This is a genomic window from Thalassospira mesophila (genome assembly GCF_002115755.1).
GTDB classification, from domain to species: domain Bacteria; phylum Pseudomonadota; class Alphaproteobacteria; order Rhodospirillales; family Thalassospiraceae; genus Thalassospira; species Thalassospira mesophila.
In genome coordinates, this window is the sequence record NZ_JFKA01000001.1 from 285711 (window position 1) to 343381 (window position 57671).

General features: G+C 48.1%; 52 protein-coding genes (1 of these 52 only partly in view). 9 read left to right on the plus strand and 43 right to left on the minus strand.

Features of this window, described 5'->3' with window-relative positions; translation table 11 throughout:
• The 19 genes from TMES_RS01335 to TMES_RS01425 form a co-directional block, all read right to left on the minus strand.
• Positions 1-446: the start of a glycosyltransferase family 4 protein gene (locus tag TMES_RS01335; protein WP_085578693.1), read on the minus strand. The gene continues 664 nt to the left of window position 1, outside the view; 446 of the gene's 1110 nt are visible here — the first part of the coding sequence; it begins with the start codon at positions 444-446; its stop codon lies beyond the left edge, outside the window.
• The gene (locus TMES_RS01340; protein WP_085578695.1) at positions 437-1558 is read right to left on the minus strand and encodes a glycosyltransferase family 4 protein; all 1122 of its coding nucleotides are present in this window, start codon (positions 1556-1558) and stop codon (positions 437-439) included. The genes TMES_RS01335 and TMES_RS01340 overlap by 10 nt, the downstream gene beginning before the upstream one ends.
• Positions 1555-2544, minus strand: a complete 990-nt coding sequence (locus TMES_RS01345) for a glycosyltransferase family 2 protein (protein ID WP_085578697.1) — start codon at positions 2542-2544, stop codon at positions 1555-1557. Before TMES_RS01345 ends, TMES_RS01340 begins: the two co-directional genes overlap by 4 nt.
• A 73-nt stretch (positions 2545-2617) precedes the next feature.
• Entirely contained in the window at positions 2618-3574 is a 957-nt protein-coding gene (locus TMES_RS01350; RefSeq protein WP_085578699.1) for a glycosyltransferase family 2 protein, read from the minus strand.
• Positions 3571-4686, minus strand: coding sequence for a glycosyltransferase (locus tag TMES_RS01355; RefSeq protein ID WP_085578701.1), 1116 nt, complete (start codon positions 4684-4686; stop codon positions 3571-3573). The genes TMES_RS01350 and TMES_RS01355 overlap by 4 nt, the downstream gene beginning before the upstream one ends.
• 22 nt (positions 4687-4708) lie before the next feature.
• The gene (locus TMES_RS01360; RefSeq protein WP_085578703.1) at positions 4709-5446 is read right to left on the minus strand and encodes a methyltransferase domain-containing protein; all 738 of its coding nucleotides are present in this window, start codon (positions 5444-5446) and stop codon (positions 4709-4711) included.
• Complete coding sequence (locus TMES_RS01365; protein ID WP_085578705.1) at positions 5437-6162, minus strand: FkbM family methyltransferase; 726 nt, start codon at positions 6160-6162, stop codon at positions 5437-5439. Before TMES_RS01365 ends, TMES_RS01360 begins: the two co-directional genes overlap by 10 nt.
• Before the next feature lie 9 nt (positions 6163-6171).
• Positions 6172-7062 (minus strand): glycosyltransferase family 2 protein, encoded by an 891-nt coding sequence (locus tag TMES_RS01370; protein WP_085578707.1) that lies wholly within the window; start codon positions 7060-7062, stop codon positions 6172-6174.
• Positions 7055-8173: a glycosyltransferase family 2 protein gene (locus TMES_RS01375; protein WP_085578709.1), complete on the minus strand. Its 1119-nt coding sequence runs from the start codon at positions 8171-8173 to the stop codon at positions 7055-7057. Before TMES_RS01375 ends, TMES_RS01370 begins: the two co-directional genes overlap by 8 nt.
• 65 nt (positions 8174-8238) lie before the next feature.
• Entirely contained in the window at positions 8239-9006 is a 768-nt protein-coding gene (locus TMES_RS01380; protein WP_085578711.1) for a cephalosporin hydroxylase family protein, read from the minus strand.
• Positions 8999-10066 carry a class I SAM-dependent methyltransferase gene (locus TMES_RS01385; RefSeq protein ID WP_085578713.1) on the minus strand — a complete coding sequence of 356 codons (1068 nt, stop codon included), beginning with the start codon at positions 10064-10066 and terminating at the stop codon, positions 8999-9001. Before TMES_RS01385 ends, TMES_RS01380 begins: the two co-directional genes overlap by 8 nt.
• Positions 10063-10899, minus strand: a complete 837-nt coding sequence (locus TMES_RS01390; protein ID WP_085578715.1) for an NAD-dependent epimerase/dehydratase family protein — start codon at positions 10897-10899, stop codon at positions 10063-10065. The genes TMES_RS01385 and TMES_RS01390 overlap by 4 nt, the downstream gene beginning before the upstream one ends.
• Before the next feature lies 1 nt (position 10900).
• Positions 10901-12124, minus strand: a complete 1224-nt coding sequence (locus TMES_RS01395) for a class I SAM-dependent methyltransferase (RefSeq protein ID WP_085578716.1) — start codon at positions 12122-12124, stop codon at positions 10901-10903.
• Complete coding sequence (gene rfbC / locus TMES_RS01400) at positions 12121-12681, minus strand: dTDP-4-dehydrorhamnose 3,5-epimerase (RefSeq protein ID WP_085578718.1); 561 nt, start codon at positions 12679-12681, stop codon at positions 12121-12123. Before rfbC ends, TMES_RS01395 begins: the two co-directional genes overlap by 4 nt.
• Positions 12678-13769, minus strand: a complete 1092-nt coding sequence (gene rfbG, locus TMES_RS01405) for a CDP-glucose 4,6-dehydratase (RefSeq protein WP_143589502.1) — start codon at positions 13767-13769, stop codon at positions 12678-12680. The genes rfbC and rfbG overlap by 4 nt, the downstream gene beginning before the upstream one ends.
• A complete protein-coding gene (gene rfbF / locus TMES_RS01410) occupies positions 13754-14524 on the minus strand; it encodes a glucose-1-phosphate cytidylyltransferase (RefSeq protein WP_085578722.1) in 771 nt (256 codons plus the stop codon). Before rfbF ends, rfbG begins: the two co-directional genes overlap by 16 nt.
• A 14-nt stretch (positions 14525-14538) precedes the next feature.
• A complete protein-coding gene (locus TMES_RS01415) occupies positions 14539-16275 on the minus strand; it encodes an ABC transporter ATP-binding protein (RefSeq protein WP_211275854.1) in 1737 nt (578 codons plus the stop codon).
• A gap of 219 nt (positions 16276-16494) precedes the next feature.
• Positions 16495-16995, minus strand: coding sequence for a transcription termination/antitermination protein NusG (gene nusG / locus TMES_RS01420; RefSeq protein WP_085578724.1), 501 nt, complete (start codon positions 16993-16995; stop codon positions 16495-16497).
• The gene (locus TMES_RS01425; RefSeq protein ID WP_085578726.1) at positions 16992-17651 is read right to left on the minus strand and encodes a helix-turn-helix domain-containing protein; all 660 of its coding nucleotides are present in this window, start codon (positions 17649-17651) and stop codon (positions 16992-16994) included. Before TMES_RS01425 ends, nusG begins: the two co-directional genes overlap by 4 nt.
• 118 nt (positions 17652-17769) lie before the next feature.
• On the opposite strand from TMES_RS01425, the gene TMES_RS01430 reads away from it, so the two are divergent.
• A complete protein-coding gene (locus TMES_RS01430; protein WP_245835160.1) occupies positions 17770-18456 on the plus strand; it encodes a 5'-methylthioadenosine/S-adenosylhomocysteine nucleosidase in 687 nt (228 codons plus the stop codon).
• Between the two features lie 102 nt (positions 18457-18558).
• On the opposite strand, the gene TMES_RS01435 is transcribed toward TMES_RS01430, so the two are convergent.
• Positions 18559-20226: a thiamine pyrophosphate-binding protein gene (locus TMES_RS01435; protein WP_085578728.1), complete on the minus strand. Its 1668-nt coding sequence runs from the start codon at positions 20224-20226 to the stop codon at positions 18559-18561.
• A gap of 149 nt (positions 20227-20375) precedes the next feature.
• Positions 20376-21137 (minus strand): FadR/GntR family transcriptional regulator, encoded by a 762-nt coding sequence (locus TMES_RS01440; protein ID WP_085578730.1) that lies wholly within the window; start codon positions 21135-21137, stop codon positions 20376-20378.
• Between the two features lie 224 nt (positions 21138-21361).
• On the opposite strand from TMES_RS01440, the gene TMES_RS01445 reads away from it, so the two are divergent.
• Positions 21362-21688 carry an NIPSNAP family protein gene (locus TMES_RS01445; RefSeq protein ID WP_085578732.1) on the plus strand — a complete coding sequence of 109 codons (327 nt, stop codon included), beginning with the start codon at positions 21362-21364 and terminating at the stop codon, positions 21686-21688.
• Between the two features lie 124 nt (positions 21689-21812).
• Here the strand turns inward: TMES_RS01445 and TMES_RS01450 are convergent, their stop codons facing one another.
• The 5 genes from TMES_RS01450 to kdgD form a co-directional block, all read right to left on the minus strand.
• Entirely contained in the window at positions 21813-22757 is a 945-nt protein-coding gene (locus TMES_RS01450; protein WP_085578734.1) for an AEC family transporter, read from the minus strand.
• Positions 22758-22896: 139 nt separating this feature from the next.
• Positions 22897-24414 (minus strand): tripartite tricarboxylate transporter permease, encoded by a 1518-nt coding sequence (locus tag TMES_RS01455; RefSeq protein WP_085578736.1) that lies wholly within the window; start codon positions 24412-24414, stop codon positions 22897-22899.
• Positions 24414-24899, minus strand: a complete 486-nt coding sequence (locus tag TMES_RS01460) for a tripartite tricarboxylate transporter TctB family protein (protein ID WP_085578738.1) — start codon at positions 24897-24899, stop codon at positions 24414-24416. The genes TMES_RS01455 and TMES_RS01460 overlap by 1 nt, the downstream gene beginning before the upstream one ends.
• Positions 24900-24980: 81 nt before the next feature.
• A complete protein-coding gene (locus TMES_RS01465; protein ID WP_085578740.1) occupies positions 24981-25964 on the minus strand; it encodes a Bug family tripartite tricarboxylate transporter substrate binding protein in 984 nt (327 codons plus the stop codon).
• 201 nt (positions 25965-26165) lie between these two features.
• Positions 26166-27074 (minus strand): 5-dehydro-4-deoxyglucarate dehydratase, encoded by a 909-nt coding sequence (kdgD, locus tag TMES_RS01470; RefSeq protein WP_085579772.1) that lies wholly within the window; start codon positions 27072-27074, stop codon positions 26166-26168.
• A 447-nt stretch (positions 27075-27521) separates the two neighbouring features.
• On the opposite strand from kdgD, the gene TMES_RS01475 reads away from it, so the two are divergent.
• Positions 27522-28406, plus strand: a complete 885-nt coding sequence (locus TMES_RS01475) for an SH3 domain-containing protein (RefSeq protein WP_085578742.1) — start codon at positions 27522-27524, stop codon at positions 28404-28406.
• A 181-nt stretch (positions 28407-28587) separates the two neighbouring features.
• Positions 28588-29364, plus strand: a complete 777-nt coding sequence (locus TMES_RS01480; protein ID WP_085578744.1) for a metallophosphoesterase family protein — start codon at positions 28588-28590, stop codon at positions 29362-29364.
• A 102-nt stretch (positions 29365-29466) separates the two neighbouring features.
• Here TMES_RS01480 and TMES_RS01485 read toward each other — a convergent pair whose 3' ends face one another.
• The 5 genes from TMES_RS01485 to TMES_RS01510 all read right to left on the minus strand — a co-directional run bounded on the left by TMES_RS01485 (position 29467) and on the right by TMES_RS01510 (position 35964).
• The gene (locus TMES_RS01485) at positions 29467-29964 is read right to left on the minus strand and encodes a polysaccharide biosynthesis/export family protein (RefSeq protein WP_245835161.1); all 498 of its coding nucleotides are present in this window, start codon (positions 29962-29964) and stop codon (positions 29467-29469) included.
• A gap of 125 nt (positions 29965-30089) precedes the next feature.
• On the minus strand, positions 30090-31346 hold the full coding sequence (locus TMES_RS01490) for an outer membrane beta-barrel protein (RefSeq protein WP_158091164.1): 1257 nt from the start codon (positions 31344-31346) through the stop codon (positions 30090-30092).
• Positions 31347-31397: 51 nt separating this feature from the next.
• Positions 31398-32366 (minus strand): hypothetical protein, encoded by a 969-nt coding sequence (locus TMES_RS01495; RefSeq protein ID WP_143589503.1) that lies wholly within the window; start codon positions 32364-32366, stop codon positions 31398-31400.
• Between the two features lie 605 nt (positions 32367-32971).
• The gene (locus TMES_RS01505; protein WP_085578754.1) at positions 32972-33664 is read right to left on the minus strand and encodes a hypothetical protein; all 693 of its coding nucleotides are present in this window, start codon (positions 33662-33664) and stop codon (positions 32972-32974) included.
• A gap of 2 nt (positions 33665-33666) precedes the next feature.
• On the minus strand, positions 33667-35964 hold the full coding sequence (locus tag TMES_RS01510; protein ID WP_085578756.1) for a GumC family protein: 2298 nt from the start codon (positions 35962-35964) through the stop codon (positions 33667-33669).
• Between the two features lie 232 nt (positions 35965-36196).
• Between TMES_RS01510 and TMES_RS01515 the strand changes: the two genes are divergently transcribed.
• From TMES_RS01515 to TMES_RS01525, 3 genes are all read left to right on the plus strand, one after another.
• Entirely contained in the window at positions 36197-37585 is a 1389-nt protein-coding gene (locus tag TMES_RS01515; protein ID WP_085578758.1) for an O-antigen ligase family protein, read from the plus strand.
• A 266-nt stretch (positions 37586-37851) separates the two neighbouring features.
• Positions 37852-38847: an NAD-dependent epimerase/dehydratase family protein gene (locus tag TMES_RS01520; RefSeq protein ID WP_085578760.1), complete on the plus strand. Its 996-nt coding sequence runs from the start codon at positions 37852-37854 to the stop codon at positions 38845-38847.
• Positions 38848-39224: 377 nt separating this feature from the next.
• A complete protein-coding gene (locus TMES_RS01525) occupies positions 39225-40187 on the plus strand; it encodes an NAD-dependent epimerase/dehydratase family protein (protein ID WP_085578762.1) in 963 nt (320 codons plus the stop codon).
• Positions 40188-40265: 78 nt separating this feature from the next.
• On the opposite strand, the gene TMES_RS01530 is transcribed toward TMES_RS01525, so the two are convergent.
• The 12 genes from TMES_RS01530 to hutC all read right to left on the minus strand — a co-directional run bounded on the left by TMES_RS01530 (position 40266) and on the right by hutC (position 54143).
• Positions 40266-41696 carry a mannose-1-phosphate guanylyltransferase/mannose-6-phosphate isomerase gene (locus TMES_RS01530; RefSeq protein WP_169718822.1) on the minus strand — a complete coding sequence of 477 codons (1431 nt, stop codon included), beginning with the start codon at positions 41694-41696 and terminating at the stop codon, positions 40266-40268.
• 10 nt (positions 41697-41706) lie between these two features.
• Positions 41707-42816, minus strand: a complete 1110-nt coding sequence (gene wecB / locus TMES_RS01535) for a non-hydrolyzing UDP-N-acetylglucosamine 2-epimerase (protein ID WP_085578764.1) — start codon at positions 42814-42816, stop codon at positions 41707-41709.
• On the minus strand, positions 42813-44027 hold the full coding sequence (locus TMES_RS01540; protein ID WP_085578766.1) for a glycosyltransferase family 4 protein: 1215 nt from the start codon (positions 44025-44027) through the stop codon (positions 42813-42815). Before TMES_RS01540 ends, wecB begins: the two co-directional genes overlap by 4 nt.
• Complete coding sequence (locus TMES_RS01545) at positions 44028-45014, minus strand: glycosyltransferase family 4 protein (RefSeq protein WP_158091165.1); 987 nt, start codon at positions 45012-45014, stop codon at positions 44028-44030.
• A 64-nt stretch (positions 45015-45078) separates the two neighbouring features.
• Positions 45079-46302, minus strand: a complete 1224-nt coding sequence (locus tag TMES_RS01550) for a hypothetical protein (protein WP_085578770.1) — start codon at positions 46300-46302, stop codon at positions 45079-45081.
• The gene (locus TMES_RS01555) at positions 46299-47498 is read right to left on the minus strand and encodes a glycosyltransferase family 4 protein (RefSeq protein WP_085578772.1); all 1200 of its coding nucleotides are present in this window, start codon (positions 47496-47498) and stop codon (positions 46299-46301) included. Before TMES_RS01555 ends, TMES_RS01550 begins: the two co-directional genes overlap by 4 nt.
• A 44-nt stretch (positions 47499-47542) precedes the next feature.
• Positions 47543-48469, minus strand: coding sequence for a glycosyltransferase family 2 protein (locus TMES_RS01560; RefSeq protein ID WP_085578774.1), 927 nt, complete (start codon positions 48467-48469; stop codon positions 47543-47545).
• The gene (gene glf / locus TMES_RS01565; RefSeq protein ID WP_085578776.1) at positions 48466-49581 is read right to left on the minus strand and encodes a UDP-galactopyranose mutase; all 1116 of its coding nucleotides are present in this window, start codon (positions 49579-49581) and stop codon (positions 48466-48468) included. The genes TMES_RS01560 and glf overlap by 4 nt, the downstream gene beginning before the upstream one ends.
• Positions 49563-50852: a flippase gene (locus TMES_RS01570; protein WP_085578778.1), complete on the minus strand. Its 1290-nt coding sequence runs from the start codon at positions 50850-50852 to the stop codon at positions 49563-49565. The genes glf and TMES_RS01570 overlap by 19 nt, the downstream gene beginning before the upstream one ends.
• A gap of 82 nt (positions 50853-50934) precedes the next feature.
• The gene (locus tag TMES_RS01575; RefSeq protein ID WP_085578779.1) at positions 50935-52323 is read right to left on the minus strand and encodes an undecaprenyl-phosphate glucose phosphotransferase; all 1389 of its coding nucleotides are present in this window, start codon (positions 52321-52323) and stop codon (positions 50935-50937) included.
• Between the two features lie 421 nt (positions 52324-52744).
• Positions 52745-53344: a VanZ family protein gene (locus TMES_RS01580; protein WP_085578781.1), complete on the minus strand. Its 600-nt coding sequence runs from the start codon at positions 53342-53344 to the stop codon at positions 52745-52747.
• Positions 53345-53366: 22 nt separating this feature from the next.
• Positions 53367-54143, minus strand: a complete 777-nt coding sequence (hutC, locus tag TMES_RS01585) for a histidine utilization transcriptional repressor HutC (protein ID WP_158091167.1) — start codon at positions 54141-54143, stop codon at positions 53367-53369.
• Between the two features lie 247 nt (positions 54144-54390).
• Between hutC and hutU the strand changes: the two genes are divergently transcribed.
• Together hutU and hutH are read left to right on the plus strand one after the other, a co-directional pair.
• Positions 54391-56064 (plus strand): urocanate hydratase, encoded by a 1674-nt coding sequence (gene hutU, locus TMES_RS01590; RefSeq protein ID WP_085578785.1) that lies wholly within the window; start codon positions 54391-54393, stop codon positions 56062-56064.
• The gene (gene hutH / locus TMES_RS01595; RefSeq protein ID WP_425444040.1) at positions 56064-57596 is read left to right on the plus strand and encodes a histidine ammonia-lyase; all 1533 of its coding nucleotides are present in this window, start codon (positions 56064-56066) and stop codon (positions 57594-57596) included. The genes hutU and hutH overlap by 1 nt, the downstream gene beginning before the upstream one ends.
• The last annotated feature ends 75 nt before the right edge of the window (positions 57597-57671 follow it).

Genomic DNA, 57671 nt, shown 5'->3' on the forward strand with positions numbered 1-57671 from the left:
ACCACCGTGATTCGTTGTGTAAACCACGGCATAATTGCCAACAATGCTTTTTCTACAGGTCTGGTCGCGTAATGTGCTGGTAAAATATGTTCACTGGCGACGACGGGTATACCTGTGCCCGCCAAGGAAATTCCTAATGGGATGAACGTGCTATGCATGAAAGCGACAACAGCATTGGGCCGTAATCGGGATATCCTGTGGCGATATTGCCACATGCGGGTAATGATGTCGCGCAAAGTAGCTTGCTGGTCAATTTTCCCGATGCCCAGAGTAATCCAGTTCACTTTCGCGTCCAGAGGATAGAAGGATACCTGACCGGGCTGATCAGAGGTCATGACGTGAATGTCATGACCTCTCGCGGCCAAGCCGTTCACAACCTCGACAAAGACGCGTTCTGCCCCGCCACCAGCGCTCGACAATGCCTTGGTTGCAAAAACTAAACGCATCCGTCAACTGCCTGCCGCAATGTCGTTTCCCATTGATCGATGATGAGGCTTGGTGCGAAGCTCGCAGTTGTCTTCCGCCCTTTATCCCCCATCTCCCGGCGCATTTCCTCGTCATTCATTAGCTTGCTCAACGCAACGGCAAGGTTCGTGGATGCGCCATTGCCTGATGCGAGTAAGCCGGTTTCGCCATGTTGGATCAATTCATTTACACCGGCGCAATCGCTAAAGCCGACTGCGGGCAATCCATGAGCCTGTGCTTCGGCCAGAGCATTAGGGAATCCTTCCCATCGTGATGAAAGGCAAAATAAATGGGATTTTGTATAGTAATTGCTGACATCTGATGTTGATCCAGGCAAGAAAATTCGATCCTCTAATTTCTTTTCTTGGACGATGGATTCAAGCTCCGCACGTTGCTCTCCTTCACCTACAATGGTCAAATCCCAATCGGCAAACCGCGAAGCCAGTTCGCTGAACGCCGCAATAAGGGATTGATAATTTTTCTGCCAGCTCAGTCGACCAACGGACAGAAGTTGAAAGCGTCCGCGTGCGTCAGCAACATCTGGCTGGGCAATGAGTTGGGCGGGTGCAACCGGATTGGGAATCGTCACTATCTTGTTGTGAAGATAGTGTGGATAGAGTTTGCGATACCCTTCACACTGGATGGTGACAGTGTGTGCAAATCTGAAGCTGTTAAACGTCAGAAAACGTCGCCTGGCGCCGGCCCTCGTATGATCGAAACGTGTTGGCGCATTTCGTTCGGCGACGATCACAGGGATTCCCGTTCCCGCACTGAATAACCGGAGTGCCTTATAGGGACCGTCCTGAAAAGCAACGATAACTTGTGGTTCTCTGGTCCGCAGGATTGAACGGACGGCCATCATACGCTTTATCAAAACGCTGGGGCCAGCTCGTTGTGTCGGATCTCCGATGTCCATGCAATGCCAATTTACCCGGGCATCTAGCGGGTAAAATGTCTTCGCGCCCTTTTGGTCCCATGTCAGGAAATCAACATCATGGCCACGTTCGACCATTGCATTCATAATTGTAATGATCATTCGTTCAACGCCGCCTGCGACGTTGTTGACTGCCCGCGCGGAAAACAGTAGCCTCATTCAGATCTTCTTTCTCGGATACGCTTTTCGTGCAGCAGTCTTTGCGGGCCTGTTGCCCAAAAATGACGTGATGTCGCGATAGGGTAGCGTGCGAACAAATTGATCAATTCCCAGGTAAAATTCAGATATTTCCGTTTAAAATGCCAGTATCTCAACTTTGGCCAATGCCAAGCGTAATAGTACGAGCCGATTTTATCGAGATAGTCTCGATGTTTTTCGACGATTCTTTGTTCTGAGGTGAGATTTTTTTCCGGCGATTTATCATCGGAATTTGTCGAATACTGAACAAACAGCGGTTCTCGTGTCCCGATAAAATGCCCACCACGCAACGCCAATCGAATGGCAAAATCGGCGTCTTCCACGCGACGCAGAGCAGAATCAAACCCGCCAATGTCGTCGAAAGTTGACTTGCGGGCCATTAGGGAGCAGGTGGGCGTTCCTGTGCCGTAAAACCGGTCGGCGCGTCTGCGATAGAGTAGCAAATAATCTGCTACCTCGGTGCCATGGGGTGCCGTTTCGCCTTGTGAACCGATTGCAGGCAATTCGAGTTCATATCCACCGTCATAGCGACGTCTTCCCGATGCATAACATGCAATAAGGCGCGCATCTTGGCGTTGTTCGTAATCTTGTAAAAGTGACACTTGATTGCTGACCCGGTTCAGAAGCGATATATCGTCGTCATCGAAGAATGCGATGAATTCGCCTTTGGCTTGCGCCAAAATTGTATTGCGGGCGGCAGCTGGTCCAGCATTTTTAGCGTGACGTATCAGTTCGATGTCCGTGCGACCAGCAATTAGTGGCTCAATATTTGCGACCGAGTCATCCGTCGAACAATCATCGACGACAATAATTTCAATATTGGGCCAGTCTTGATCCAGCGCACTCTTGATGGCACGGGCAATGGTCGAGCGTGCGTTGAAGCATGTGATACCAATGGTAATCAGGGCGCATTGCAAAGGGGCAGTAATCAATTTATCGTTTTTCATGATATCGGATGTGTTTAAAATACAGGATCGCGTAATAGTGAAGCGTTCCATTTAAATGAAAATTATACTGCCTTCATGTATCATGAAATTTTCTAAAAGCACGATTTAACGCCAGATTTGGCAAGGATTCGCTCAACCGCCGGAAAGTCTGGACAGGATTTGTCAATGCCGTCCGGATCAGAAAATAGCCGAACCGCACACGATCTCCCTTTAACCAAGCCTGTTTGCCCTCCAACCAGCGCAGACAAAAATTGTATTGCCCAGTCTCTTCTATGATATCGCGATGCTTTTTCATAATGATCAGCATGTAGCGATGCTCATCCTCGAGGCTTTTGTCCGAGGTTTGCGTCATTGTCTGGGACACAAGCGGCTTTCCAATGCCCGCAAAATGCCCGCCAGCCTGCGCCAGTCGAATGTTAAATTCAGTATCCTCGCCGCGACGCAAGGCCGGGTCAAATCCCCCGAGATCACGATATGTACTGGTCCGCGCCATTTGGCTGCATGTCGGGCAGGCACCGGTACCATCAACCAGGGGGGTTCCCATCAAAATACGGTGGGCAACAGCGAGACCGAAGGGCGCCGGTGCGCCGATGCGTTCGCCCATGGTACGCTCAATGCGTTTCATGCCATTAGGATAAATTACCTGTCGGGCTGCATGGCAGATAACTGGCGCACCGTTGGAAAATTCTTTTTCATAGGTAACGATTCGGTTGACCTGAATTGCGATCCGGTCCGGGGAACTTTCGTCGTCGTCATCAAAAAATGCGATGTATTCACCTCGGGCTTCCTTGATGATCTGATTGCGTGATGTGGCAACGCCCGAATTGATACTATTGCGAAAAAGGCGAATCTCGGGCTGAATCTCTGCTATTTTTGACAATATGGCGGGGGTGGTGTCCGATGAACAATCGTCACAAATTATGATTTCGATTGGGCGCCAGGTTTGCGCTAATGCAGACTTTATTGCCCGTTTTACGCTATCGGTCGCGTTATACGTGGTCAGGCCGATTGTTACGAGAGGCTGATTCATTTCCGCTGGTCCTGCGATAATTTATCAAGCATCGAGACCCACTGATCGATAATTTTCGTGCTGTCGAAATTTAACATCCGTTCAGCAGCAATAGTGCCATTTTTAGCGCGCGCGAGGTGGTCCGACATTGCGTGCGATAATGTGTCTGCTAGTGAGACTACATCATCCGAACCAGGGGCGAGCCATCCGGCACCGTGCGAAATGAGGTCGGACACGCCTTCGGCGTCGGAAAAGCCGACGGCCGGAAGGCCATGCGCCATCGCCTCGGCCAATGCATTGGGGAACCCTTCCCACAGCGACGGTAAAACAAAGAGATGCGATTCCTGATATACGCTAAAAATATCAGAAACTGCGGGCTCTAATGTAACGCTCTCTGTTACCCCGAGTTCGCGAATGAGAAGATCAAGTTTTTTCTGTTCCGGACCGTCACCGACAATGCGAAGCTGCCATTCTGGGTGAAGATCGGCAATGCGCGCGAAGGCGTTTATAAGGATATCAAGACGTTTTTGAGTGCTATCAAGACGACTGACAGTGAGCAGGGTGTATTTGCCGTTGGGTCCTGGTTGATTTGGTTGCGCCAAAGTATCCGCACGTGAAACCGGATTTGGAATAGCCAAGATTTTTTTGTGAAGAGATTTGGGGTATCGCCTGGCATATCCGGGCAATTGCACCATAATACGGTGAGCTAAATGCAATAATGTAAAGCTTATGGCACGTTGAAGGAACGAATAGCGTAGCCAATATATCGAAGGACCATTGCGTTCGGCTGCAATGATAGGCGTGCGCGCCAATTTGGCAGCCGCATAAATTGTTTTATCTCCGCTCATCACAAAGCCGATAAATGCGGAAGCTTTTTCACGCTTTAGGAGAGATGCCAAGCGAAGAGTACGTTGAATTTTATCCTGAAAAGTCGTGCCATTGCCCAAACGGTGCCATCTTATTTGTGGGGACAGCGAATAAAAGCAATCAGTTTCGTTTGAGGCATCCAGAGAAACAAGATGTACCTCCATTCCACGCGCAATTAAAGCATTGGCCAAGGTGCAAATCATACGCTCGGCCCCGCCAGAAGACTGGTGTAAACGGAAGAAGTACAAAAAAACATGCAAGTTCATTCTAATTTTTCAGTTTATTTTATTACACAGATTTGCGTGCTATGATCAAATAACCAAGCGATGCGCTGCAGATGGGAGCATCTTGTTGGGCACTGATGTGACTTTGACCTCTATACTTACATGCAAAATATAAAACGTCGAGTAAGAGGGAAATTTTTATTCTAAGGGCGCGAAATGGCCCTGGGCATCCCGAGATCGACGCTCCTGTTGAAAAGGGTCCCCAGTTTAGAGATTCTATTTTTATATCATTAAATCCGTGCCGAGATAAAAATTCCCGCCAATAATTTGGGGTAAATCTGCTATAATCATTTGGATGCCCGTGAACCTGGTATATAAAAGGAACGGTGAAGATAATTTTTCCGTTTTTTTCCAGTATTCTGTTTATTTCTGTCAGGCAGATCGACACATCATAAATATGCTCGAAGGTGTTTAGAGAAATGACATGGTTGTATGTGTTTTCGGCGCAAGGTATTTTTCCATCGACATCAACTATAAATGTCGGATCCATGTTTTTATCAATATTTGCCGAGTGAAAAACATAATCGGAATTATCTTTCATCCATTTTTCTTTAATGTGATTATATTTTGAATTTTCTCCTCCTCCAAAATCGAGTATTTTCCCGTCAATCTGAATATGGGATAGCTTCTCATATTCCAGAGTCCTGAGAACTGATTTATCCATTTTTCGTGCAAAGAGTTTAAGAAATCTGGTAAATGTAGGCAATTCCAGAGAAACGTCTTGTGGTTGGTTTAATGCCATGACAAAATCACTCTGCTTTCGAGGCCCAGGTCTGAAATTACTTTTTCCAGTTTTTTCTGCCGGGGTTTTAATGACGGAATTTTCTCCGAGTGAACTTCGACGAGAATGGTGTCAAATTTAGTTGAGTATTCAGGTGTCAGAAGCGCATCCAGAACATCATATTCTGTCCCTTCAATATCCATCTTTATCAGCCGGATATGACCCAGGGTATCAATAATATCTGTGATGTTTTTAACAGGGACAGTTTCACTTCCACTACTACCGTCAGCACTCTTCTTATTTTCGACGATACTGTTGCCCTCAGTATTGAAAGAGCCATAGTTCAGACGAGTTTCACCATTATAATTGCTGACTGCTGCATGATGTAGTGTGATTTTCTTGCCATAATATTTGAAGCGTTTCTTAAGGAGGGATATACAGCGAGAATCGGGTTCGTAGGCGTGTATATTGGCACCGCGAGACAAGAATAAAGATGAAATACTGCCAACATTGGCTCCCAAATCTAGGACTATGTCGCCTCTATTTATTTTCATTATTTCATTTCGGGATCCAGGAATGGTTTTTATTCTTAAAAATACGGGTATCAAATGAATAATTGGCTCAATAATAGGTATAGCATAGATGCATTTTCGATAAAAAATCTCGTAAAAAGAGCGGTTAACCCCAAATAAATGCATTAAAAAATGAAAAAAATTTCTGTGTATCTTCTGGAGCATGCGCAATTTTTATTTTCCCCTTAGGTTTGAAAACAGTTTTTTGTTGATTACATAGAGTGTGGCTAAGAGAAATTTGTATCGGTACTTCTTTTTTTTTGCATAAAAAAACTTTGCTGCCTGAAATATAAAAGAAGATATATAAAATTTCTCGGCCTTCAAGTATTTTTGATATTTAATTAAAAGTTGAAAGCTGTCGATAAGGGGTTTGAAATTACTTTTTTCATGAGAAACTGTCACATGTTGTCTTATAAGAGGTTCAGGGCAGCCAATAAAAACGCCTCCCATTAACGATAGCCGAATGGCCCAATCAAGGTCTTCTGTTCGTCTGAGGTTGGGATCAAAGTCACCGACAGCTAGAAAGGTTTCCCTTCTTGCTATTAATGTACCGGATCCAACAGGGCCAAATACGTATCCGGGTTCTTTATAACCGGCAAGAATGTTAAGTGCGACCATTTTTCCGTGCGGTGAAGGGGGAGTTACCCCTATGGCGCCCATATATTGACTGTTTTCTTCGGAAATAACTTCCCGTGAGCAATAACAGGCAACTAAGTTTGTTTTATGAGAAATTTCTGCCTTTTCTATAAGACGAATTTGCTTGTCAAACCTTTCCGGGTGAGCTTCATCATCATCATCTAAAAAAGCTACAAATTTTGATCTTGCTTCATGAATTAATTTGGAACGAGCAGCCGCAACGCCTTTATTTTTCATATGCCTGATTAGTTTTATTTTTTTATTCTTATTTATATTTTCCTTGATTATCGAAACAGAGTTGTCAGTCGAGCCATCATCTAAAACTAAAACTTCGTTAATGATTTTCTCTGATTTGGTGAGAGATTTTAAACATCTCTCAATTGTTTCCTCGGCATTATAGCAGGTTATGGATACAGTTAATTCATCCATTTAGTTGGTCATTAATTATGTCAGACACAAAGTTGGCTGCTTCTAGGATGTTTTTGGCGCTTGGGTTTTTAAAAGTTTTCTTCTCAAATGTGTAGTTTTTTTGTTTTAGAGAATCCATTTTTCGTTTTATTCGAAGTGTAACTTTATAATACATAAATAGAGTTTTTGATGGACTGTTTTCCTTTAATATTTGGTGGCAATAGCTTGTAATGTCCTTTTTTTGAGAGGGAGGGGCCGAAACTATTGCTCTGGCTAGTTGGTATGGCAAGCTTGTTATTTTATTTGATATTGTTTTTTTATCTGATTTTAAATAAGATTCATAAACTAAAATTGGTACCGATGTGGTTTTCCCTGTTCCTAAAGTTTCATGAAATCTTAATTTTCCTTCTGTAAAGAAATCAGTACAAGAATTTCCGTTGGAAATTTTTGCACCGTTACTGTGCTTAGAAGATCCTCCTATCATTAATGGTTTAAGAGAGAATGCGTATTTATCTATATATTGAGAAACACATACACCTGAATACACATCAGGAATTATCGATTTAAAAAATTCTCCTTGATTTTTTTTTATTTCTTTTATAACAAAATGATGTACGAATCCACCATTATATATCCAAGGCAATGATTCGTGTCCCGCCTGTCCAGTAAGAACTTTATTCAGCCAAATTCGGGATTCTCTAACCTCTACTCCTCTCCCCGATCTGATTATTAGCTTTTCGGCGTTGGTTTTGTCTAAGGCATCTGGCCAATAAAATTTGCACATGTTGGAGCTGATAGCTCTGACATTGAGTTTGTTTGTTAGTTCGATGAAGTCTTCTGCGGCATTTGGAAGCATTCCATCATCATCACCAAGGAATGTCACCCATTCGCCAGTAGCATGTTCGAGTGCAAACTCCCAATGCTCAGACATTCCCAATCTTCTTTTAGTTCTGATATATCTAAATCTCTCGTCCTGCAGTTCGTCAAAAACTTTTTTCGTTTCAGGACCACTTAAATTATCACTTACTATAAATTCAATATCTTCACATTTTTGGTTTTTTAATGTTTTTAGACACCAGTATAGCGTATCTGCGCGATCTTTTGTTGGGACGATTATTGATATTTTTTTCATCTTTTGTAGTTTCTTGGTTTTATGTTCATAATTTATTTTTCATTTTTATCCATTGATGGCAAATATCATTTCTTCTTCAAATAACCATTTGGAGCCACAGTAATGAGAAGTTTTTGCTCAATATTTTTGTCAATTTCAAATTCCGGGTGGCTTTTCAAATACTCCCAAACTGCTGTTTTCGGGTTATTTCCGGGACCCCAGGGGCGGTCAGGGAACATATCTTTTGGCATGTCTTCGACAACGGTATCAAAAACAACGCAATAGCTGCCAGAACTGACCAGTGGGGCATAGGCATTTAGCTCTGATAATACGTGATCGTGCGTATGGTTGCTGTCGAGGCAAACCAGAACCCGTGAATATTGCTGGGCGACTTGGTACACTTGTTCTATGACATCTGTTGCGATGCTTGAGCCTTGGATCATCTTGATTCGTGAAGCCATGGGGTGTGCTTCGATTGCTTCGCGGTTATGGGACCGAATATCGATATCTATGCCCAGCACTTTGCGGTACGAGAAGTTTGGGTCTATTGTTTTTCCCTGTTCTATCGCTTCGCACATATCAAGCATTGCCAACATGGATGCGCTAAAAATTAACGAGCCTCCGTGAGCAATGCCGGTTTCAATGATCAGGTCAGGTTTTATCGACCAAATAAGTTCCTGCATTGCCGCCATATCCTGGGGATACTGAATGATTGGTCGCCCTTGCCATGAAAAATTATAAGAATATTTCGGCAGTGTTGATGCATTCATAAACGTCTTCGCCGCATTTTTCAGGTCGTCGTCTTCCGAAAGTGCGATAATACGTTCGTTCATTTGGTTAGAAAAATCACTCATGATCCACCTGGACATAATTATATGCGTTATTAGACATTGTCTTGATTTCATGTAGATAGTTAGAGTTCATGACATAAATATCTGACCCTAAAGGAAGATTGGCCAATCCTTCTTCTGGTGATTGCACCTTTATACCCGTAGCAGGTAAGAACTTTCCTTGTTTTCGGGGGTTTATGTCGATAACTACATCTACCGTTTGGCCGATTCTGGATTTAAGTAAGGAAAATATAACCCCCTTGGAAGCCCCGCCCCAGATTGCACTTTTTGCGGTCGTGCCGATGCTTCTTTCCGAAAGGGAATTTGTAAAATCGGAAGGGAAGGTTACCGGGTCATCGGTGTCTCTGCGAGGAGTTCTAAGCGAGGAAAGTTCGGCAACAACATAAATATACTGTCCGCCAAATATTTTCCCGGATTTAATTACATTTTCAAACATTCGATAAAAGTCGGAAATTCTAAAGTAATTAACATGCTCATAAAAAATATCAAACCATGATTTTTTTTGACAAATCCATTCAAAACATGGGACTTCTATGTAAATCCTTCCCTTGCCAAGGTTTGCATTCTTCAAATCCATTAGAAAATTAAAAGGATCCTGAATGTGCTCCAGAACGTGACGTAAAATTAATCCGGTTCCGGAAATCCCCAAACCTGGTTCAAAGTATCTGCGTTGAACTTTGGAGTTACTTCCTTCATAAGTCGGATCGAAGCCGGTTACGTCTATTCCTTTGTCCAAAAGTTTTTCCAGAAAAAGTCCTTTTCCGCACCCTACTTCAACGAGGGAGTGGCGCCCCATGTATTCTTCTACAATACAGGACACTTCCTCAAGATGATTTTGGAAATGAGCACTTACTCCTTGCTCATTCTGATAGTTTTCGTCGTAAATCATTAATTCTGGACGAAAAGAACTGTTATAGATCAAGCCGGTATTGCGATCTTCAACAAGTTTTATATCGCCTCTGGGACAGTCTTTCGCAAGTCTTTCAGTCGCATACATACGATTCTGAAAAACCGGAAAATCCGACTGCTCATATAAGACTTTATCGACAGTATATGTCGTCATTGTATTCTATCGTCCTTCATGCCAATGACACATTTTGGATCAAAAATGTTTTCTTTTCGAGAGCCAAAGCACAATAAATCTATTCTACCATACTCTGCTGCAATGCTTTCAGCCAGCTGTCTCACGGTAATTGGAATGCCAGAACATATGTTGGCTGCACCCTGATAGGAACTTAAGGCAACGTTTGCGATTTCCCTGCCTGCATCGCGTACATTCATGAAATCCCGAATTTGCATGCCGTTGGTGAGTTCGACTGGTTGTCCAGTTGATAGCCGAGAATGGATGTACGGAACAAGTCGCCTTTCGTCTTCACCATCGCCATATAGGTAAAATAAACGGCACCAGGCAAATTCAATACCTTGCTCAGGCAAGTAGCAAGATAGCATCTGAAATGTCGCAGTTTTTGATGCAGCATAAAGGCTTTTTGGTAACAAAGGTGTCTCGGTGGAGAGGACGCCGCCGGAAAGGTCGTATTCAAAGCATGTGCCAATACCGACAATCCGGCGGACGCCCGCTTTTGCAGCGCCTTTTGCCATTCGCAAGGTTCCGCCTAAGCAGTCTATATTTTTTTCTGACGTCAAATATTTACCGGGTTCTGTATACCATGCGGAGTGAATAATGGTGTCCACATTAATAGATGCTTTCGCCCACCATGTTTCGCTTTCTGAGAAGATATCCTCAGAAAAAATTACATCGATCGGCTGTTTTTGTCCCGCTAGTTTGTGGTCATGCCCTGTTCTCGCAACGATTCGAACTTCTACTCCTATTTTTAACAGATTATCCAATATCTGGCGGCCGACGAAACCTGTGGCGCCTGTTAATAAGACAATCATGTCAAAAAAACTTTATTTCAGGAATAGCAGTAAAAAATGACGTCCCTTGTTCAGCTAAAAACATATTATTATGTTCTATTTCTGAAGCTATATTCCATGGTAATATAAGCAGATAGTCAGGTCTATTTTCACTAAGCATGCTAGGGGCATGTATAGGAATGTGACTGCCTGGCATATATTTTCCTTGTTTGGCTGGTGCGGCATCACAAACGAACGGGATCAGGTCGGGTTTTACCCCGGCGTAGTTGAGCAGGGTATTTCCTTTGGCGGCCGCGCCATAGGCAGCCACTGTTTTGCCGTCGTTTTTGGCCTGAAGCAGGAAGGCGAGCAGATCATTCTTGACCGTGTCGGCCCGGTCCTGAAAATCGCGATAGATTGCAATGTCCTGCAATCCGCGCTTTTCTTCTTCATTAAGAATATCTGTTACGGCGTTAGATGCTGGGCGTGGATCGTCAACGTGGCAGCCATATACGCGCAGGCTTCCGCCGTGGGTGGACAATTCCTCTACATCGGCCACCCGTAAGCCCGCAGCTTTGAATATCCGCTTCACAGTGTAGAGCGATAGATAGGAGAAGTGCTCGTGATAGACTGTGTCGAATTGAGTGAATTCCATCAGTCGCATAACATGCGGGAATTCAAGTGTGATGGTGCCGCCGGGCTTTAACAGGGTTTTCAGTCCGCGTGTGAAATCATTGATGTCGGGCACGTGGGCATAGACATTGTTGCCTGCAATCAGGTCAGCTTGTTGGCCATCTGCGACCAGTTTTTGGGCAAGGGCTTGACCAAAAAATTCGCGAAGTATCGGTATACCTTGTTGCTCGGCAACGATGGCCGTGCTGGCGGTTGGCTCGATCCCCAGGCAGGGAATATTCTTGGCGACAAAGTTCCGCAGCAGGTAGCCATCGTTTGAGGCAATTTCGACAACCAGATTTTCCGAACCGAGATCAAGTTTCTCGATCATAGCCTTGGCATAGCGCTCAGCATGTTCAAGCCAACTTTTAGACGTGCTTGAAAAATAAGCATAATCCTGATTGAACAGTTCATCTGCCTGCGCATAATCTTCGGTTTGCACCAGCCAGCACTCGGTGCAAACCTTGATTTGCAGAGGATAATATCTTTCCGGCTTTGAGAGGTCTGCTACCGTCAGATAGGCGTTTGATGGGGGGGCAAAACCAAGATCCAGAAAGGTTTGCTCCAAAGGCGTATTGCAATGGCGGCAATTCATAGAACTACCCCCTGAAATTGAGCGTTCAGCATTGGATGATTGCCATCTTTATTCGAAATTTCGGTGACGGCCAGTGGCCAGTTAATCGCCAATACGGGATCTTGGGGATTAAGCCCGACCTCCGCGGAGGGTGTATAGGGTGCGGAGTGGCAATACAGCAATTCCGCATCCGCCGTCAGGGTTTGAAAGCCATGGGCAAAGCCCTCCGGGATCAGCAGGGCTTGACCGTTTTCTGCAGAAAGGCGTTCGGCATGCCATTGCAGGAATGTCGATGAATTTTTGCGAAGATCGACGGCGACGTCCCAAACTTCGCCCCGGATGCATGTCACGAGTTTGGCCTCGGCGTATGGCGGTAACTGGAAATGCATACCACGCACAGAACCCTGTTTTGACGTTTGGGTATGATTGATCTGCGAGATCTGTTTGCACCATCCGACAGAAGATAGTTCCTCCACACAAAAAATTCGCGAGAAAAATCCCCGGTTGTCCCCCAGATATTGGCGGGTAATCTTCTGGAGCCCGTCAAGTGGCAGCGGGATGATTTCAAAACGACTCACAGCGTGTCCTCGTAAGCCGCTATTTCGGCATGGCAAAGGGCGGCTCCATCACGGCCGTTGGCTTGCGCACGATACCAGTTCATCGTTCGACGGACCGTTTCGGGCAATGCCCATTTCGGCTTTACATCCAGAACGGAACGGCTTTTTGAATTGTCGAGCGCGAGCAATCCGGCTTCGTGTGGGCCCTCATGCCCATCGCCATAAACGATCTCTCCTTGGCCGAAGGTGTCGCGGGCGAGATCGATAACCGTTCGAACGCTCGCAGCATCATTTGCCGAAGGGCCGAAGTTATAGGCTCCAGCATAGGATATATCGTTGAAAAGGGCTTCGGCCAAGCGTAGATAACCATGAAGGGGTTCAAGTACGTGCTGCCAGGGGCGCACCGCATCTGGACGACGGATATGCAGCGACGTTCCTGATGTCCAGGCCCGGACAGCATCGGGAATAAGCCGATCCTCCGACCAATCACCGCCGCCAATTACATTGCCCGCGCGCGCTGTTGCTACGCCAATGCCTTCCTGGGCAAGAAACGCATCACGATAGCTTGCAATGACGAGCTCGCTGGCAGCTTTACTGGCACTGTAAGGATCATGGCCACCAAGCGCATCGCTTTCACGGTATGGCCATAGCCATTCGCGGTTTTGATAGACTTTGTCCGTGGTGACCATCACAACAGACTTGACGCACTTAAGGCCACGTAAGGCTTCCAAAAGATTGGCGGTCCCCATAACGTTGGTGCTGAAGGTATCCAACGGCTGCCGGTAACTCGCGCGGACAAGGGGCTGTGCGGCAAGATGGAAGATGATCTCTGGTCGGGCGTCCCGGATTAGCTTTTTCAGCGGATCCGCATTCCGTATGTCGCAGAAATGGCTATTCAGCACTGTCGTTTGGATCGCCGAAAGCTCGAACAGATTTGGTGTGCCTGCAGGAGGCAGGCTGATGCCCGATACTTTGGCACCCAGGCTGCTTAGCCACAGAGTTAACCATGATCCTTTGAATCCTGTGTGCCCGGTTATGAGGACTGACTTGTCCTTCCAAAATCCGTTGCCAAACTGTTTTCTAGGGGGATTTGTCACCATTTTTTCCATGGTGCCTGACCGCTTTCCCATAAAGTTTCAAGCTGGTTCTTGTCACGTAAGGTGTCCATCGGCTGCCAAAATCCCTGATGTTCAAATGCCATGAGTTCTCCTGTTTGGGCGAGCCGGACTAATGGCGTTCCTTCCCAGCTTGTCTGGTCTCCGTCGATAAGTGGCAATACTTTGGGCGAGAGTACAAAGAAGCCGCCGTTTATCAGGCCGCCGTCTCCGCGCGGTTTTTCGGAAAAGCCGGTTACGGCTGCGCCGGTTTTTTCCAGTGCACCATAGCGGCCAGGTGGTTGTACTGCGGTTACGGTCGCACTTTTACCGTGCTCTTTGTGAAACTTGATTAAAGCAGAAATATCCAGATCGCAGACGCCGTCACCATAGGTAAAGCAGAAGGCATCTTCATCCTTTAAATATTCGGAAACGCGCTTGAGACGCCCCCCCGTCAGCGTATTGTCGCCGGTATCAATCAAGGTGACGCGCCATGGTTCAGCTTTTTGCTGATGTACTTCCATTTTGTTGTCTTGCATATCAAAGGTGACGTCAGACATATGGAGGAAGTAATTGGCAAAATATTCTTTGATCACGTAGCCTTTATATCCGCAGCAAATGACGAAGTCGTTTACGCCATGGGCGGAATAAATTTTCATGATGTGCCAAAGAATTGGCTTTCCACCAATTTCGATCATCGGTTTGGGCCTAAGGTGCGTCTCTTCAGAGATGCGGGTACCAAGTCCCCCAGCGAGAATGACTGCTTTCAAGGTTTATTTCCTGATTATTCAATGATGCTTTCGGCGACATCTGTTTTGGGCACACCGACCATGTTTCGAAAATCCTTGCTCTGAGCAAGCAGTTCTTCAAAGCTTCCCTGACTACGTATTTGGCCTTTTTCAAGAAAGTAAATTACGTCACAATCTCGCACAGTTGACAGGCGATGTGCGATGAGAATGATCGTAATTTCATGACCTAGATTGTGAATGGCCTCCATTACAGCTTTTTCTGTAAGGTTATCAAGCGCGCTTGTTGCTTCGTCAAGAATAAGAACTTGCGGGTTATGATAAAGCGCGCGTGCGATGCCTATTCTTTGACGCTGACCACCAGAAAGGCGGACGCCGCGCTCGCCAATGTCTGTGTCGTAACCTTTAGGAAGTTCGCCAATAACAAATTCGTGTAAATTTGCAATACGTGCTGCCCGTAAAATAGCACTTTGATTGATTTCTTCCTTGGCAACACCAAATGCGATATTGGCCGTAACAGTGTCGTCAGTCAGATATATATGCTGTGGAACGTATCCAATGATTTTTTGCCACTCGCGTACGTTGTCGTCAATAATGATAGTGTCATCGACTTTTAAGTTGCCATGCTGTGGGTGCAAAAGGCCAAGAAGTAAATCAATGGTGGTTGTCTTGCCGCTTCCTGTGGTGCCGACAAGGCCAACGATGCTGTGAGCTGCTATGGTAAGGTCGAGGTTATTGATCGCAGGCTGTTTTATGCCTGGATATGCATAAGTGATGTTTTCCAGCGAAATTTTGTCTTTTACTTCTAAAGAGTGTGTCGAGACATTTTTGTTCTTTTTTATCTCTGCGTGACTCTTCATGTCGTCATACAAGACATCAAGAGCTGTGCTGGAAAATCTTAGTGCCGTGATGTTTTGGTACATGATTTGTAAAGCAGGTAGTAGTCGGTATGCCGCGAAAGCATAGAGCGTAAGAACGGGAAGTATGGATTGAAATTCCTTGCCAGTACTCATCAGGTACAGGACAAGCACAATCATTCCGCCAAAGGCAATGGCTTCAAGCAAGAAGCGAGGTAATTGTCCGATAATGCTCGCTGTTGCTTGATGAGAGGCAAAGCGTCGGGCCGGAATTTCAAACCGGCTTAAAAATGTTTTTTCTTGCCCGGTTATTTTGACGTCTTTGATGCCTCCAAATGCTTCGGCGACGGCACGATAGCGTTCTTGATTGGCGGCAACGCGATCAGCGCCAATTCGCCCGAGATATTTACGTAGGGATCCATATATAGTTCCATATGCAAATATAAGGATGACGCTAACCATTAGGGAAAGAGTTGGATTTGTGGCAATTAATAAGGTCATTAGCGCCACAATGACAGAAATTTGCGCTACAGCTTGCATCATTGGTGTGATGCAGCTGCTGATAACTTGTGAAACTTCGGAAAGTACAGTTTTTCCTATGTCAGAACTATGTCGATTTAAGAACCATTCATAAGGTTGTTGCAGGTAACCCGAGACTAACTGTCTTCCCAGAGAATATTCTTGCATCATTGTAAAACGTAGCTGAGCATAAGTCGTAATAGCTCTAAACATTATAGAAAAAAGAAGAGTAGTTAGGACTGATATGCCAAGAAAGAATAAGAAAGATTCAGGAGATGTAAATTCAAGAGTTGTGTAAACGTATGAAAGATAATGGTTGCTATGAATGGTGGATGGGTTAGATAAAACTGTCATGAAAGGCAGAATAGATGCGACACCAATAGTATCAAGTAATGCCATGATGATAATCATAAGCATGAGTACAGCACAGCGTCTACGTTCGGCTGGGCTAAGTAAGTAAATAATTTTTCTAATTAATTTCAATGATTTATTCGTTTCTTTAGAGTTGATGTGGCCACGCTACCGCCATTCGGGTGACTTTTTGGGTCAACCGCCGACGTCATATGACGTCCAGCCCATGTTTTCTCCCGGTAGAAAATCTGTTGCGCGAAGAGGCGATTATTGGGCCGGGGAGAGTAGGAACGGCGAAATCGTGGTTACCACGCTCCCGCCGAGAACTTCAAGCAGTACTCGCACGCGGCTTTCTGTCGGGAGATCGAAAACCGACGCGACCAAATCCGCAAATGGTCCTTCCGCTATTCTAACGCTATCGCCAGGCGCAAATGGATTATCGGTGCGCGCAATCAGACCTGCTTCGTCGGTCATGTTGCGCAGGTCTTGAACGAAACCGGCAGGCAGTGCTGAAGGTTTGGCGTTTTGTATTACCAGCCGCCTTACCCCAAAAGTCCCATTGATCGGCGTCCAGGCGTCGCGCTCAAGGTCCAATGTGACGAAAAGATAGCCGGGAAACAGGGCAGCCTTTACCGTTTCGGTTTTGCGGGCATGGCGCCTGGTTTTGCTGAAAACCGGCAGCCAGGTTTCGTAACCTTGGCGATTAAGGTTAAGCTGCGCCCGGGTTTCCTGATGTGGTGCGGTGTTGACTGCGAACCATTTGTTCATGCTGGGCCTTCCTTGATCGATGCGTCGACGTCCGTGTTGGTTCTTTCCGATTTCGTCGGCGTGGAAATTTGCAAAAAGGATGGAATCAGCAAGGTTGTTGCACGTTGATCACCCCGGAGGTCATCGACCAAGGTTTGCGGATAGCGCGATTCTGTGATGACGATGGCATCACCCACCGTCAGGCCGTCGATTTGCCGGATGATCTTCAAGCCATGGAAAAATTCGGCATTGGTTTCCCGGTCGAAAACTGCTGCGGGTTCAATCCCCTGTTCACGGGCGGCGAGCAAGGCGATTTCGGTCAGTTCGCCGCGACCGGCCAGAATAACCCGGGTTTCACCGCATTGTTTGATGCGTTCGAAGATCTCACTATATTCCGTGCGCACAAGACGAAAAAAGTCGAGGGACGTTTCCAGGTATTCCGCTACCAAGCGGCTCTTCTCGGTGAAGCCTTGTGGGGTCAGATAATACGCATAACGTTTAGCCGGGGCATTGCGCGCTTTAACATACCCTTTATGGATCGCGCGCTTAAGCAGGGCATTGACTAAGCCAACTGAAATCGCGATGCGCTGTGAAAGCCGCATTTGGGTCGTCACTTCGCCGTTCTCAAGCGCACTTAAGAAATTGATTTCTGTCTGGGTGTCAGACTTGTCTGGCATACTGCTTCCCCGATATCATTCATACTGTGAATAACGCGAGGTTGGGTGCGTCGTCAAATGGTGATTTTGTTGTGTTCGATCATTAAGGTTGCAGCAATGGCCGGAGGTCTGGCGAAATATGTTGAAAGTCAATATGCTGACGACTTCTGGACGTTTAAAATTGGTTGTAAAAATGTCGCCTGTATATTCTAGCGCAGCAAAAATCCTCTACACCATGGCCGCCCCGGCCGAATATGGCGCTTATCTCCAGGCGCGCATTAAGCCGTTGATGATTGGGATTGGTCCGGTGGAAGCAGGGGTGAACCTTGCTGCGGCATTGGCTGAAATGGCAGTGCGCGCGGCGTTACCCGATGTCGTCGTCTCTCTTGGTTCGGCGGGGTCGCGCTCTTTACCTCAGGCGGAAGTTTTTCAGGTCACCTCGGTTTCCTACCGCGACATGGATGTTTCTCTTCTTGGTTTCGAGAAAGGCTGTACGCCGTTTGTCGAACTGCCCGCTGCGGTCGATTTGCCGTATCGTATTCCCGGTATTCCCGAGGCGACATTGTCGACCGGTGCCAGCATTGTTGCGGGTGCGGCCTATGACTTGGTTGATGCCGATATGGTCGATATGGAGACTTTTGCCGTTCTGCGCGCCTGTCATAAGTTTAATGTGCCACTGATCGGCTTGCGCGGTATTTCCGATGGAGCGACGGAGCTGACTCATCTTGGCGACTGGACGGAATACCTTCATGTTATTGATGAAAAACTGTGTGACACCGTCGATCTGGTTGAGGCCGCCATTGCGGATGGTGTGCTTGAACGCTGAGCGCCGATGTTTTCTTTCTATCGTACACAGAAAGCCGCCACCTGGTCATCAGGTGGCGGCTTTCTCGTCAGTGTTTGCCGGTGTTTTCGTCCGTCGCTGCGATCAGGATCCTGCCCGAATCTGTTCCAGTGTTTTAACCGGTGTTAAGGCCTGCGGGTCAACCTGTACCTCGATAATCGCCGGTTTATTGGCGGCAATCGCCCGTTCAAGGGCCGGGCCGAAATCTTCGGTTTTGGTGACGGTTTCGCCGTGGCCGCCAAAGACGCGGGCATAACCGGCGAAGTCGGGATTGTGCAGTTCTGTGCCCGAGACACGCGCTGGATAATTGCGTTCCTGATGCATGCGAATGGTGCCAAACATGCCGTTATTAACCACCACCACAATGATGTTGGCACCATATTGAACGGCAGTGGCAAATTCCTGCCCGTGCATCAAAAAGCAACCATCACCAGCCAGGCACACCACCGGGCGGTCCGGGTGGTGCAATTTTGCCGATACCGAAGCGGGCAGGCCATAGCCCATCGAGCCCGACGTCGGGGCCAGTTCGGTGCGATAGGTTTCATAGCGATAAAAACGGTGCAAAAACGCGGCATAATTGCCTGCCCCATTGGTCAGAATGGCGTTGTCGGGCAGATTGTCGCGCAGATGGCCAATCACATGGGCCATTTTAACATCCCCTGGCGTATCAAGCGGGGTCGAGAACGCGAGATAGGCTTCATGGGCCTGTGCGATTTGCTCTGCACGCGCACTGCCATCTGCCGGGGGCATATCGGCGATGGCACGCATGAACGAGCGCTGAGAGGCATTAATCGCGATGTCGGGCCGGTAAACACGGCCAAGCTCGTCTGGGCCCGGATAAACATGGATCAGGCGCTGTTTGGGGCAGGGAATATCGAGCAGGCTATAGCCACTGCTGGTCATCTCCCCCATGCGCGAGCCAACAAGAATCACCAGATCGGAATCGCGGATAAACCCGGCCAGCTTGGGGTTAATGCCAATGCCGACATCGCCAATAAAATTGGGGTGGCTGTTGGGCATATAATCCTGACAGCGAAACGAGGTCGCAATCGCCACATTGTTGGTCTCGGCAAAGCGGATCAGATCCCGGCTGGTCTGCGCGGTCCAGCCACCACCACCAACAATCATAATCGGCTGGCGAGCATTTTCCAGCTCGGCCCGGAAAACGGTAACGTCTTCGGCGGCGGTGCGGGCTTCAATTTCGACATAGGGTTTGCCATCGGCAACAACCGCGCTGGAAGACAGCATGTCCTCTGGCAGGGCCAGAACCACCGGGCCGGGGCGCCCCGATGTGGCAATGTGATAGGCGTGGCTGATATATTCGGGAATACGTTCGATGCTGTCGATCTGGGCAACCCATTTGCACAGCGGTTCGAACATTTTGCGATAATCGACTTCCTGAAACGCTTCGCGATCGACCATATCGCGGCCAATCTGGCCGACCAGCAGGATCATCGGGGTTGAATCCTGATGGGCAACATGAACACCGGCCGATGCATTGGTCGCGCCGGGGCCGCGCGTTACCATGCAAATGCCGGGTTTTCCGGTCAGCTTGCCATAGGCCTCGGCCATAATGGCAGCACCGCCTTCCTGACGGCAAATTACCGGGGTGATTTCCGGGTGGTCAACCATGCCATCAAGCACGGCCAGAAAACTTTCACCGGGAACAAGAAAGGCGCGCTCGCAGCCGTGAATTTGCAGCTGATCGACAAGAATGCGCCCTCCGTGGCGCAGACCGGGGGTATAGGACATGTTCTTCCTCACTGATGGCGGGTGGTGGCGGCAGTCATATGTTTATTTTGTTTTTATCGAGACATTATGGATATCATCACGCACGAAAGCCCAGGTAAAGGGCGATATTGCCAAAATGCGGCCTTATGTGCGGTCATTCTCGCCTAACTTCATATCGGCGTGATATCGGCAATGTCGGCCCGTTCCATCAGCCGTCCGGCGGCATTTTCAAAATGCTGGCGTACGGCCCCTTCGGCCGCGATGCGGTTTTGCGCCCGGATGGCTTCATAGACCCTTTTATGTTCACCAATAACGCCGCCGCCCCATTCGGCCGTCATAACATTCTTAATGGCGACCCGGCGCAAATTGGCGTCAATCCGCCCATCCAGCATGGTCAGAAAATCGTAGAAATAACTGTTGCCGCAGGCCTTGGCGATGGCCCGGTAAAACCGGCGTTCAGCATCATAGCGAAGTTCGGCCGTTTCAAAGCTGGTTTGGCCAGTCGCCACCTGCATGGATTGAAGCTGTTCATAAATCAGGGTCAGGTCGGTATCGCTACGTGCTTCGGCGGCAAGGGCGGCGGCACCGGCTTCGTTGCTGGTACGCAATTGCAGAATCTGTACCAGTTCCTTGCGCTTGGCAAAGCAATCGGCACTGATGCGAAAAACGCTGCGCGCGCCGGGGTCGGAAACAAAAGCCCCAACGCCTTGCTTGGACTGGATCATGCCATCGCTTTTTAATTGCGAAACGGCCTCGCGCACCACGGTTCGCGCTACACCATAATTGGTTGCAAGTTCCTGTTCGGTTGGCAATTTGTCGCCAGGCTGCAAAATGCCCTCGCTGATCTGGCCGGTCAGCTTGGCGGCAATTTCATCGGGCAAGCGCCGGGGACGGACAATTTTTTCGTAGCGGTTTGGTTCTGGTTTTTGCATCGGGTTTTTCGGAACTCTTTATCTGGGGCGGCCGTTACAGCAGGCTCAACTGGCGCGCGACCGGTAATATAACTTTGTTGCATACGGTTGTTGCGGTGTCATCACTAAATAATGTTGTCTGACAATAATACTTATTGTAGAAACAGAAGATCAAGGGAGGATGCTTTGCCCTGTTTATCGGCAGGGGCATTCCATGCGACATCACCTAAAAGGACGACATCATCATGCTGTACGACGTTCGCACTTACACCGTTTATCCCGGCACGCTTAAAAAGCAGCTCGCCCTGTATGGCGAGTTCGGCTTTCCGGTGCAAAGCCGCCACTTGGGCCAGCCCCATGCCTATATGGTAACCGAAACCGGCCCGGTGAATTCATATGTTCATATCTGGGCCTATGACAGCGCGGCAGACCGCGAAGAAAAACGCAAATCATTGCAGGCAGACCCGGAATGGCAGGCTTATTTGAAAAAAAGTGCCGAAGCCGGCCATCTGGTGAACCAGGAAAACAAGCTGATGACACCCGCCCCGTTCTGGACGCCACCGGCACGTTAATTGCCGCCAGTAACGCACGGTACGCTATTGATTTATGCCTTCATGCCGGTTTCAGGCATGGGGGCTTTTTTATGGGTTTCAAATGGCCCGTTGCGGCTGGCGTAATCCCCTGACCCCATAGTTGTTATTCGCCGGGTAAAACCAGCAAAATGGCCAGCAGTGGGATGACGATAATCGACATCAGGGTTGCGACCAGCATGGTGGTGGCCGTGCGTTCACGCGCCGTGTCATAGGAGGCCGCCATTAGCACCGAATTAACCCCGGGCGGTAAGGCGGCGATCATGATGGCAGGGCCCATGATTTTTAACGGCATGTGTAAAGCCAGGCCGATGATAAACACCAGCGCAGGCAGCAAGCACACCTTGGCGGTGGCGGCGATCATGCTGGTGGTCATGTTACCGCGCAGCTTTTGCCCGTAAATGCCCGCCCCGATCAGCATCAGGGCGATGGGCGGCATCGCCTGTTTGAGCATGGTGAAAAACGTATCAACGACCACCGGCATTTTGATATCGAACGAGGCCACGGCAATGGCGCACAAAATGGCGATGATGATGGGATTACAGATTTGGGCGCGCAGCGTATTGGCCAGAACCGCACCGGGGTTGCCGGTTTTGTTGCGGCTCCATTCCATTAGCAAGATGGTCGGGGTCAGCAGGCTTAGCGCGTGAATACATAAAATGGTGGCCAGAACCAGAAGCCCGTCATGGCCATAAAGAATATCAATAACAGGAATGCCGAGCATGCCGATATTGGAAAAGATCGCGCCAAAGGTCAGCACGATGCCTTCGGCGCGGCTGTTTTTTTGCCAGCGGGTCAGGACGACAAACACAATCAGGGCGGCAGCAATCACGGCCCCGTAATAGCAGATCCAGATATCGAGATTAAAAAGTTCCGAGACCCGGTTAGATGAAATGGTTTGAAACAGGGTGGCAGGGATTAAAGCCCAGAAGGTCATTTTTGTAAGGCCCTGAATGGCCGCGGCACCGATTAACCCGCGCCAGGCCAGAACAAAACCAGCCCCGACCAGCAGAAAAATGGGGCCTAACTGATCAATCAGGGAGGATATCATGCCCGGCGGGTCCCTTGCATCTGCCCGGCAAGGCTGTGGCCCAGGATTACCGGTATGTCTTTGAAATACGATGGCCACTGACGTGGTTAAACGTCAGTGGCGCAAATTTACGGTATTGGCAATATGTCTGTTACCGCGATCAGGCTTTTTTGGCATTCGGCGGGGTGCGAATAACCATGAAGTAGAAAAACACCGCCGTTAAGGCCAGAAAAAACAGGCTGTCGGGGCTGGTGATAAAGGTTAGCGGATTACCATCATTTAACGACAGCGCCCGGCGCAAATACTGTTCCAGATCGGGGCCAAGGATAAAGCCCAGAAGCAAGGTGACGGTGGGGTATTTTTGCTGGCGCAGGAAAAAGGCCAGCACACCAAACACCAGTGCCAGCATCATCTGGAACGGTGAATAGGTGGCAACATAACTGCCAACCAGCGCCACAACAGCAATGCAGGAATACAGCACCGCCTTGCGGATCGAGACGATTTTAACGAAATACGGGCCGAGCAAGTAAAGTGTGAGCGGGATCAGAACCAGCGCACTGATCAGAAGCGATGCAAACATTGGCGCGATCAGGTCGATTTGGGTGTCGAGCAAACGCGGGCCGGGTTGCAGACCGTTAATGATGAGAACGCCCAGCACAATCGCCGTTGTCGGGTCGCCGGGAATACCAAACATCAGCATTGGGACAAAGGCCCCGCCGCACATGGAATTATTGGCGGTTTCGGCCGCGGCAATGCCTTCGCGCGATCCCTTGCCATAAAGGTCCGGGTTTTTCGATTTGCGCATGGCTTCGGCATAGGACACAAACGCCGCCATCGACCCCCCGGCACCGGGCAGAACGCCGATGAAATAGCCGATGATGGCACTTTTTAAATAGGTCCAGACGCCAATTTCGCGAATTTCGGCCATAGTCGGAAAAAAGTCGCGGCGGCGAATGGGGGGAATGTCGATAACTTTTTTATCAACGGTCAGGGAATTGCGGTTTTCGCAGACCTGAAACAGAATTTCGCTAATCGCGAAGGTGCCAATGATCAGCGGCATCATGTCGATGCCTTCAACCAGTACTTCGGTGCCGAAATTAAACCGGGCAATCGGTTGCATCACATCAATGCCGATGGTGGCAATCATGATGCCCAGAAGTGTGGCGACAAAACCTTTGGCAATGGCATTGCGCTGGGAAATGACGATCACGATCAGGGCAAACAGGATCAGCGAAAACTTGCCCGGTGTCTGGATCAGCAAGGCCAGCTTGGCGGCAACCGGGGTTAAGCAAATCAGCAAAAGCGACCCGATGACACCGCCAATCATTGACCCCAACGCGGCGTGGCCAAGGGCGTTTGCCCCTTCACCCTTTTTCATCAGGGCATACCCCTCGATCGAGGTCATCATTGAAGATGGCGCGCCGGGGATATTAATGGTGGTGGCGGTAATGGAGCCTGCATACATGCCCGACATGAAAATCGAGGCACACATCACAAGGGCGGGGACAACATCAAGGCTATAGGTAATGGGCAGCAAAAGGGCAATGGCCAGAACCGATGTCAGGCCGGGAACAGCACCAAAGAAAGTGCCGATCAAAAAGCCGAGAATCATATAGCCCAGAACGGTTGGGTCGGCCAGGGCGGCAAAGCCCCCCAGAATGTGAAGGGTAAAGTCCATTAGAACATCCCCCAAAATTCGGTATCAAACAATGGCAGGCGAACCTGGAAAATAAGCGCGAACAGGGCATAGAAAACGGCGGTAATGGCCGCTGTATAGGCAATGCGCTTGAGTGGGCCGGTATCTTCAAGCCCGAAAATATAGAGCAGGGCATAGACATATAGAAATGTCGAAACCGGGTATCCCAGCGGTTTGAAGGCCAGAATATAAACAGCAGTGGCGACGACAACCTTGAGCGGGGCGGCGAGGTTAAGTTTCTCGCGCGCGGCTTTGTCCGTGTCGTTGCGCATGCCAAGAACGACAAAAGCCAGGGCAATATACATCAGGATGGAAGCCACAACGGGCACAAAGGACGGGCCAACCAGTCCTTCGTCAAATTGGGCGGTAATTTGCAGGGCGGTGGCAAGATAAATGCTGGTGATAACAAACAGCACGAAAGGCAGGATTAGGCGTCTGTCCCAGCCGCCCGATGAACCGGACTTCATTTGGTCGTCTCCGTTTCGACAAGGGTCGTCAAAATGGGGAACGGCGGCCAGTGCGGCCGCCGTCCTTTGATAGGGAAGGGATTATTTCTTGATCACGCCCTGGTCAACAAGGGTTTGCATCTGTTTGAACAGAGTTTCCTTGGTGTCATTGGCCCAGTTGGTGACGTCAGCCGTTCCCAGCCAGTTCGGCGCAACGCCAACCTTGGCAACCCAGGTCTGAAATTCGTCGCTATCAAGGGCGGCTTTATAGGCAGCCTCGATTTTGGCAACGACGTCATCGGGGGTTTTTGCCGGGGCAGCAAGCACGATGAAACTGCCGATCTGAAGGTCGATGCCTTCTTCCTTGGCGGTCGGGACGTCTTTATAGGTCGGGTTGCGGCTGTCGGAAAATTCGACCAGGCCTTTAACATCGCCCGATTCAATCAGCGACGAGAAATCGCCAAGGCTGGTGGCGGCAACCTGGACTTCTTTTGACAGGATGGCTTCTTTTTGCGGGGCAGCCCCACCGGGATAGGCGATCAGTTTGAAATCGGTGCCGGTCAGTTTTTCGAACTGCAGCATCGCCAGGTGCAGGCGCGAACCGGTATTTTGAATGGCAATTTTGATTTTGCCCGGGTTTTCCTTGGCCGCTTTGACCAGGTCCGCAACCGATTTATACGGGGCGTCCGATGCGATGATAAGCGCATCAGGTTCGCTGGTGACACGCGCAATCAGTTTCAGCTTGTCGAGCTTGTAGGTGGGCAAAAGGCCCTGCCAGGGAACGGTGACGACCGAGTCATAGGTCAGCGAGCCAAGGGTATATCCGTCCGGGCGGGCCTTCATGACTTCGAGAACGCCGGTGGCGCTGACGCCGCCTTCGATGTTTTCGGCATAGATCGATGTGCCAAGTTCTTTTTCAGCAATGGTGCTGAGCTTGCGCACGATACCGTCGGTGCCGCCGCCAGCGCCCCACGGAATAATCATACGAATATCTTTGTTGGGATAGTCAGCGGCAAATGAAGACGTTGAAAAGGCAGTCGCAGCCAGAACGCCGATTGCGGCGATTTTAATCAAACGATTGATCATCGTTTCCTCCTTGATGGGTCTCGTTTCAGACGTGGGTCCGGGATGTTGCTTTTATCATTCATGGAGTGTGCCATGTGGCCGGGGTAGCGGGGGCAGAAAATGCCAATCTGGCAGTCTGCCCCAAACTCATCTTATCTATGCTTGTCAGACAACATAATATTTCGCAAGTCCAATATCATGTTTTCCGGTCCTTTCGCCAATTCAGCTGTTTTTGGCGATCAGGTCTTGCAGCAATTTATATTCATCGGGGCGAAGGTCGCACAAAGGCGCACGCACCGGGCCCGGATCGCGACCAATGGCTTTTAGGCCGGCCTTGACGATGGAAACGGCGTAGCCGCGTTTTGCGCCGAGGTCGCGAATGGCAACATAGGGGTAAAAGAAGTTTTCCAGCAGCGATTTGACGGTTGCTGCATCGTCGCTGGTGACAGCGGAATAGAACTTTTGCGCCAGTTCCGGCATGAAGTTAAACACAGCCGACGAATAAGTGGTCATGCCAATGGCCTTGTAGCCTTGGGCATAAACTTCGGCGGTGGGCATGCCGCCAATATAGGTTAAACGGTCGCCCATTTTGATGCATACGCGCGACACCAGGTCGATATCGCCGGCACCATCCTTAAAACCAATCAGGTTCGGGCAGACGTCGCACAGTTTTGCCAGTGTGTCGGGGGTGACAATGCTGTTATCGCGGTTATAGACAATTACGCCGATATCAACGGCGTCGCAAACCGCGCGAATATGGTTAAACAGGCCTTCCTGATCGCCACCAACCAGATAATGGGGCAGCAGCAAAATGCCATCGGCCCCGGCATCCTGCGCCGCACGGGCCAGTTTCGGGGCAATGCCCGCACCATAACCGCAGCCAGACAGGATCGGGGTATTGCCAGCTTCGGCTTTGGCGGCGCGGACAACATTTACCACTTCTTCGGGTGAAAGCGAGAAAAATTCGCCCGTGCCGCCCGCGGCAAACAGGGCCGCTGCGCCAAAGCCTGACTGCCAGGCAACCTGTTCACGGTAGCGGCCTTCGTTAAAGCTGTAATCGTCGTTAAAGACGGTTGTCGGGAAGGAGAGCAGGCCCGAGGCCAGTGCCTTTTTCAGATCATTTGGGGTCATGGTCATTTCTCTTTGAAGGTGTACTCGTGCCTGATCGGTTTGCCAAGCCAGGGCCGCACCGTAAAATAGGTGATATGTATCGTCAATAACATAATATGAATTATTGCATTAAACAGGCGAATATCAAGTGCCATCAAAGGGCTGTTTTGAGGGCAAAACAGGGTGAATTTGGCACGATTTTGCCCAAATACAGGCAAATTTGACGTGCTCTGAGGCAGGAATATAAATTGATGTGATGAATATTATGCCACATTTTCGATAATCTGAAACCCGGGGACCTTAAGGGCGGAAAAAGCAACCCGCATGATTGAATGAAATTTAAATTTGTGACTGGATTCGACGGGATCAGATTCATAGGATGCTGACATTAAGATTTACCGTCCGTCTGAACTGTTTCATCGCATTCGGTGATTGGGTGTGCCAGAAGCCTTGCAAAAGCGAGTTTGAATGAAAAAGCTGTTTATCGGAGTTATTGTTCTCGGGGTCATTGCCTTGGGCGTGTGGCTGTTTTGGGCCCAGCAAAAGGCAGAACAGCAAAAAACGGCCGACCGGTTTCGTCCGTCGCCAGCACAGCTTTATGCGGGTATCTCTGATCGTATTTCGCCGGTATTCGACATGCATGGCTATAAAGTTGCCATGCTGGTGCCCGGGGACAGGACTGACGAGGATCGATGGGTTTTTCGCGGAACGGCGCGCAGCGGTAATTTGTCACCGGCCTATTATGGGCAGGTCGAATATATTTGTGCGGCGCACGCTGAAACCACTACCGATTGCTGGAAACTGCGCGAGCTTGTCGTGGATGGCCGCCCGCTTGAGATATCGGAAATCGGCCTGCCAGAGGATGGCGCGAAACCCGACGACAAAACAGCGACGGAAACACGCGAATCACAGGCACTTGGCATGAACAATGCCCTTGATACCGAAGATGACGCGAAAAATCCCGATTTTGCGCAGCCCTTCGCGCAAGGTGCTGTGACGGGCGATGCGACAGCGACCAGCGATCCCGCAGATGACGATAAAAACAGCGCGGATGCGTCGTCAGAACAAGGCAATATGCCTGCTTCTGAAGCTAGCGCAGATAAAACATCCGAGCCCGCCGCCCCGGCTCAGGCTGGCGCACAAGTTTCCGGTGAGGTCTGGCGGACGACGTCTAACAATGTTAATGCCCGGATGGGCCCGGGTACGGATTATGAAGTTGCCTTTGCAATGCCCAGCACAACAGCAATGAGTTTGTTAGAGCAGAAAAATGGCTGGGGCCGGTTTTCCTATCAGGGGCCGGACGGTAAAACCTATCGGGTCTGGATTTACATGTCTTTGGTGGCCAAGGATTAAAAGAAACATACTTTAGGCGCAACATTGCCCCGACCAAAGATTTGATAATCTTATTGCGGATCGGGATGGTGTTTGGCGCCAGCGGCCTGTTGTTTAGACAAACCGGCATGTTCGGTGGAGCCAGTAACGTTATAAATCTTTCTGTGGCGCAAATGCGCCCGGAATAACAAGGGACGTCGCTATGTTTGGGTGGTTCGGCAAAAAGAAGACGCCGACACAATCGGTTCGCAAGGCTGTGACATTTGATGAGGCAGCAATTCCCGATAATGTTGTTGTTTATGCGATTGGTGACATTCATGGGCGTGCTGATTTGCTGGAACGGAAACTGGCAAAAATTCGCGATGACGAGGTGGCTGTTTCACAGCAAAAAACGGTGATTTACCTTGGCGATCTTGTCGACCGGGGTTTGCAAAGCAAACACGTGATTGATCTGATTTTAGCGCATCAGGATAGCGCGTTGCAGCAGGTCTGGTTGATGGGGAACCATGAGGAATTTATGTTCAAATTTCTCGATGACCCGGAAAATAACCTGGAATGGTGGGGCTATGGCGGTGCAGAAACGTTGCTGAGTTACAATGTGTCGGTCGCACCGGGGGCCTTTAATGGCAAAAAGGCGGTTAAAGCGTCACAAGATTTACAAAGTGCAATGGCCGATGCCGGGCATGAGCCGTTTTTACGGGGGTTTCGCGACAGTTTTGAAGTGGGCGATTATCTTTTCGTGCATGCCGGAATTGACCCGGAGCGTCCGTTTGCAGACCAGGGACCGGAAACCTTGCGCTGGATTCGCGAACCTTTTTTAAGCCATGCATCGCCGCTAGCACGGGTGGTTGTGCATGGTCATACTGTGGTCGAAGAACCGGTTATAAGGGTTAACCGGGTGGGGATTGATACCGGGGCCTATTATTCCGGCAATCTCACCTGTCTTCGGCTGGAAAAGACCGGATATCGGTTTTTGTGATCGTATTTGCCAATACCCCCGGTGGAAATTGTCGGGCCGCTACTGAAAAAGACCGGCGATGTGCCGGTCTTTTTAATTTTGGAATATGCCGGTTCGATCGGTTTAAAAGAACCGTTCTTCAACCCTGACAATGTCACCTGGCAGAACAATTGTTTCCGGTGTGGCTTTTTCCGGTTGTCGGCTTTCGTCACCGCCGCGAATGATCAGAATGTCGCTTTTGTCAGCCCGGTAGGTAAAGCCACCGCCCAGGGCAACGGCATTTAACACGCTCATGCCATTGACGAAGGGATAGCTTCCGGGTTCCTTGACTTCACCCAGAATATAAAACGGGCGATAATTGAGGACTTCGACATTGACTTTGGGGTCAACCAGATAGCCTTCCTTTAGTTTGGCTTCGATATCGGTGCCAAGAGTCCGCAGGGTTTTTCCATCGGCTGATACTGTGCCAATCAGCGGCAGAGAGAGTTGCCCCTCGCCCGAGACTTCAAATTCGCCCGATAAATCGGGCTCGCCAAAGACGGTAATCCGAACTTTGTCACCAGATCCCAGCGTATAAACCGGTTGCGCCGCATATGCCGAACCGATGGCATAAAACGACATGATCAAAGCGAAGATGAGTCCACATAATTTACGCATAACCAACCTGTTCAATAGAAATCCCTTCGGGGGGTACCCGAAGGGATCATAACATTATCAGCACGAATGAGGAACGGTATCACGACCAATTAGAACTGGCCGCCAACCTTAACCATAATGACGTTCTGGTCATATTCGTTGATGGCGGCGTTTGAATCACGGGTTTCGTGGCTCAGTTTGACGCCGGTATAAAGATTGCGATTAAGTTTGTAATCCGCACCAACAGAATAGGTGTATTTGTCGTCTTCGCGGGTAATACCCTGATAATCAGAGTTATAATATTTGGCATCCGCGTTCAGGATCAGGTTGCGCAGCAATTCGTGGTCAACGCCAACCCCGACAGCGGTGCCGATGGTTGAAGACGCACCAGAAGTGGTGGTTTCATTGATGGTCCGCGATGCGCTACCACGCAATGTCGTCAGTTCGGTGATGTTCCAGCGAACACGGGCATCAGCAGAATAACCATCAACGTCATCAAGCGTCTGATCGTCGTAATCCTGTTCCATCCAGCCCACGGCAAGGTCGGCCCGGATCAGGCGATCAAGATCAATGGCGATACCGGCAAGAACTTTGTAACCATTGGAATCACGGTTTACGCCGCCATCATCGACCTGCGAATCGTAATCACGTTCATTGACCGAGCTTTTGATGTAGGCTTCGTAACCGGTCTGGATTTCGTAACCAAAGCGAACTTCGCCTTTGGTTTCGGTCCGGTCACGGTCATCATTGTTATCAGTGCCGCCACCAATGGTCGCGTTGTCATCATAATTGTAGTCATCAACCGTGCCGGTTAGACCAACACTGAAACGGTTTGGTTTGTAAGTGCCGCCCAGAACGCCGGTCATTTTGTCATATTCAACCGGTTCTTTGGCATCGGTTGACACATCATCGCCGCCGCGATCTTCATGCAGGTGCTGCAGGCGGGCATCGCCGTTAAATTTCAACGCTTCGGTGGCATCGGCGCGGCCGGTTGCGCGCAGATTATAATCGGTATAATCGTTGTCGCTGGTGTCGGCATAGATACCAAATTCAGATGAAGCTTCGAATTGCAGGAAATGACGGTTCCAGTTCGAACGCAACTGCAGGCCCGGCGAGATTTTGGTGATGTAATCGTCGGTTTCGTTGGTGTTCGATTTATAGATATTGTCGTTATATTCTTCTGCGGCTTCAACCTTTGGATACAGAACGAATGAGCCAAGCGTAATGCCTTTGGCTTCGTACCCTTCCGGTGTGCGTTCGGTAACGGCCTTGTCAGGGCTTACCTGTTCCTGTGCCGCTGCGGGAAATGCTACCGCCAATGCGCTGACTGCTACAGATGCGAGCAGTCCCCCTTTAAGAAATTTCACGTTGTATCCCCTTATAAACTTCTTGCGTTCAATACTTGCAGGACAGCCAAACTAGCCCTGGTTCTGAGGCTGATTCTGGCTCGCATTGTTTTGGCTTTCACTATCTTGTGTCGGTTCGGTGGTGGTATCATCAACGCCACCAGTCTCGCCGGCATCGCCGCCGGTCTGCTGATTGTTGGCAGCAACTTCGGCGCTGGTCTCTGCCTGTTGATTGGCGGTACTTGCAGCCTCGGCATCATTTTGTGCTGTCTGAACCGTTTGTGCTGACTGGTTCACAATTTGTTCAACCAGCCGACCCATCGTCGCACCCGCAGCCTGGGTCGCAACGTTTGCAGGAAATATGTTTATTGCACTTGAAACAGCCCGAATAACGTCCACGTTGTTGGCACCTGAGCTTCTGGCGGATACCGCGGCGATTAGTCCCGGCGTGGCGGTTGATCCGCTTGCGGCGGCCTGAACGGCAACCGAGCTGGCAATCTGACTGGCGGCTTGCGGGTTTGCCCGCGAAACAGAAGCGGCAATGTAAAGGGCGCTATTAGGCGATGCTTTGGTCGCGGCGGCGGCAATGGCAGCAGGCGAGGTTGTGCTTGCTGTGCCGGTTGCGGCCGCAGATTTTTGGGATGCTGTTGTCACAGAAACCGCAATTTGCGCGGCCGCGGTCGGAACCGCCGTGACCACAGAACCGGTAACTGCTTCGGCAGAAGTCGGAACGGCGGTGACAACCGAAGCTGCAATTGTGCTGGCAGAGTCAGGGGCGGCTGCGGCGGCAGCACTTGCAACTTGTGCAGCGGCATTCGGGTTTGCTTTTGCGGCGGCTGCGGCAATGGTGGCAGCAGCACCCGGGTTGGCCAGAACCAGGGTGCGCACGGCGGCTGCCAGGCCTTCCGGTGTTGCTTTGGCGGCATCAAGTGTTGCGGCCATTGATGGCGTGATCGCGGCGGATTGGGCAAATGCTATGCCGCATGCGCCAAATAACAGGCCACCTGTTAATGCAGTGACTGCTGCAAATTTGCTCATCATCTTCATATTCCAGCGACTCCCTTTGTACGCTTTGCGGTCCCCAAGGCAGATCAAAGCACAGAATTCATACTTTTTCTTCCTTTTCCGTAAGGCTAAATCTATGGGAGGCCCTTGGCATACGCAAATGATATTGCACGTAGAACGGGATTTGATTGCGGATCGTGCCGAAGTGTTGCTAATTTGCAACATAATGCGAATGGATGGGGTCTCGATACTCCGAAAGGCGAAGCCTCTATCTGACCAAACGCGCAGTTTGAGGCTGTGAACCATTCTTGACCGAGAGTCGGAAGCTACTGATTTTGATCCTACATTTCAAAATACCCGGCCTGGGAATTTTGGCTTGGGCGTCTCTCGAAATCCTACTCTTAGGTATCAGGTCTTTGCGGGTTTACATCGATTCTTTCCCGTTTCAACACGTAAAAAGTGTGTGTTGCGCTTTAGAGACTCGACCTGTGGGATATTCTGCGAGGGCCTGCATCAATACATTCGTGCGACTCCGGGGCATCCCGGGTGATCGTTATCTGGCATACCAGGACTGACGCAGTCATTGCCGGTCCTGCATCCTTTGCAATACGTTATAAGAAGCAAAATATCTCTGCGCAAATTCAGTTTTTCTTGTTGATGTCTTTAATAAATCGCGAAAACCGGTTTGGCGGGGCTGTTACCATGGCGCCGACCGTGACGCGGATTGTGGTTACATCCTTTTTCGCCAGGCTGACAAGATTGCGATGTTCTAACGTATCAATCCAGCGAATTTTCGCCTCGATATCGTGTTGTTCGTTTTCCGAAAGCTGCGGCCACAAATCAATGGCGTAGCTGATCTGATTTACCGCCAGGCTGCGTTCATATGGCCCGGTTAAAAGCGACATCCGCAGTGATTCGACCGCTGTGCCATCTGCGGCACCGCCCGTTTTAAGCCGGGTATATGTCAGACGGGCCCAGGTATAGGTATCCATCGGGGAAATGGTCAGGGCTGTTGTGAAGGCCTTGTCGGCTTTGAGGTAATGGTCGGTTTGTTCGCGGTCTGTCGTCGCGCGTTTGGCCCGCTCCAGTTCGATATAGCCAATCCGTGTCCAGGCTGCCGAGGTTGCAACCCAGTCAATGGCGCGCCTTGTTGTGGTATCAAGGTCGTCAAGGGTGGCAGCCGGGGTGTCGGGATTGCTGATATGCTCATAACGCCGCGTCGAAAGGGCGAGCAGCATGGAGGCCATGGTGTGGGGAATGGCGAGAACAAGAAGTCCTGTTCCCGCCAGCAAACCGATTATCGCAGGCAACCTGCGCTTTGAAATAAAGCGCATGATTATCCTTTGGCGTAATAGTCTTTGTAGCGGCCATAATAATAGCCGTAATCACCATAGCCATATTTGGCGTGTTTTTTGACATTCACCTGGGTTAGCACGGCCCCGGCAAGGTCGATGCCGGCTTCGGCTGTTTCTTTCAGTCCTGCTTTGACCAAACCGCGCGGTGTGCTGTCCCATTTAACGACATAGAGCATTTTATCTGCCATCAGGCCGATAACCTTGGAGTCGGAAACAGCGAGAATTGGCGGGGCATCGAGAACAATAAAGTCGAAATGCTCGCGCAGGGCCATCAGGGTTTTTTCCATATGGCTTGATGACAGCAGATCGAGCGCGTTAGCCTGGGTGACTTTGGCAGGCAGCAGGTAAAGCCCGGTTTCTTCGTCGCGTTTGATGGCTTGATCAATTGTGCATTCATCGGCCAGCAATTCAACAAGGCTGTGGGTGTTGTCCGCCCCAAAGGTTTTATGAACCGTCGGGCGGCGCAAATCGCAATCAACCAGCAAGGTGCGTTGACCGGAATTTGCGGTAACCTGGGCCAGCCACGCCGCCAGCGTTGATTTGCCTTCGGACGGGACGGTTGAGGTGATGCCGACAATACGCGGCGGATTATCGACATTTGACAACATCAGTGATGTTCGCAAACTTCGGACAGATTCTGTCGTGGCCGAGCCGGGTTTGTGAGTCGGGAAGCGTCCGACATCGGTTTTACCCAGCAGGTTCCCGGCCAAAAGCGGGATCATGCCAATGCCGGGTACGCCGGCAATTTGTTCAAGCTGTTCGGTGCTGCGAAAGCTGTTATCGAGCTGTTCAAGCACAAAGACCAGCACCACACCCAAAAAGACCGAGCCAACAAGGGCGACGGCGATAATCAGCTGCTTTTTCGGGGCAGAGGGATCCACCGGGACTTCGGCACGGGAAATGATGCGGGCATCGGCCTGTTGCAGATCTTCCTGACTGTTGGTTTCTTTAAACCGGTTGAGGAAGTTTTCATAGAGCAGGCGGTTGGCATTGGCTTCGCGTTCCAGCTCGCGCTGGCGGATTTCGGCCTGATTCTGGGTGTTGTTTTTGCTTTCAAGGCCGTTCAGGCTTTGTTGCAGGGTGCTGACCCGGGCCTGGGACACGCCAACTTCGTTTTTAAGGCTCTGGGCAATTTTGCGCACTTCGCGTTCGATGGAAGTGCGCAGGTCGGCCAGCTCGGCCCGTGCCTTGATCATGGCGGGGTGGCGGCTGCCGTACCGCGATTCAAGCTCCGATACCCGGCGCAAAAGCTCTGCTTCCTGATCGCGCAGGCGCTGGATTAAGGGCGAGTTCAGGACTTCGGCGGCAGAAGACAGATCGGCGCTGTTGCCCAGCAAGCTTTGCACCTGATTAAGGCGGGCCTGGGCTTCTGCCCGGTCGGCCTGGGCCAGGATCAATTGCGAGCTTAGCTCGGAAATTTGCTGTTCGGTCATTTTCGAACCCTGACCAACCTTGCTGGAAATGGATTCGCTATAAGCCTGAACAGCAGCTTCGGAGGTTTTAACCTTTTCGCGCAGCGAGGTCAGGCGATCATTGAGCCATGCTGTCGCGCGGCGTGTGGCTTCGAACTTTGCTTCGAGCTGATCGACAATATACTGATCGGCAATGGTATTGGCGATCAGGGACGCCTTGCGGGCATTGGTCGAGGTAAAGCTGATGGCGATGACCTGGGATCTGCCAACAATGCTGACCTCCATATGCTCTTTTACATTATTGATCACGCGGTTGGTGCGCTCTTCGGCCAGTTCGGTATCGCTGACGATCACTTCAGGCTTTTTCAAGCCGATTGAAATCAGGAAGTCTTCGCCGACATAGGTTTCGGGTTTTAAAAGGGTGCTATACCAGGGAACATCACGCAGTTCGGCGTTAAATTCGGGGTCTTTTTCCAGGTTAAGATCGGTGACAACACGCCGGATCAGCGAGCTGGATTTGATCACTTCCACTTCGCTGAGCAGCGCGCCCATTTCGGATGAAACGCCGCTCATCACGCTTTCAATATCGACAACCTGGTTTTTACGGCCATCGATAATAACGTTACTGGTGGCGGTAAAGCGCGGTGCGATCTGAAAAACGATCAGGGTGACCAGCACGGTTAACAGCACAACCACCGAAAAGATCATGCTTTTGCGCCGCCACAGGGTGCGCAGCAATTCTTGCAGGTCAATTTCGTCGCTGTCGGTTCCGCGTGCGATGTTGTCGGCCAGCGATTTTAGCCGCGACCGTTTTTCTTCCGCCTGCGTGTTTGCAGTTGCGGGTGATGGCGTGGTGGAGTTGCTCAAACTGGCCCCCGGTTAAATCCCGTTAATTCCCGTTGGATGCCGGATTGTCCCAAACCCGGTTCTATTGCTAGCTATACGGAATTTCATCATCCACAGCAACCAATAGGCGATGGTATAGGATTAAAAAGTCGTTTCTTGCTGACGGATCGCATTTGCGCGGGTAATTAGGGTATCGGGTTGTATTGCGGGTTTGCGCCCGAAAGGGGACGATTTTAAAACGGGGAGGGCGAATTTGCCCGAAATTCTGCGCCAGATTGTGTTTATCGGATTGCTCGCCTTGATTGCATTGGCGCCGCTACCCTTTGGCAGCAATGTGCCGTGGGCATGGTCGCTTATGTCGTTATGGGTCGGTGTGTTGATTGTGCTTGATGCGATTGCGTGTCTGCTCTCACCGCCAGAAGGCGAAAGACGGTTTTTTAAACGCATTAAAATCCCGCTGGTGCTGTTTTTTATTGTTGTCGCCTGGATTGTGGTGCAGGCCATTCCGGGCATCGTCCCTGCCATTGCTCACCCGATCTGGAGCGAGGCCAGCGCCCAGCTTGGCGTTAACCTTGCCCCGCGCGTCACTATCGCGCCGGACCTGACCTGGGACGCGCTGATGGTGTTGCTGGCCTATGCCGGGGTGTTCTGGCTTTCGGCACGCTATGGCCGGAAGCGCGAGAATGCATCAATAATGCTCAGCTTCTTTGTCATCGTTTCCACCACCTACGCCATTTATGGGTTAGTGGTGTTTTTCGGCGGTTGGGAAACAATTCTTTGGTACAATAAAACGGCGTATCGGGGGGATTTGACCAGTACGTTTATTAATCGCAACAGTTACGCGACCTATGCGGCGATGGGGCTTGTGGCGTCGCTCTTGTATCTGGTGAAAATTCTGGCGCGTGATTTGCGCGGCGGGGGCACTGTGCGGCAGATTATGCGCAACATGATGGACGGGACACTGGCCCGGGCGTGGTTGCCGATGGTCGGCATTTTATCGACCGGCACGGCCCTGATGCTTACCCATTCGCGGGCGGGGTTTGTGAGCGGGATGATCGGGGTGTTTGTGGTGCTGGTCTGCCTTCGGATTGGCAAGGTAATACCGGCCCGGTTTGGTAATGGCCTGATTGCCGGTATTGTTTTACTGGCAGTGGGTGGCTTTGCCATAAGCGGCAGCGGGCTGGAGGAGCGGTTTGGGTATCTTGAAAGCGCACAAGATATGCGCATGCATTTGTATGAACAGGTTGTGGGTGCGGCATCTCAGGCACCTGCCGTTGGCTTTGGGTATGGCAGTTTTGAACCGGGTTTTCGACCGTTTAAGGATTTACGCTTAAGTGGTTTAACCTGGAGCCTTGCCCATAACAGTTATCTGGAATTTTATTTTGGCACCGGGATTTATGGCCTTGTCATTATTATGTGTGCTTTTGTCTGTATTTTTTTCGGGCTTGTAAAGGGGGCCTTTTTAAAGGCGCACGATACGGCTTATTTAATAACTGCTGTTTCGGCCCTGACAATTGTGGGGCTGCATGCCTTGACCGATTTTAGCATTCAGATGCCAGCGATGGGGGCTGCGTTTGTTTTTGTTGTCGGGCTGGGCTTTGGCAAAAGTATTATTGATACAAAAGGACGTTCACGACAGTGATGTTGTGGACAAAAATGTTATAATATTATTTTATTCGAATTAATGTCAGCAGACTGTCAGGAATGATAAATTCCTATCCTAATGGATAATTGTTGCTGCCGCATATTATTTGCTAGTGATTGTTTGTCCACACACGAAGTGCGCCCGCAGGCCATTTCGGTGTGGATTTTTTATTTCCGCAACATGACAGGATATTAACCGAACCGGTCGCAGGTGATGCGCCCGGTGTTTGGTCGTGTTCTGTTGTATGTAAAGGGATATAAACGATGGCCTGGTTGACATACGATATTACAGGGAAGCGGGTTTATATTGCCGGTCATAATGGCATGATTGGTTCGGCGCTTGTGCGCCGGTTGGAGCAGGAAGATTGTACAATTTTAACCCGCACGCGCAGCGAAATGAACCTTTTGGATAAGGCATCGGTGACAGCGTGGCTGATGCAGGAAAAACCTGATGTTGTGATTATTGCGGCGGGCAATTCCGGCGGGGCAATTGCCAATTTGAGCCGTGGCGAGGATTTTATGTATGAAAACTTTGCCATAGCCAGCCACCTGATACACGGCGCCTATGAGGCCGGGGTGAAACAGCTGATTAACATTGCTGGGCCGCATATTTACCCCGAAGATACGTTTTTACCGACGTTGGAGCGGGGGATTACGGGTGAACAGCTTAACCGTTCATGTGAAGCCGCATCTGTTGTACGGCTTGCTGCTTTGAAACTTTGTCAATTCTATCATCGGGAATATGGCGTTTCTTTCAGAACTGTTGTTCCGTTTGACGTTTATGGGCCGGGGGATAATTTTGGCCCGCTTTCGAACCGGGTTATTCCGGCGATTATTCGTAAAGCAGTGGAAGCAAAGCAGGCCAATGCAGGGCATATGGAGCTGTCGGGTGTTGGCACGGAAGTACGTGAATTTCTGTATGTTGATGATTGCGCCGATGCCATTGTTACCTTTTTGAAATATTATGGTTATAAGGGACCGGTGAATATCGCGACCAGTTTTAATTTCGGTGTCAGGCTCGCGGAGCTTGGCTATATGATTGCCGATCTTGTCGGGTTTGACGGGCGGATTAAATTTTTGCGCAAAACGCAAGCTGGTAGCGGGGAGCGACGCCTTTGTGGGCAGACACTACGGTCTATTGGCTGGTATCCGCAATACAGCCTTGAAGTGGGGATTCGCAAAACGCTGGACGCGTTTCTTAAGGGCAATTATCGGGAATATGACATGAAAAATGAACGTTTCACGTTATGCCCGGCCTGAAATTAAATGCGGTGGGATTAAAGCGTTTCTTTTTTAACAAGAGCATAATGTATTGATCGAAGCTGATTAATACAGTCCATGGGCTGGCTTATCGCGCCCTTGCCTTTTGCGAGACGGGCCGCGCGGTGCCGTTGTTTCCAACCCGTCCCAACTCGTCCGAGCCCGTCCCAACCTGTTCTTAATGAGTTGTCTTCATAGAAAACGGGTATAAGACCCGTTTTGCTTACAATTAGTCTGTCCACATACGACGTGCGCCCGTTGGCCATTTCTGTGTGGATTTTTTATTTCCGCAACATTGCAGGACGTTAACCAAACCGGGTGCAGGGCATGCGCCCGGTGGCTGGTTGTGTTTTGCTGTCCGTAAAGGGATACAATTAATGGCTTACGATATTACAGGTAAACGTGTTTTTGTTGCCGGTCATAGTGGCATGGTTGGCTCGGCGCTTGTGCGCCGGTTTGAGCAGGAAGATTGTACAATTTTAACCCGCACCCGTAGCGAGCTGGACCTTTTGGATCAGGCGGCGGTTATGGAATGGTTGAAACAGGAAAAGCCTGATGTTGTGATTATTGCGGCGGGCAAGTCCGGTGGGTCCATTGCCAACCGTGACCGCCCGGTGGAATTTATGTATGAAAACCTGGCCATTGGTATGCATTTGGTGCGGGGAGCATATGAGGCCGGGGTGGGCAAACTGGTGAATATTGCGGCACCGCATATTTACCCGGAAATGGCGTATGTGCCGACCAACGAACAAACAATGATGAGTGGTCGCCTTCATGATTCCTATGAATCTTCTGCGATGGCGCGTCTTGCTGTTGTGAAGCTGTGCCAGTTTTATCATCAGCAATATAATGCAAATTTTACCACTATTATTCCGGCGGAAATTTATGGACCGGGGGATAATTTTGATCGGCTGTCAGGCCGGGTGATGCCCGCCTTTATCCGCGAGGCGGAAGAAGCAAAGCAGGCCAAGGCCCCGTATATGATATTGCGGGGATATAGCACAGCAGTACGGGAGTTTATTTATGTGGATGATTTTGCCGATGCGGTTGTTACCGTTATCAAACGTCAAAAGGGATGTTACCCGGTAAATATTGGTGCGGGTTTCAGCATTACGTTACGTGAGCTTGTTTTCAAGGTTGCCGATATTGTGGAGTTTGAAGGACAGATCAAATTTTTGCAAAAAATGCCCGCCGGGGTGGCAGAACGTTTTCTTACCCCAACAAAAGCCAGATTTTTGGGCTGGCAGCCGAAATACAGCCTTGATGAAGGAATTCACAAAACCTGGGAAGCTTTTCTGCAGGGCAATTACCGGGAATATGACCTGAAACTGTTTGGTTAATGTGAGGTCCGGTTTGATGTTATTGGTAAAAGCTTAAATATCAGGTTGGAAATTTGCATTATTGGAATAACAGGAAGGTCACAACGGTGACCTTCCGTACCGGTCTTCAAAGCGGACGATATCGTCTTCGCCAAGATAACTTCCTGATTGAACCTCAATCAATTCAAGCGGAATTTTTCCGGGATTCTCCAGGGCGTGTACTTCGCCAAGCGGGATGTAAGTGGATTGGTTTTCGCCAAGAAGGATTGTTTTTTCCCCAATCGTTACTTTGGCGGTGCCACTTACGACAATCCAGTGTTCGGCCCGGTGATGATGCATTTGAACCGAGAGCTTTTCGCCCGGCTTCACCGTAATGCGTTTAACCTGGTATCGTGCCCCTTGATCGACAGAATCATATTTGCCCCAGGGGCGGTAAACCTCGCGATGATCGTTTTGTTCGCGCCGGTTTTGCTCTTTAAGTTTGGCAACGATGTTTTTAACATCTTGAACTTTGTCTTTGGCGGCGACCATTACGGCGTCTTTGGTTTCCACAATCACGACGTCTTGCACACCTACGGCAGTGACAAGCCGGGATGTCGAATGTATGTAGCTGTTACTTACCTGATCGGTAATCACGTCACCAACACACACATTTCCATTCGGGCACTGGTCTTTGAGTTGCCATAACGCGGACCACGATCCAATATCGCTCCATTCGATATTCATGGGAATAACAGCAGCGTTTTGTGTGCGTTCCATTAGCGCATAGTCAATGGAAATATCTTTCACCTTGGCGAAACTCTCGGCATCAATACGAATGAAATCAAGGTCTGTTGTTGCCTGCTCAAGGCTGGTACGGCAAGTTTCTACCAACTCTGGCTCGTATTTTGTCAATTCATCGATAAATACCGATGCTTTGAACATAAAGATCCCGCTATTCCAGCAGAACTCGTCCGATCGAATGTAGCTTTCGGCAACGTCCTGATCAGGCTTTTCGGTAAATGCCTTCACATCAAAGGTGTTATCGGCGATGGAAGTGAGCGCCGCACCCTTTTGGATGTAACCATATCCCGTTTCAGGATAAACAGGCTGAATACCGAAGCAGACTATTTTTCCTGCATTCGCGGCCTTGGTTCCCTCTTCGATATAGGCAGCAAATTTTCTCGCATCACTGATGAAATGATCGGCGGGCATCACCAGAAGGATCGGATCGGGTGATGCCTCGTGAGATAATGCGTGGAGAGCAGCCAATGTAATAGCTGGCGCCGTGTTGTGCGATAGAGGTTCCAACAAGATATCCGCGTTTGAAACGTTGGCTTCACGAATTTGCTCGGCAGCTAAAAAGCGATGATCTTCATTGCAAATCACAATCGGGCAATGACTGGATATTTGGACCCCACGTACAAGTGTAGCTTGAATCATCGTTTCTTCGGCAGAGACAAGCGAAAGAAATTGCTTGGGATAGCTTTTACGGGATAGAGGCCACAAACGGGAACCTGACCCACCGCTTAGGATAATCGGAATAATCATTGGCCCACCCTCACTTGCGCGACATCAAGAATGAAACTATTCGTTTCGCTGCGTGTCCGTCTCCGTATGGATTGCTTCCATACGTCATTTTTTGATAGCTGGCAGAATTTTCCAATAGTTCAGTTGTTTTTTCTACAATTCTCTGTTTGTTTGTGCCGACAATCTCAATGCACCCTGCGTCAACTGCTTCCGGACGTTCAGTGAATTGTCTCATTACAAGAACGGGTTTATTTAAAGAAGGAGCTTCTTCTTGAATCCCCCCCGAATCAGTTAAAATAATATCAACATTTTTCATCAAATAAATAAAATCAAAATAGTCCTGAGGTGATAATATTTTTATTTGATTGTTTTTATTTAATATCTCTTTGGCAAGGTCGGCAGCTAACGGATTTGAATGCAAAGCGTAAAAAATGTCTACGTCTTTCTTCATTTCAGTTATTTCATTTAAAGCAAGGCAAATATTTTTTATTCCGTCGCCAAAATTTTCCCGTCTATGTGATGTGACTAGAATGTTTTTCTTGTTTTTTCGAATTTTTGGTCCACTATAAGAAAATACAGATTCATCATCTGTTATTTTTGTAGCCAAAAACAGTGCATCAATAACAGTATTACCAGTTACCAGAATTGATTCGTCACTTACATTTTCATTAATTAAATTTAGCCGCGATTTCTCCGTTGGTGCGAAATGATATTTGGAAACAGATGATATAAGCTTTCTGTTCCCTTCTTCGGGCCACGGAGAAGATATGTTGCCCGTTCTTAGGCCAGCTTCGACATGTGCTACATCTATTTTATTATAAAATCCTGCCAGACACCCGGCCAGAGAACTTGTTGTATCGCCATGGACAAGAACAATGTCCGGCCTTTGCTCGTTTAGGATAGGCTCAAGACCCATAATTATATTTGATAGAAGCTGACTGATTCTGAACGAAGACGCACGTGCTTCAATATTTAAATAATTGGATATGTTAAAATTTTTTAAAATGTTTGAAGCTAAATCTGTATGCTGACCAGTAAGACATGTTATATTTTCTATGTTGGGGTTTTTATTTAATTCTAAAATAACCGGAGCAAGTTTAATAGCTTCAGGGCGTGTTCCTATAATAGTTAGAACTTTCACGACGATTGTTCCTTGTTCAGAGTTTCACGATATATTTGCAGCGTAGCACAAGCTATCGCCTGCCAGCTTAAATTCTTAGCTGTTTTGTGTCCTTCGTTGGTCATACTGTCAACTTCACCTGACGGTAGTTGATATATTTTCATTATGGACTTATATATCTGTACCGGATCTCCAGGAGGAATGAGTAAACCATTTATATTATCGTGAATTAACTCTGGCATACCACCCACATTTGTCGAGATTACAGGTGTTCCTGTTGCCATGGATTCCACGGCGGACAACGAAACTGCTTCCATCAAAGACGGTATAATTGAAATATTTGATAGATTGTAAAGGGTAGCCATCTGGGTAATATCACAATTACCAAGTTTAACTATTTGGGATGGATTCGGAGCGTTTGATATTAAATTTTCTATTTCGTGAACATATGCCGGAAATCCATTGTAATCACTTCCTGCAAATAAAAATTTAAAATGAGACGGATATTTATTTTCTATAATTGATTTGATTAAAAAAATTACTCCTTTAGTTGGCGCCCATCTTCTGGGGCAAAGAATTAAAAAATCTTGATCGGTAAATCCAAAATTTTGGCGGGATGCAGAAATTCTTCTTTTTTCCCATTTATAGAAAAGGTCAGGACTCACACCGTTATATATGGTAACGGAATTTATGTCAGGCAGACGTGGCGTCAATTCTGTGCTCGGGCCGATGATGAATTTATAATGAGATAAAAGATGTCGTAATAGAAACCTACCGAACCAACTTTTCTGAAAATAAAGATATTCTCCTGTATGGTTGGTCAAGATGCAGGGAATTCCATGGCGAGCTGCTAGTTTGCTTGCCCCCATGCTGGAAGTGAAGTCATGTTGATGTAGTATGTCAATTTTGCTTTTTTTGATATGTGAGGAAATTTGTTTTGCGGATAAATTAAATGACAGCTTTTTGAGAAAGGAAAACAAAAAACCTATTTTTGGCAAATCCATGTGATTTTCCAGAAGCCTCACAATTTTTGCGTATTTTATATTAATGTGTATTATTTGTACGTTTTCATGAATTAAGTCTTGCGTATTGGATTCGATAACATGGGTTGGAACAAATATAGTTACGGAATGCCCCATTTTTCCGAATTCAGAACTGATGAATCTGATGTGATTTTCAACTCCTCCGATATTATTGGTTGGTGAGAAAGTTGAAAGAAATGCTATATTCATTTATTTTTCCTTTAGAGTGGAATAAATGATATTTGCTGAATCGGCCCAGGTGAATCTTTTTGCGTTCTCATAACCTTTTTTAATGAGAGATTTACGATATTTTTCGTCCGAAATCATTCTTGTAATACCGTTTTTTATATTATCGATGTTGTTAGGGTCTATATAAGCGACGGAATCTTTTGCAATTTCGTTATAAACAGCAATATCAGATGCGATAACCGGACATCCTGCGACCTGGGCTTCGATAATTGGAAGGCCAAATCCTTCGTAGGTCGATGTTGAAACAAAACATGTTGATTTTGCATATAAACTTGCCAACTCAGAGTCCGATATCCGTCCTAATACAACGATATGATCCTTTTTTTTGTAATTATGAATTTGTTCCTGAAACATAACTGTGTCATAACCAGAGCCAACTATATAAAAATATACGTTATTATCCGTTAGCTCATTAAAAGCAGCCAGGGCTGCTGTAATATTTTTTTGTGGATTGTTGGTTGCTACAAATAATATTATTTTTTCTTTTTGAGTATGATCTATATTGTTAGGTGTGGAGAATATTGGGGATGGAGCATTGTAAACTACTTGTATGTTGGGTTCAAAAATTTTGTAAATTTTACATATTTCGTTTCTGGAAAAACAACTTACAGTAAATAATTTCTTGGCTCGGGGAACTGCATTTTTTAATAAATTCTTATAATAAAAAGAAAATGATTTGCGAAAATTATTATCATTGACGTGATAGCTGACATCATGCAGGACTAATGCAACATGATTGCAAAATAGTGGTGCCGTATTGCATAAATTTAATAATATATAGTTTCTTTTTGTTGATAAATATATTGGTAATGTTAACTGTTCCCACAAATGTCCTGTCAATGTTCCAATTTTTTTTGCGTCGAGAAGGTATGCTATTTCAGGATGAACGACATTTTGGGGTGATAAAAAAATTATGTTCTTGTCAATATCCTTTAGTTTCTTTGTCATCTCAATAGCATATCTTTGAACTCCCGTGATTTCTTGTGTTAAGAAGCGACAATTTACGAATATCTCAGGTGAATTTAATCGGGGCATATTTTGTCTCGTAATAATAGTGCCAAGCGAATGCTGAGAAATACCAAATATGAAAATAAAACAATTCAGGGACACTGACCATTAATATTATATATGAAGTTATGAGTGCGATACTTACCGCAATTTTATCCTCCTCTCCTGACCTTAACAAACGATTACAGGGAAAAAGCATCAAAAAAGTGACTGTCAGGAACCCAAAGATCCCTGTATTAAAAAGTGATGTGGATAAGTAATCGGTTGAACGCACGGTTCCAAAACCGTGCCCAAAGAAAATTTCTATAAAATTTGAATCTAACCAGGAAGAAAAGTGAGCAACGAAAAAGTTTAAGCGGTCTGTGCCAGATACGCCGTGACCGGAAATTTTATATAAGAAAGATTCAATAATATAATTAGCTTCGTTTTTAAATATTATGTATGCGATGGAAGCTATGGTCAAAGACGTCGCCACGTAATATATGCTTCTTTTTGCAATAATAAATAAAAGTACAGCTATTCCAAAAATGGCTGTAGACGAGTTAGATAGCATCAATAATATAAAGCAAGGAATCCAAGTTTTTTCTTTTAAAACGAAATAGTATACCATAAATGGTGAAATCGTGTAGGCAAGCATCGAGGGTTCACCAGATAATGATTTTACCCTAAAAAGAGTTTGTCCTGAAATTGTATATAGCTGCAATAGCCCATACGTAAAGTCATCTCCTGTTATTCTGTTTGATATAAAGTCGCCAAAATTTTTGAATATGATGAAGTAGAAAAATTCGTAAAAACCAAATGCAATGTAAAAAAGCAATCCTATCTTTGTTATTTTTTTTACATTATCGACTTCAATGTTTGATTTTAACTCATGATACAGTACTAAAAAAAATATTATACAGGTAAACAAGTAAGCAGACTGCGTGATGACAGAGTTTCGTATTCCGAAGGTGCTGTCATCAGACAAAAAGCGAATCAACGTAGAGTAATGATTTGTAAATATATTCTGAGATACAACGGCAATCGATTGCCATATGAAAAACAGGAAAAATGTTAAAACTAACTTCACGGTAATTGAAGAGAATCTTTTAGGCGCGCTTATTGCCAATGCTATAAATGTTAAAAGTGTAGTTATGTTTGGAATTAGCAATCCTTTTATTTCTGTGCTCAGCACAAATGACTGTATATTCATGAAAAATAAAGTGCAGAAGAGAAATAATTTTCTCATTTGTAAAAATCATCCAGTGTTTTATTGTATATTTCCATATATTTATTTTTCCAATCCCTCACTTTTGTGTAATGCAAGCCTTTTTCTTGAGCGTTTAAGCTAAGCTTATTATATTTTTCCACGTTTTGAATTAATTTATATATTTTATCAGACAAGTCCCCATTCTTTTTTGGGTCAAATATAAAACCATTTATCTCATTGTCTATCATCTCGGGGATTCCACCTTTATTTGATCCTATAACTGGACGCCCGTAGATGAAAGACTCGAAAACAACACCGGGAAGCGTGTCTGGCCAAATCGATGGTACGATACAGCAGTCTATTCGTTCGAAAAATTCTTTCGGTATTGTCTGACCTATGAATTTAATATTATCGGGAATATTTCTTTTGAGGGTTTCAATATACTGTTTATCTCCAGAACCGGCAATTAATAAATTTACACCTTTATCCGTTATCCGTGAAAATTCATTGATTAGCAGCTCTACGCCTTTTGCTTCATTGATGGCACCTATAAATCCGAATGTAGAAGCTTTGGCGGAGCTATAAATTCTTCTTTTATGTATGCTGCGTTTGTTTTGTATGGTGAATTCCAAGGGAACTGATTTATAATATCCAAGATTTCTGTGCCGGTCTAATATGTTTTTGCTAACACCAAGGACTGCTGTTACTTTCTCACTTTTTATTTTGTGCCTGTATTTAAATATCTTACATGTAGTGCACTGTTTTTCGCATTGACATCTGTTTTTAAACATATTTGCATTCAGGCACACATTGTACAAATCATGTAAAACTTGAATTACCGGGATATTCAAACTGTTCAACATATCAATCAAGGTGGCGCCAAATCCGGATATGTTGTGGATTGAAACAATATCCGGGTTTTCTGATTTTAAAATATCTCGAATGTCTCGCCTTTTAAATATGTTGAAGCCTTCTATCAAATGCCAAACAACTTTTGTTATGCGGTTCCGTCTTTTTTTGTAGTTGCTGTTATAAATATTTCTCTGTTGAACTCGATGCACCTTCACATTATCAATATAATCTATGCGTTCTTTTCCTGTGGTTGTCGTAATTACAACCACCTCATTTTCTTCTTTTAAAGCATCAATTAATGTTTTGAGGCTTATTTCAAGCCCTCCCCCTATGTCTGGATAATAGAGAGAATTAATGAACAGTATCTTCATTTTCTTGAACATAAATTTCCTAGTTTAATTTTTTATTTTATTTGTTTCATGATTTTTTATTTCTCGGGCGGTTCTGCTGATTTTTCTTTAGGCGACCGTGCTTTAATATAGTAAAACAATCCTTTACAGAATCCTCGCGACGCTGCAACTCCATGACGTGGACCTAATTTCATCCACCCTAAAGTGTTTATCAAGAAGCTCAAAATTAAAATAAACTTTTTTGAAAACTTTACGTTCAGGTTTAAGTATTCGGATATGTCCCTTGCTAAAAAGAATTTATTCCTTACTGTGTAATAAATTTTCCAGGGGGCGAGAGGGGATTCCCTATTGTCTATTAGTTTTCGTATGATGGCGTTGTGCAAGTATATGATGTTTGTGTGAAGGGATGCTTTTAAACCAAAGAGATGATCGTCACTCGTAATAAAATAATTTGAAGATGGAAAACCAACTTTTTCTACTATATCAGCACTTACAAGCATACCTTCGAAGCATGCGACATTAGAAAAATAATATTCTTTTCCATTTTGAAAAGACTTTCCCCGAAGAGGAGACGATGCCCCTGTGTATATATCGATATTTTCTTCTAAAATATAATCGGTTCCATCATTGAAAACTCGTCTCGGATGAATACAATGAGATATAGAGCGCCACTTGAGCATTTCTTGCAAACAGTCCTTTTCAGGTGCAACATCATCATCCATAACCCATATCCACTTTGCTCCAGCCTGAACCGCTTTTTTCAACCCTTCATGAAATCCTCCTGCTCCACCAGAATTTTTCTCCATACGATAATATTTTATTGGCGTAATATTATCGTTCGTTTGATCTTTAAAAAGATCGGCGGTGCCGTCTGTCGAAGCGTTGTCTATTATTATGATTTCATCAATTTGATGACTTTGATCTTTTAATGATGATATGGTTCTAAGCAGTAAATATTTTCTATTGTAAGTGACGACAACAGCGACGATTTTATCAATAGTCATGGTAATTTCCTGAAAATAGCTAAAGATTGGGCCACAGCCTGATCCATGTTATAGTACTGATAGTTTCCAAGCCGACCCGCAAAAATTACAGTATCAGATATTTCTTTAGCTTTATCATCATAACGCCCATACAATCTTCTGTTTTCTTCACTTGGTATTGGATAATACGGGATTGTTTTTCCAGAAATGTGGGGGATGGGATATTCCGTTATAGTCGTTGTGTGAGTATGTTTCTGTCCTGTAAGCCATTTTTGTTCAGTAATGCGCGTGTAATTATAATCGTTGGGGTAGTTAATTACTGCGGCATCTTGAAACTTATTTTGATCGTGCGTTTGTATATTGAAGTTAAGGCTCCGGTATGGCAATTGACCTTGTGAATAGTTAAAAAATTCGTCGATGGGTCCTGTAAAAATGATTCGCTTGTACTGAATTTCTTCTTTCACGTCCTGCCAATTGGTATTTAACATAACACGAATGTTTGGTTGTGCTAACATTCGGCGTATCATGTTTGTATATCCGTATTGTGGCATAGCCTGATAAGTATCCTGAAAATATCTATCATCACGTGAAGCGAGTACTGGAACACGTGCTGTGACCGCAGGTGAGAGGTCTTCTGGATTTACGCCCCACTGTTTTCGAGTATAAGATTCAAAAACGTTGCGATAAATATAATCTGCAAGGAAGTTAAGGTCGGTATCCTCAACTTCACGCAATTTTAATATTGGAACACGCGCGCCATATCCATATTCAGTGATCAGTTTATCTCCGAGGCGGGCGGCCATTTGCGTGGGGAACAGTTTGTTTATTGTATTAAGGTTGAACGGGATTGGCACCAGTTGGCCTTCGACTGATGCCAAAACTTTATGATAATAAGGACACCATGATGTGAAGTGTGACAAATAGTTGAAAACCTCGTCACTATTGGTATGGAAGATATGGGGTCCATATTTGTGTGTCAGTATTCCATACTCGTTATATTCATCGTAAACATTGCCCCCAATATGATCACGTTGATCGATAATCAGGACGCTTTCGCGTCGTTGACTTGCTATGCGTTCTGCAAGTGTGGATCCTGTTAATCCTGCCCCTACGATCAACCAGTCTGTGTACATAATATTTCTTTCCTGCATTGGAAAAGGAGTATCGCCATAGAGCTTGAAACGAAAATTTCTACAGTTAATGTTGTAAACGCTGCCCCCTGGACGCCGTAATAGTAAATTGATGGTGTTATTGATATTAAGCTTAACATTCCAGCACAGGCGAGAATTTTATTAAACGTCTTATCCATTGCGTTTGGCAACATAATTTGCACGCCTAGAATATTTGAAATCATAATTACTGAAGGTAACGGTGAAAGCCATCGTAAAATTGATGCTGCTGTATCAAAACCATTCCCGCCCATAATTAAGGCAATTTTATCTGAGAAAATAAATAGAAAAATACTTATGCAAATGGAAATAAATAGCAAAACCGTACCCGAGTACTTGATCAAATGAAGCGCTGATTTCCGATCATGTTTAAAAAGGTAGCTTAGTCTCGGAAAGATGGCTTGTGAAATCGATGCGAGTAAAGATTGTGCGGCATTTCGCACTTTGTCAGCAAGTACATACTGTCCGACTGCTGTCGCGTTTGTCATCACTCCAATAATAGTTGGTGTCAAGGTTGTGTATAAGATAATGAATATCCGCGATAAAAAAATTGCTCCGCTTTCCTTGAATTCGGCCTTTATTTCATAAATTCTGGGCCGCCGCCAAATTACCAAATTATTTTTTTTGATCCAAAAAATTGATATGATTCCACCTATTAACATTGGAATTGCGTTAGCTGCTATCACTCTTGGTCCATGATTTGGTTGTGTTACGAAGATAAAAATTAATGGGATTGTGAACGTGCGAATACAGATTTGGGTTAATGCCAGTTCTCGCATGCGTTCTAGCCCGGAAAAAAACCAAACTGGGAACAATATTCCTGCAATAACCATTATTCCGCCGTAGAAAGCGTAAGGTCTAAATGGTGTAAAATAATTAATGGTTTCGGTGGAAACGAGAATTACTGCAATCGCCAGTACACTGAGTAACCATTGAACAGTCCAGCCGGCGATAAAAGTGCGAGAATAAAATTTTCGGCTTTCTCGTTGGCTTGAGATTTTTCGTACGCCACTCCATAAAAATCCAAAATTAGTAAGAGTAATGAAGTATCCTATAATTACTTGTGCCCATGCAACTTTTCCCCACTCCACAGGTCCCAAGGTCCTCGTTAAGTATGGTATTGTAATTAACGGAAAAATATAACTTACGGCTTGCACCAATGTCAGTGCGCCAGCATTTTGAATTAAACGTGAATGTATTAGACGGTTCAGTATTTTTTTTTGTCGAGCTAACACAGCGGTAAATTATCTCTATTTTTGAAGTTCAATAATACAAGGTGTTTTTTTAATATCACTTGTCTGTGAGTTAAATAGTAATCTAATACGCATTCCGATGAACAAACCCGTTCACCAAGGTCATAAACATTATCCGGATATCCAGCCACGGGGACCAGTTCTGGATGTAATACATATCGTGCAGCACGCGCTGGCGCATTTTTTCGTCGGTGTCGGTTTCGCCGCGCCAGCCATTGATTTGCGCCCAGCCGGTGATGCCGGGTTTTACACGGTGGCGGGCGAAATAGCCGTCGATGCGGGTGCGGTAAAGTTCGTTGTGGGCCATGGCGTGGGGGCGGGGGCCGACCAGTGACATATCGCCGCGCAGCACGTTAAACAGTTGCGGCAATTCGTCCAGGCTGGTTTTACGCAGGAACGCGCCCAGTGGGGTAATGCGCGGGTCGTTGCGCCGGGCCTGTTGTACTTTTTCCGGTGTGTCCGTCATTTTATCCACATACATGGAACGAAACTTCATTACCCGGATTGTCTCGCCATTAAAGCCGTGACGCAACTGCTCAAACAGGATCGGCCCCCGGCTGGTGAGTTTTATCGCAAGGGCGACCGCCAGCATGACCGGCGAGAGCAGGATCAGTGCAACCGCGCCCAATGCAATGTCTTCCAGCCGCTTAACCCACCAGCCGCGCTCACCAAACGGGCGCATGGCACGGCGCAAAAACGGCAAGCCGGCCAAAATCACCCATTCGCTGGCAACATCGCCGGCCTGGCCTTCATTGAGGTCCGAAATCTCGACCAGATCGGATGAAATCGCCCCCACATCATCGAGAATATCGGCGTAGCGTATTTTGTCGCTGGAGCTTACCGCCATCACCACAATGTCGGGCTGGGCCGCGCGCATTTCCCACATGGCATCGCGCAGGCTGTCTGCTGCGTGGTCGCCGGGGACAATTTTGCAATTATGGACAATGGCAAAGCGGTGGCTTTCGGCGCGTGCGCGCAATTGGGAAATTACCAGCGGTTCTGGCGCACTTGATATAAGGGCGATACGGGGCCGAAAATGCCCGGCAATACCCTTGTGGCGTAACCAGACAAAAACCACGATCCGCAACACAAGCAAAAGTGCAGTCCCGGTAATCAGAGAATAGGCCGTCCATAATCGGGAGAAATCTTCGGAGACTTTGGCGAAATAGGCAAAAACCAGCAACAGGGCATAGGTGCCCAATTGTGCGCTCAGCAACCGAAACAGCCCGATCTGCATGGTTTCCGGATTAAGGGTTTTATAGCCCCGGATCAGTACCATCAACATAAGATAAAGCAGCGGCGCGGCGAAGGTTGGCATTAAAAAGCCGTCAGGCGGGAAAAAGGCATCAAAACGCAACAGGGAAGCAATCATGGCGCCCAGCAGCAGGACGACAACATCGCCCAGTGCAAAAAGGTCGCGTAAAATTGCCTGATTTCTGCTGTGTGTTAACACCCAGCACCCCCTTGTGTATGGCAGCTCCCTTTTAAAGGGAGGCAGATCCTTCTATGTCCCACTATACGATCGGCATTTAATTTAGGCTATAGAATGCGTTGTATGGCTTTGCCCGGCGTCCCGTATACTGGGCGGATGTATAGACCCTCTTAACTCCCTGCCTAGCAAGCTGCCATCAGAAAAGGAACTGTCCAAAGGGATAGCGCGGGAAGATTTCGGATTTTTCAAACCGGGAAAAGAGAGGGTATCTTTCAGAGAATTTTATTTAAACTATTGAAATATAATTGTTTATAGAGGATTCATGCGGTTTGCGCCTGCACGTTGCAACAGAACTTTTTAATATTAAAATTTCGCGAGAAAGCGGATTTTTCAATGCCGGGGCAGGCTTATACTTTTTTGCAGTATTTGAGAGTGCGGCTGATTATGCCCTGCGAAGGCATATCGCGATAATCACACCAACAGCCACACCGCTTAAACTTGCACTCATATCGGCAAGCGAAGCAATCCGGCCATTGCCAAAATGCGCCTGCATCAGTTCTAACCCCGGCGCGCCAAGGGCGACAATGATGACGAAAAAAACGCTGATCAACCGGCGGCCACAAACCATAATCGGCCAGAATGCCATGGCGGCAAAAACGCTGACATGCACGACTTTATCAAGATTATGCCGATCCGTAACGGCAAAGCGGCGTTCAACCCCGGCATAGCCAATTGCCACCAGCCCCAAAACCCATAACAGCAACAACAGCACCCGATAGCGATAAAGCCAGGCTTTAAGCGTGGTCATAAAGCCTGCCGACTGTTGTGTGCTTGTGTTGTGATGGGGCGGCGAAAAGGCGGTGTCATCCATTTCCATACCCGTGCCGTTCTGGACATCGCGCGACGTTTGCGCCGTTTGTTCGGGCATGAAGGCTCCGTATTTTGGTGAAACCCGGTATCGAATGCCCGGGTTGTTGCGGGGCAAGGCCGTTTTCAGGCTGAAATAGCAATACATCAGGCCTGATGTTGCTTCAACCGTCATTGAGTGGCTCTAAATGCGTTCGCTATCCGTCGCTGGGATGCTGTGGCGCAAAATGGCCGCCAAGTTGATAGCTTTCGCCCGGATGGGTAAATTTTGCCACCGTAATCGGGGTGCCGTGAAACCACGTGCGACGGTGCAGTACCAGGCACGGTGCGCCATAAGCAATGTCGAGCAATTTGGCGGTTTTGTTATCCGCAGCAATCGCTTCAATCAAATGCCGGGCATCTGAATAAGGCGCATTGGCCAGCAGCCACGCCGCTGCTGTAATATCCTTGAAATCCTGCCGGGCAAAGTTCGGGGCGGCCGCCAGGTTCACCCAGCGATCCTCGATCTGGACGGGAATGTCTTCTTCACGGTGCAGGCAGACGAAATGGCATAGCGGTACCCCCGGTGTCAGGCCAAACCGGGTGGCGAGCGTCGCATCGGCAGCAACGGTGTTATAGGTGATAATGTCGCTGTCATGCCGGTGGCCCCTGGCACGAATATCGCGGTCAATGGCGCGGATTTCCAATATCGGCGATTGTCCCTTGCGATCGGCAACATAGGTGCCGGCCCCCCGGGTGCGGGTTAAAACCCCTTCGGCCACCAGTTCGCGCAAGGCGCGGTTGACCGTCATGCGCGAGGCCTGAAACACCCGCACCAGTTCCATTTCGGTTGGAATTTGCTGCCCGGAAACCCAATGCCCGGAAATGACATTACGCGCCAGCACCCGTTTGATCTGGTCATAAAGCGGGCCATTGCCATCAAGCACCAAATGGGCGTTTGGCAGGACGGGGATCGAGGGCTGGTCTTGGGTCAAGGAAGGCGCGCCTTTTGCCGGGGTTTCGTTTCGCATCATCGTTAAACCTGCCCTGTAATCAAGCATCAAAGCAGGGTGTGGCTAAATGTATAGATGTTTAACCACATTCGCACTGGCAAATATTGGGCGGTATTGCACTGATTTGGCCGGAAACAGGCGGTTTTTTCCGCATTCAGGTTTTCCTTGCCAAAAACCTCAAAGCGGATTTATAAATTTGTATATACATATTGCTTCAGGGAGAGGGTGAATGCCCCAGCAGAACCGATTAGCCAATGACCGGATCATTCGCGCCCCGCGCGGCAGCGAGATTTCATGCAAAAACTGGTTGTCCGAAGCCGCCCTGCGTATGTTGCGCAATAATCTGGACCCTGACGTGGCCGAAAAGCCCGAGGAACTGGTAGTTTATGGCGGCATTGGCCGTGCCGCGCGCAATTGGGACTGTTTTGATGCCATTGAACGCAGCCTGAAGGCGCTTGAGGCCGATCAGACCTTGCTGATCCAGTCGGGCAAGCCGGTGGGGGTGTTTCAAACCCATGAAAATGCCCCGCGTGTGCTGATTGCCAATTCAAATCTGGTGCCGCACTGGGCGACCTGGGAACATTTTAACGAACTCGATCGCAAGGGCCTGATGATGTATGGCCAGATGACGGCGGGCTCGTGGATCTATATTGGCAGTCAGGGCATTGTCCAGGGCACTTATGAAACATTCGTCGAAATGGGGCGGCAGTCCTATGGCGGCAGCCTGAAAGGCAAATGGATTCTTACCGGCGGCCTTGGCGGTATGGGCGGGGCCCAGCCTTTGGCTGCGACCATGGCCGGGGCCTCGATGATTGCGGTGGAATGCCGCGCCTCGCGGATCGATTTTCGCCTGCGCACTGGCTATGTCGACACCCGTGCTGACAGCATTGATGAAGCGCTTGCGATTGTGGAAAAGGCCCACGGTGAGGGCCGGGCTGTGTCGGTTGGCTTGCTGGGCAATGCAGCCGAGATTTACCCCGAAATGGTCCGTCGCGGCATTCGTCCCGATGCGGTAACCGACCAGACCAGCGCCCATGACCCGCTTAATGGCTATTTGCCAGCGGGCTGGGGCCTTGATCAATGGGACGCCAAACGCGAAACAGACCCGGAAGCGGTTATGGCAGCGGCAAAACAATCGATGGCAGAGCAGGTGAAAGCGATGCTGGATTTTGCCGATATGGGTATTCCCACCTTTGATTACGGCAATAACATTCGCCAGATGGCGAAAGAAGCGGGTGTTGATAACGCGTTTGATTTCCCCGGGTTTGTTCCGGCCTATATCCGCCCGCTATTTTGCCGGGGCATTGGCCCGTTTCGCTGGGTGGCGTTGTCGGGTGACCCGGAAGATATTTATAAAACCGATGCCAAGGTGAAGGAAATTATCGCGGATGACCCCAACCTGCATAACTGGCTCGACATGGCGCGCGAACGCATTTCGTTTCAGGGGCTTCCCGCCCGTATTTGCTGGGTCGGCTTGGGCTTGCGCCATAAACTGGGGCTGGCCTTTAACGAAATGGTCCGCACCGGTGAGCTGAAGGCACCGATTGTGATTGGCCGCGATCATTTGGATAGTGGATCTGTCGCCTCGCCCAACCGCGAAACCGAGGCGATGAAAGATGGCTCCGATGCTGTGTCGGACTGGCCGTTGTTAAATGCCATGCTGAATACCGCAGGCGGGGCAACATGGGTTTCGTTGCATCATGGCGGCGGTGTTGGCATGGGGTTTTCCCAACATGCCGGGGTGGTCATTGTCGCCGATGGCAGTGATGAAGCTGCTGCCCGCCTGAACCGTGTTTTATGGAATGACCCGGCAACCGGTGTGATGCGTCATGCCGATGCTAGGTACGATAGTGCAATTGACTGTGCCCGCGAACAGGGCCTTAACCTGCCGATGGTGAAATAATCATGGAAATGATCAAACTTGTTCCCGGTGAGCTGACTTTGGCGCAATTGCGCAAAATCGCCGCTGGCAATGTGCAAATTGGCATCGACGATGCCTGTCGCGACCGCGTTTTGGTGGCGGCCAATACGGTGGAAGACGTCTTGAAACGTGGCGAAAGCGTTTATGGCATCAATACCGGCTTTGGTCTGATGGCAAAAACCCGGATTGATACCGAAAGCCTGCGCGATTTGCAGCGTAATCTGGTGTTATCGCATTGTGCGGGCACGGGGGATCCGCTGTCTGATGCGGTGGTGCGGATGATATTGGCGTTAAAGGTCACAAGCCTTGCCGCCGGGCATTCCGGGGTGCGGCCGGTTGTGATTGATACGTTAATTGCGATGTTTAATTATGGCATTTACCCGCTGATTCCGGCCAAGGGGTCGGTCGGGGCATCGGGCGATCTGGCACCGCTGGCGCATATGAGCCTGGCGTTGATTGGCGAGGCCGAGGCCCGCCACGAAGGCCAGGTAATTTCCGCCATCGATGGCCTGGCCAAAGCCGGGGTTGATGCCGTGGTGCTGGCCCCGAAGGAAGGTTTGGCCTTGTTAAACGGCACGCAGGTTTCAACCGCGCTGACCCTGTTTGGCCTGTTTGCGATTGAGGATAATTTTGCATCTGCTGTTTTGGCCGGTTCGGTCTCGGTTGATGCGGCGAAGGGCAGCGATACCCCGTTTGATGCCCGCATTCATAAACTGCGCCGTCAGCCCGGACAAATTGCCGTGGCGGCCAAATACCGCGAATTACTGGCTGATTCCGAAATTCGCCGGTCTCATGTTGATTGCGACCGGGTGCAGGACCCTTATTCATTGCGCTGCCAGCCCCAGGTGATGGGGGCGTGTCTGGACCAGATCAACCATGCTGCCGCTATTTTGGAACGCGAAGCCAATGCGGTGACGGATAACCCGCTGATTTTCCCCGACGAGGGTGATATTTTGTCGGGCGGGAATTTTCATGCCGAACCGGTTGCCTTTGCGGCCGATATTCTGGCGATTGCCGCAGCAGAAATTGGCGCAATTTCCGAACGGCGCATTGCCCTGCTGATTGATCCGGCGATGGTCGATTTGCCTGCTTTTCTGGTCCATAATGGCGGTTTAAATTCCGGTTTCATGATCGCGCAGGTGACGGCGGCGGCGCTGGCATCGGAAAACAAAACCCTGGCGCATCCGGCATCGATTGACAGTCTGCCAACATCGGCCAATCAGGAAGACCATGTTTCAATGGCAACCTTTGCTGGCCGTCGTCTGGCCGATATTGCCGATAATGTGAATGGCATTGTCGCGATTGAAATGCTGGCTGCCTGCCAGGCGATAGAGTTTCGCCGCCCGATGACATCAAGCGATACGTTGGAAAAAGTCATTGCATCGGTGCGCGCGGTGGCCGCGTTTTATGACAAGGACCGCTATTTCGCCCCCGATATTGCAGCGGTAAAGGCGCTTTTGAAGTCAGCCGCCATTCATGGCTATGTCGATGATTTGCTGCCCAGTTTCGCCTGATATGTTTCGCATCCCCGCTATGTATTTAACATATCGGGGATGGCGCACCGTCCTTGACGCCAGCAGGTGAAGGGT

Bases quoted from the DNA above. Each gene is read 5' to 3' on its own strand.
- glf (WP_085578776.1), bottom strand. From the start codon at position 49,581: ATGTACACAGACTGGTTGATCGTAGGGGCAGGATTAACAGGATCCACA.
- TMES_RS01540 (WP_085578766.1), bottom strand. From the start codon at position 44,027: ATGAATATAGCATTTCTTTCAACTTTCTCACCAACCAATAATATCGGA.
- TMES_RS01555 (WP_085578772.1), bottom strand. From the start codon at position 47,498: ATGTTCAAGAAAATGAAGATACTGTTCATTAATTCTCTCTATTATCCA.
- TMES_RS01390 (WP_085578715.1), bottom strand. From the start codon at position 10,899: ATGATTGTCTTATTAACAGGCGCCACAGGTTTCGTCGGCCGCCAGATA.
- TMES_RS01370 (WP_085578707.1), bottom strand. From the start codon at position 7,062: ATGGATGAATTAACTGTATCCATAACCTGCTATAATGCCGAGGAAACA.
- kdgD (WP_085579772.1), bottom strand. From the start codon at position 27,074: ATGACCCCAAATGATCTGAAAAAGGCACTGGCCTCGGGCCTGCTCTCC.
- hutU (WP_085578785.1), top strand. From the start codon at position 54,391: ATGCCCCAGCAGAACCGATTAGCCAATGACCGGATCATTCGCGCCCCG.
- TMES_RS01345 (WP_085578697.1), bottom strand. From the start codon at position 2,544: ATGAAAAACGATAAATTGATTACTGCCCCTTTGCAATGCGCCCTGATT.
- TMES_RS01475 (WP_085578742.1), top strand. From the start codon at position 27,522: ATGAAAAAGCTGTTTATCGGAGTTATTGTTCTCGGGGTCATTGCCTTG.
- TMES_RS01530 (WP_169718822.1), bottom strand. From the start codon at position 41,696: ATGATTATTCCGATTATCCTAAGCGGTGGGTCAGGTTCCCGTTTGTGG.
- TMES_RS01505 (WP_085578754.1), bottom strand. From the start codon at position 33,664: ATGCGCTTTATTTCAAAGCGCAGGTTGCCTGCGATAATCGGTTTGCTG.
- TMES_RS01395 (WP_085578716.1), bottom strand. From the start codon at position 12,124: ATGAATTGCCGCCATTGCAATACGCCTTTGGAGCAAACCTTTCTGGAT.
- TMES_RS01385 (WP_085578713.1), bottom strand. From the start codon at position 10,066: ATGACGACATATACTGTCGATAAAGTCTTATATGAGCAGTCGGATTTT.
- TMES_RS01545 (WP_158091165.1), bottom strand. From the start codon at position 45,014: ATGACAAAGAAACTAAAGGATATTGACAAGAACATAATTTTTTTATCA.
- TMES_RS01355 (WP_085578701.1), bottom strand. From the start codon at position 4,686: ATGAACTTGCATGTTTTTTTGTACTTCTTCCGTTTACACCAGTCTTCT.
- TMES_RS01425 (WP_085578726.1), bottom strand. From the start codon at position 17,651: ATGCCAGACAAGTCTGACACCCAGACAGAAATCAATTTCTTAAGTGCG.
- TMES_RS01375 (WP_085578709.1), bottom strand. From the start codon at position 8,173: ATGAAAAAAATATCAATAATCGTCCCAACAAAAGATCGCGCAGATACG.
- TMES_RS01450 (WP_085578734.1), bottom strand. From the start codon at position 22,757: ATGATATCCTCCCTGATTGATCAGTTAGGCCCCATTTTTCTGCTGGTC.
- TMES_RS01380 (WP_085578711.1), bottom strand. From the start codon at position 9,006: ATGAGTGATTTTTCTAACCAAATGAACGAACGTATTATCGCACTTTCG.
- TMES_RS01465 (WP_085578740.1), bottom strand. From the start codon at position 25,964: ATGATCAATCGTTTGATTAAAATCGCCGCAATCGGCGTTCTGGCTGCG.
- rfbG (WP_143589502.1), bottom strand. From the start codon at position 13,769: ATGGAAAAAATGGTGACAAATCCCCCTAGAAAACAGTTTGGCAACGGA.
- TMES_RS01560 (WP_085578774.1), bottom strand. From the start codon at position 48,469: ATGACTATTGATAAAATCGTCGCTGTTGTCGTCACTTACAATAGAAAA.
- TMES_RS01365 (WP_085578705.1), bottom strand. From the start codon at position 6,162: ATGCTCCAGAAGATACACAGAAATTTTTTTCATTTTTTAATGCATTTA.
- TMES_RS01520 (WP_085578760.1), top strand. From the start codon at position 37,852: ATGGCCTGGTTGACATACGATATTACAGGGAAGCGGGTTTATATTGCC.
- TMES_RS01455 (WP_085578736.1), bottom strand. From the start codon at position 24,414: ATGGACTTTACCCTTCACATTCTGGGGGGCTTTGCCGCCCTGGCCGAC.
- TMES_RS01415 (WP_211275854.1), bottom strand. From the start codon at position 16,275: ATGGCATTACTTGATACTATTGGTGTCGCATCTATTCTGCCTTTCATG.
- TMES_RS01340 (WP_085578695.1), bottom strand. From the start codon at position 1,558: ATGAGGCTACTGTTTTCCGCGCGGGCAGTCAACAACGTCGCAGGCGGC.
- TMES_RS01460 (WP_085578738.1), bottom strand. From the start codon at position 24,899: ATGAAGTCCGGTTCATCGGGCGGCTGGGACAGACGCCTAATCCTGCCT.
- TMES_RS01360 (WP_085578703.1), bottom strand. From the start codon at position 5,446: ATGGCATTAAACCAACCACAAGACGTTTCTCTGGAATTGCCTACATTT.
- TMES_RS01350 (WP_085578699.1), bottom strand. From the start codon at position 3,574: ATGAATCAGCCTCTCGTAACAATCGGCCTGACCACGTATAACGCGACC.
- TMES_RS01430 (WP_245835160.1), top strand. From the start codon at position 17,770: ATGTTGAAAGTCAATATGCTGACGACTTCTGGACGTTTAAAATTGGTT.
- TMES_RS01525 (WP_085578762.1), top strand. From the start codon at position 39,225: ATGGCTTACGATATTACAGGTAAACGTGTTTTTGTTGCCGGTCATAGT.
- nusG (WP_085578724.1), bottom strand. From the start codon at position 16,995: ATGAACAAATGGTTCGCAGTCAACACCGCACCACATCAGGAAACCCGG.
- TMES_RS01445 (WP_085578732.1), top strand. From the start codon at position 21,362: ATGCTGTACGACGTTCGCACTTACACCGTTTATCCCGGCACGCTTAAA.
- TMES_RS01440 (WP_085578730.1), bottom strand. From the start codon at position 21,137: ATGCAAAAACCAGAACCAAACCGCTACGAAAAAATTGTCCGTCCCCGG.
- TMES_RS01550 (WP_085578770.1), bottom strand. From the start codon at position 46,302: ATGAGAAAATTATTTCTCTTCTGCACTTTATTTTTCATGAATATACAG.
- TMES_RS01435 (WP_085578728.1), bottom strand. From the start codon at position 20,226: ATGTCCTATACCCCCGGTCTGCGCCACGGAGGGCGCATTCTTGTCGAT.
- TMES_RS01495 (WP_143589503.1), bottom strand. From the start codon at position 32,366: ATGATGAGCAAATTTGCAGCAGTCACTGCATTAACAGGTGGCCTGTTA.
- TMES_RS01480 (WP_085578744.1), top strand. From the start codon at position 28,588: ATGTTTGGGTGGTTCGGCAAAAAGAAGACGCCGACACAATCGGTTCGC.
- TMES_RS01580 (WP_085578781.1), bottom strand. From the start codon at position 53,344: ATGACGGTTGAAGCAACATCAGGCCTGATGTATTGCTATTTCAGCCTG.
- TMES_RS01485 (WP_245835161.1), bottom strand. From the start codon at position 29,964: ATGTCGTTTTATGCCATCGGTTCGGCATATGCGGCGCAACCGGTTTAT.